The 56767-nt window shown below is 40.7% G+C and carries 64 protein-coding genes and 1 tRNA gene (2 of these 65 only partly in view); 55 read left to right on the top strand and 10 right to left on the bottom strand.

The genetic code is table 11. The features are described 5' to 3' along the window. From WKR92_RS09665 to WKR92_RS09745, 17 genes are all read left to right on the top strand, one after another. A protein-coding gene (locus WKR92_RS09665; RefSeq protein WP_375557622.1) for a DNA cytosine methyltransferase crosses the window boundary here: on the top strand, positions 1–223 show its end. The gene continues 1559 nt to the left of window position 1, outside the view; 223 of the gene's 1782 nt are visible here — the last part of the coding sequence; its start codon lies beyond the left edge, outside the window; its stop codon occupies positions 221–223. A 2-nt stretch (positions 224–225) separates the two neighbouring features. After that, positions 226–486: a hypothetical protein gene (locus tag WKR92_RS09670; protein WP_375557623.1), complete on the top strand. Its 261-nt coding sequence runs from the start codon at positions 226–228 to the stop codon at positions 484–486. Positions 487–488: 2 nt separating this feature from the next. Further along, a complete protein-coding gene (locus WKR92_RS09675) occupies positions 489–1550 on the top strand; it encodes a DNA-methyltransferase (RefSeq protein WP_375557624.1) in 1062 nt (353 codons plus the stop codon). A 100-nt stretch (positions 1551–1650) separates the two neighbouring features. Continuing rightward, positions 1651–2499, top strand: a complete 849-nt coding sequence (locus tag WKR92_RS09680) for a hypothetical protein (protein WP_375557625.1) — start codon at positions 1651–1653, stop codon at positions 2497–2499. 22 nt (positions 2500–2521) lie between these two features. After that, positions 2522–2803 (top strand): DUF3127 domain-containing protein, encoded by a 282-nt coding sequence (locus WKR92_RS09685; protein ID WP_375557626.1) that lies wholly within the window; start codon positions 2522–2524, stop codon positions 2801–2803. Between the two features lie 163 nt (positions 2804–2966). Next, complete coding sequence (locus tag WKR92_RS09690) at positions 2967–3251, top strand: nucleoside triphosphate pyrophosphohydrolase family protein (protein WP_375557627.1); 285 nt, start codon at positions 2967–2969, stop codon at positions 3249–3251. A gap of 87 nt (positions 3252–3338) precedes the next feature. Continuing rightward, entirely contained in the window at positions 3339–3602 is a 264-nt protein-coding gene (locus WKR92_RS09695) for a hypothetical protein (RefSeq protein WP_375557628.1), read from the top strand. Between the two features lie 49 nt (positions 3603–3651). Next, on the top strand, positions 3652–3918 hold the full coding sequence (locus tag WKR92_RS09700; protein ID WP_375557629.1) for a DUF7352 domain-containing protein: 267 nt from the start codon (positions 3652–3654) through the stop codon (positions 3916–3918). Between the two features lie 282 nt (positions 3919–4200). After that, on the top strand, positions 4201–4518 hold the full coding sequence (locus WKR92_RS09705) for a hypothetical protein (protein ID WP_375557630.1): 318 nt from the start codon (positions 4201–4203) through the stop codon (positions 4516–4518). 1 nt (position 4519) lies between these two features. Beyond that, the gene (locus WKR92_RS09710) at positions 4520–4918 is read left to right on the top strand and encodes a hypothetical protein (protein ID WP_375557631.1); all 399 of its coding nucleotides are present in this window, start codon (positions 4520–4522) and stop codon (positions 4916–4918) included. A 193-nt stretch (positions 4919–5111) separates the two neighbouring features. Continuing rightward, positions 5112–5459 (top strand): putative endonuclease domain-containing protein, encoded by a 348-nt coding sequence (locus WKR92_RS09715; protein ID WP_375557632.1) that lies wholly within the window; start codon positions 5112–5114, stop codon positions 5457–5459. Between the two features lie 216 nt (positions 5460–5675). Continuing rightward, positions 5676–6212: a ParB N-terminal domain-containing protein gene (locus tag WKR92_RS09720; RefSeq protein WP_375557633.1), complete on the top strand. Its 537-nt coding sequence runs from the start codon at positions 5676–5678 to the stop codon at positions 6210–6212. 124 nt (positions 6213–6336) lie between these two features. Further along, positions 6337–6957 (top strand): hypothetical protein, encoded by a 621-nt coding sequence (locus WKR92_RS09725; protein ID WP_375557634.1) that lies wholly within the window; start codon positions 6337–6339, stop codon positions 6955–6957. Next, positions 6957–8432 carry a phage terminase large subunit family protein gene (locus tag WKR92_RS09730; protein ID WP_375557635.1) on the top strand — a complete coding sequence of 492 codons (1476 nt, stop codon included), beginning with the start codon at positions 6957–6959 and terminating at the stop codon, positions 8430–8432. Before WKR92_RS09725 ends, WKR92_RS09730 begins: the two co-directional genes overlap by 1 nt. Further along, positions 8429–9850: a phage portal protein gene (locus WKR92_RS09735; protein WP_375557636.1), complete on the top strand. Its 1422-nt coding sequence runs from the start codon at positions 8429–8431 to the stop codon at positions 9848–9850. The genes WKR92_RS09730 and WKR92_RS09735 overlap by 4 nt, the downstream gene beginning before the upstream one ends. Beyond that, positions 9850–10038, top strand: a complete 189-nt coding sequence (locus WKR92_RS09740) for a hypothetical protein (protein WP_375557637.1) — start codon at positions 9850–9852, stop codon at positions 10036–10038. Before WKR92_RS09735 ends, WKR92_RS09740 begins: the two co-directional genes overlap by 1 nt. Then, complete coding sequence (locus WKR92_RS09745; protein ID WP_375557638.1) at positions 10038–11876, top strand: putative phage head morphogenesis protein; 1839 nt, start codon at positions 10038–10040, stop codon at positions 11874–11876. Before WKR92_RS09740 ends, WKR92_RS09745 begins: the two co-directional genes overlap by 1 nt. Here WKR92_RS09745 and WKR92_RS09750 read toward each other — a convergent pair whose 3' ends face one another. Genes WKR92_RS09750 through WKR92_RS09785 form a run of 8 tightly spaced genes read right to left on the bottom strand, consistent with a single transcriptional unit; the run spans position 11877 to position 15536 of the window. Beyond that, positions 11877–12077 carry a hypothetical protein gene (locus WKR92_RS09750; RefSeq protein WP_375557639.1) on the bottom strand — a complete coding sequence of 67 codons (201 nt, stop codon included), beginning with the start codon at positions 12075–12077 and terminating at the stop codon, positions 11877–11879. It lies immediately after the preceding gene. Continuing rightward, positions 12074–12271 carry a hypothetical protein gene (locus tag WKR92_RS09755; RefSeq protein WP_375557640.1) on the bottom strand — a complete coding sequence of 66 codons (198 nt, stop codon included), beginning with the start codon at positions 12269–12271 and terminating at the stop codon, positions 12074–12076. Before WKR92_RS09755 ends, WKR92_RS09750 begins: the two co-directional genes overlap by 4 nt. Beyond that, positions 12268–12657, bottom strand: a complete 390-nt coding sequence (locus WKR92_RS09760; protein ID WP_375557641.1) for a hypothetical protein — start codon at positions 12655–12657, stop codon at positions 12268–12270. Before WKR92_RS09760 ends, WKR92_RS09755 begins: the two co-directional genes overlap by 4 nt. A gap of 42 nt (positions 12658–12699) precedes the next feature. Beyond that, positions 12700–12939: a hypothetical protein gene (locus WKR92_RS09765; RefSeq protein ID WP_375557642.1), complete on the bottom strand. Its 240-nt coding sequence runs from the start codon at positions 12937–12939 to the stop codon at positions 12700–12702. Positions 12940–12950: 11 nt separating this feature from the next. Beyond that, a complete protein-coding gene (locus WKR92_RS09770; RefSeq protein WP_375557643.1) occupies positions 12951–13526 on the bottom strand; it encodes a 3'-5' exonuclease in 576 nt (191 codons plus the stop codon). A 1-nt stretch (position 13527) separates the two neighbouring features. Beyond that, positions 13528–13737, bottom strand: coding sequence for a hypothetical protein (locus WKR92_RS09775; protein ID WP_375557644.1), 210 nt, complete (start codon positions 13735–13737; stop codon positions 13528–13530). Between the two features lie 3 nt (positions 13738–13740). Continuing rightward, entirely contained in the window at positions 13741–14151 is a 411-nt protein-coding gene (locus tag WKR92_RS09780; protein ID WP_375557645.1) for a hypothetical protein, read from the bottom strand. A 5-nt stretch (positions 14152–14156) separates the two neighbouring features. Beyond that, on the bottom strand, positions 14157–15536 hold the full coding sequence (locus WKR92_RS09785) for a DUF4942 domain-containing protein (RefSeq protein ID WP_375557646.1): 1380 nt from the start codon (positions 15534–15536) through the stop codon (positions 14157–14159). Positions 15537–15735: 199 nt separating this feature from the next. Between WKR92_RS09785 and WKR92_RS09790 the strand changes: the two genes are divergently transcribed. The 23 genes from WKR92_RS09790 to WKR92_RS09900 all read left to right on the top strand — a co-directional run bounded on the left by WKR92_RS09790 (position 15736) and on the right by WKR92_RS09900 (position 38056). Then, a complete protein-coding gene (locus WKR92_RS09790; protein ID WP_375557647.1) occupies positions 15736–16422 on the top strand; it encodes a hypothetical protein in 687 nt (228 codons plus the stop codon). 11 nt (positions 16423–16433) lie between these two features. Then, positions 16434–17018, top strand: coding sequence for a hypothetical protein (locus WKR92_RS09795; RefSeq protein ID WP_375557648.1), 585 nt, complete (start codon positions 16434–16436; stop codon positions 17016–17018). Between the two features lie 16 nt (positions 17019–17034). Continuing rightward, positions 17035–18126 carry a major capsid protein gene (locus WKR92_RS09800; protein ID WP_375557649.1) on the top strand — a complete coding sequence of 364 codons (1092 nt, stop codon included), beginning with the start codon at positions 17035–17037 and terminating at the stop codon, positions 18124–18126. A 9-nt stretch (positions 18127–18135) separates the two neighbouring features. Beyond that, positions 18136–18465: a DUF6706 family protein gene (locus tag WKR92_RS09805; RefSeq protein WP_375557650.1), complete on the top strand. Its 330-nt coding sequence runs from the start codon at positions 18136–18138 to the stop codon at positions 18463–18465. Further along, positions 18459–18782, top strand: coding sequence for a hypothetical protein (locus WKR92_RS09810; protein ID WP_375557651.1), 324 nt, complete (start codon positions 18459–18461; stop codon positions 18780–18782). Before WKR92_RS09805 ends, WKR92_RS09810 begins: the two co-directional genes overlap by 7 nt. Next, positions 18773–19255 carry a hypothetical protein gene (locus tag WKR92_RS09815; RefSeq protein ID WP_375557652.1) on the top strand — a complete coding sequence of 161 codons (483 nt, stop codon included), beginning with the start codon at positions 18773–18775 and terminating at the stop codon, positions 19253–19255. Before WKR92_RS09810 ends, WKR92_RS09815 begins: the two co-directional genes overlap by 10 nt. 2 nt (positions 19256–19257) lie before the next feature. Next, a complete protein-coding gene (locus WKR92_RS09820; RefSeq protein WP_375557653.1) occupies positions 19258–19662 on the top strand; it encodes a hypothetical protein in 405 nt (134 codons plus the stop codon). A gap of 26 nt (positions 19663–19688) precedes the next feature. After that, positions 19689–20195: a hypothetical protein gene (locus WKR92_RS09825; RefSeq protein WP_375557654.1), complete on the top strand. Its 507-nt coding sequence runs from the start codon at positions 19689–19691 to the stop codon at positions 20193–20195. Positions 20196–20264: 69 nt separating this feature from the next. Further along, positions 20265–20777, top strand: coding sequence for a hypothetical protein (locus WKR92_RS09830; RefSeq protein WP_375557655.1), 513 nt, complete (start codon positions 20265–20267; stop codon positions 20775–20777). 224 nt (positions 20778–21001) lie between these two features. Beyond that, complete coding sequence (locus WKR92_RS09835) at positions 21002–24880, top strand: tape measure protein (RefSeq protein WP_375557656.1); 3879 nt, start codon at positions 21002–21004, stop codon at positions 24878–24880. A 10-nt stretch (positions 24881–24890) separates the two neighbouring features. Then, the gene (locus WKR92_RS09840; protein WP_375557657.1) at positions 24891–25403 is read left to right on the top strand and encodes a hypothetical protein; all 513 of its coding nucleotides are present in this window, start codon (positions 24891–24893) and stop codon (positions 25401–25403) included. Between the two features lie 2 nt (positions 25404–25405). Then, positions 25406–26614, top strand: a complete 1209-nt coding sequence (locus WKR92_RS09845; RefSeq protein ID WP_375557658.1) for a LamG-like jellyroll fold domain-containing protein — start codon at positions 25406–25408, stop codon at positions 26612–26614. Continuing rightward, entirely contained in the window at positions 26599–32502 is a 5904-nt protein-coding gene (locus tag WKR92_RS09850; protein WP_375557659.1) for a phage tail family protein, read from the top strand. Before WKR92_RS09845 ends, WKR92_RS09850 begins: the two co-directional genes overlap by 16 nt. 6 nt (positions 32503–32508) lie before the next feature. Continuing rightward, entirely contained in the window at positions 32509–32832 is a 324-nt protein-coding gene (locus tag WKR92_RS09855; protein WP_375557660.1) for a hypothetical protein, read from the top strand. Positions 32833–32904: 72 nt separating this feature from the next. After that, complete coding sequence (locus WKR92_RS09860; RefSeq protein WP_375557661.1) at positions 32905–34209, top strand: hypothetical protein; 1305 nt, start codon at positions 32905–32907, stop codon at positions 34207–34209. Between the two features lie 39 nt (positions 34210–34248). Continuing rightward, the gene (locus tag WKR92_RS09865; RefSeq protein ID WP_375557662.1) at positions 34249–34401 is read left to right on the top strand and encodes a hypothetical protein; all 153 of its coding nucleotides are present in this window, start codon (positions 34249–34251) and stop codon (positions 34399–34401) included. Between the two features lie 109 nt (positions 34402–34510). Next, positions 34511–35542: a reverse transcriptase domain-containing protein gene (locus WKR92_RS09870; RefSeq protein WP_375557663.1), complete on the top strand. Its 1032-nt coding sequence runs from the start codon at positions 34511–34513 to the stop codon at positions 35540–35542. Next, positions 35502–35849, top strand: a complete 348-nt coding sequence (locus WKR92_RS09875; protein ID WP_375557664.1) for a hypothetical protein — start codon at positions 35502–35504, stop codon at positions 35847–35849. Before WKR92_RS09870 ends, WKR92_RS09875 begins: the two co-directional genes overlap by 41 nt. 6 nt (positions 35850–35855) lie before the next feature. Continuing rightward, positions 35856–36149, top strand: a complete 294-nt coding sequence (locus WKR92_RS09880; RefSeq protein ID WP_375557665.1) for a DUF8468 domain-containing protein — start codon at positions 35856–35858, stop codon at positions 36147–36149. 9 nt (positions 36150–36158) lie between these two features. Continuing rightward, the gene (locus WKR92_RS09885; protein WP_375557666.1) at positions 36159–36722 is read left to right on the top strand and encodes an N-acetylmuramidase family protein; all 564 of its coding nucleotides are present in this window, start codon (positions 36159–36161) and stop codon (positions 36720–36722) included. 1 nt (position 36723) lies between these two features. Further along, positions 36724–36993: a hypothetical protein gene (locus WKR92_RS09890; protein ID WP_375557667.1), complete on the top strand. Its 270-nt coding sequence runs from the start codon at positions 36724–36726 to the stop codon at positions 36991–36993. A 17-nt stretch (positions 36994–37010) separates the two neighbouring features. Beyond that, positions 37011–37316, top strand: a complete 306-nt coding sequence (locus WKR92_RS09895; protein ID WP_375557668.1) for a hypothetical protein — start codon at positions 37011–37013, stop codon at positions 37314–37316. Then, on the top strand, positions 37313–38056 hold the full coding sequence (locus tag WKR92_RS09900) for a DUF6808 domain-containing protein (RefSeq protein ID WP_375557669.1): 744 nt from the start codon (positions 37313–37315) through the stop codon (positions 38054–38056). The genes WKR92_RS09895 and WKR92_RS09900 overlap by 4 nt, the downstream gene beginning before the upstream one ends. Here the strand turns inward: WKR92_RS09900 and WKR92_RS09905 are convergent. Continuing rightward, positions 38046–38960, bottom strand: a complete 915-nt coding sequence (locus tag WKR92_RS09905) for a hypothetical protein (protein WP_375557670.1) — start codon at positions 38958–38960, stop codon at positions 38046–38048. The two genes, WKR92_RS09900 and WKR92_RS09905, sit on opposite strands and share 11 nt — an antisense overlap. Before the next feature lie 251 nt (positions 38961–39211). After that, a tRNA-Arg gene (locus WKR92_RS09910) sits at positions 39212–39285 on the bottom strand. A 170-nt stretch (positions 39286–39455) separates the two neighbouring features. Between WKR92_RS09910 and WKR92_RS09915 the strand changes: the two genes are divergently transcribed. The 15 genes from WKR92_RS09915 to ftsA form a co-directional block, all read left to right on the top strand. Continuing rightward, positions 39456–40277 (top strand): alpha/beta fold hydrolase, encoded by an 822-nt coding sequence (locus tag WKR92_RS09915; protein WP_375557671.1) that lies wholly within the window; start codon positions 39456–39458, stop codon positions 40275–40277. 6 nt (positions 40278–40283) lie between these two features. Continuing rightward, positions 40284–41294, top strand: a complete 1011-nt coding sequence (gap, locus tag WKR92_RS09920; protein ID WP_375557672.1) for a type I glyceraldehyde-3-phosphate dehydrogenase — start codon at positions 40284–40286, stop codon at positions 41292–41294. A 68-nt stretch (positions 41295–41362) separates the two neighbouring features. Beyond that, positions 41363–42550 carry a phosphoglycerate kinase gene (locus WKR92_RS09925; protein ID WP_375557673.1) on the top strand — a complete coding sequence of 396 codons (1188 nt, stop codon included), beginning with the start codon at positions 41363–41365 and terminating at the stop codon, positions 42548–42550. A 541-nt stretch (positions 42551–43091) separates the two neighbouring features. Further along, entirely contained in the window at positions 43092–43559 is a 468-nt protein-coding gene (mraZ, locus tag WKR92_RS09930) for a division/cell wall cluster transcriptional repressor MraZ (RefSeq protein ID WP_375557674.1), read from the top strand. Continuing rightward, a complete protein-coding gene (rsmH, locus tag WKR92_RS09935) occupies positions 43549–44454 on the top strand; it encodes a 16S rRNA (cytosine(1402)-N(4))-methyltransferase RsmH (RefSeq protein WP_375557675.1) in 906 nt (301 codons plus the stop codon). Before mraZ ends, rsmH begins: the two co-directional genes overlap by 11 nt. 2 nt (positions 44455–44456) lie before the next feature. Next, a complete protein-coding gene (locus WKR92_RS09940) occupies positions 44457–44867 on the top strand; it encodes an FtsL-like putative cell division protein (RefSeq protein ID WP_375557676.1) in 411 nt (136 codons plus the stop codon). A gap of 20 nt (positions 44868–44887) precedes the next feature. Beyond that, positions 44888–46963, top strand: coding sequence for a PASTA domain-containing penicillin-binding protein (locus WKR92_RS09945; RefSeq protein WP_375557677.1), 2076 nt, complete (start codon positions 44888–44890; stop codon positions 46961–46963). Then, positions 46960–48417: a UDP-N-acetylmuramoyl-L-alanyl-D-glutamate--2,6-diaminopimelate ligase gene (locus tag WKR92_RS09950; protein ID WP_375557678.1), complete on the top strand. Its 1458-nt coding sequence runs from the start codon at positions 46960–46962 to the stop codon at positions 48415–48417. The genes WKR92_RS09945 and WKR92_RS09950 overlap by 4 nt, the downstream gene beginning before the upstream one ends. A gap of 3 nt (positions 48418–48420) precedes the next feature. Further along, a complete protein-coding gene (mraY, locus tag WKR92_RS09955) occupies positions 48421–49674 on the top strand; it encodes a phospho-N-acetylmuramoyl-pentapeptide-transferase (RefSeq protein ID WP_375557679.1) in 1254 nt (417 codons plus the stop codon). Then, complete coding sequence (gene murD, locus WKR92_RS09960; RefSeq protein ID WP_375557680.1) at positions 49674–51041, top strand: UDP-N-acetylmuramoyl-L-alanine--D-glutamate ligase; 1368 nt, start codon at positions 49674–49676, stop codon at positions 51039–51041. The genes mraY and murD overlap by 1 nt, the downstream gene beginning before the upstream one ends. 11 nt (positions 51042–51052) lie before the next feature. Then, on the top strand, positions 51053–52219 hold the full coding sequence (locus tag WKR92_RS09965; protein WP_375557681.1) for an FtsW/RodA/SpoVE family cell cycle protein: 1167 nt from the start codon (positions 51053–51055) through the stop codon (positions 52217–52219). A gap of 4 nt (positions 52220–52223) precedes the next feature. Beyond that, positions 52224–53339: an undecaprenyldiphospho-muramoylpentapeptide beta-N-acetylglucosaminyltransferase gene (murG, locus tag WKR92_RS09970; RefSeq protein WP_375557682.1), complete on the top strand. Its 1116-nt coding sequence runs from the start codon at positions 52224–52226 to the stop codon at positions 53337–53339. Further along, positions 53326–54687: a UDP-N-acetylmuramate--L-alanine ligase gene (murC, locus tag WKR92_RS09975; protein WP_375557683.1), complete on the top strand. Its 1362-nt coding sequence runs from the start codon at positions 53326–53328 to the stop codon at positions 54685–54687. Before murG ends, murC begins: the two co-directional genes overlap by 14 nt. After that, positions 54680–55495, top strand: coding sequence for a cell division protein FtsQ/DivIB (locus WKR92_RS09980; RefSeq protein WP_375557684.1), 816 nt, complete (start codon positions 54680–54682; stop codon positions 55493–55495). The genes murC and WKR92_RS09980 overlap by 8 nt, the downstream gene beginning before the upstream one ends. A gap of 5 nt (positions 55496–55500) precedes the next feature. Beyond that, positions 55501–56767, top strand: partial view of a cell division protein FtsA gene (ftsA, locus tag WKR92_RS09985; RefSeq protein WP_375557685.1) — the 5' portion only. 77 nt of this gene lie beyond the right edge of the window; the window shows 1267 of its 1344 coding nt (coding positions 1–1267); the start codon lies at positions 55501–55503; its stop codon lies off the right edge, out of view.

The following is a 56767-nucleotide window of genomic DNA, read 5'->3' on the forward strand; positions in this document are numbered from 1 at the left end:
CAAGATCAAGTCTTTCATGATCATGTATGAAATATCGGATATAAAAATGAGAATGCTGAAAGTTCCTGAACTGATCAAGATTCAGGGTTTCCCTTCAGATTACAAGCTTTTCGGGAACCAGTCGGAGCAAAAGAAATTCATTGGTAATAGTGTGGAACCGAATGTGCCGAAACAATGGGTTCAGGCTTCAGCAATCAAATTGAACGGTCTTTTAAGTCAATAGCCATGAATCAATTAAGCTTATTTGACGAAAAAATAATGAAGGTAGCTAATGACCTACTTGATCTTCTGAACGATGGCAGGAAGGAAAGCGAAAGGTATGAACCTCAATATACATGCGGTCACGAAGGTTATACGATACTGATCGTTGCCAATAAGCATAAAGATATTTTGCTCAATGTGGTAGATGATCTAGGGAACATCCCTGACGGATTCAGCGTGAATTGGAGAACTATTCATCACATAAAACAGGAATTGAAATTTTAGAAATGGATATAGAATCACTTAAAAATACGATAATGAAAGGTGATGCACTTGAAAACCTGAAGCTTATTCCAAGCGGATCAATTGACATGTGCGTTACTTCACCGCCTTACTTCAATCTTAGGGATTATGGACACCCTGGACAGATAGGAAATGAAGCCACACCTGAATTGTTCATTCAAAAACTGGTAGATGTATTCCGTGAAGTGAAACGGACACTTAAAGATGATGGTACGCTTTGGGTTAACATTGGTGACAGCTATTGGGGTTCCGGAAAAGGTTATGCAGATACAAAAACTGAAAACCGTGGTAATTCTGCATCAAGATTGAGCAAAAAGACAGTTTACGATAAATCCGTAAACATCAAAAATAAAGACCTTATCGGTATCCCGTGGATGTTGGCTTTTGCTCTTCGTGCCGATGGATGGTATTTGAGACAGGATATTATTTGGCACAAACCCAATTGCATGCCTGAATCGGTTACCGATCGGTGTACGAAATCGCATGAATACATTTTCATGTTGAGCAAATCAGCAAAATATTATTACGATCAGGATTCTATCAAAGAGCCGGCTATTTGGGATGTTGACGGCAACAAGACAGCTGCTAGAAAAGCCCGTGTGAAAGACACGCACAAAAGCCTTCCAACGGAGAAAGTAAATGCTTTGAGAAAAGGCAGTTTTAAAGACGCTGCCAAATTCAACGGAAAGCACCAAGACAAACAACGTGGTCATTCTCGTAGACATGCAGGGTTTAATGATCGTTGGGATGCAATGACCAAAGAGCAACAATGTACCGGAATGCGAAACAAGCGTTCTGTTTGGTCTATCTCACCGGCTCAATTCCGTGAAGCACACTTTGCGACGTTCCCTGAAAAGTTAGTCGTGCCGTGCATTAAGGCAGGAAGTCCACGGGGGGGGGTAATTCTTGATCCGTTCTTTGGTGCCGGCACTACTGGCTTGGTAGCGAGAAAGCTAAACAGGGATTTTATAGGGATTGAATTGTCTGAACAATATATAAGGATAGCTGAAACAAGGCTATCTAAAGAATTAGGGCTATTTGCATGAATACAGAATTGATACACTACGCAATAATCGCAACGGTAATACTTGGAGTTATAACAGATTTATTAACGAGATATAAAGATAGAAAGAAAGGATAAGTGAAATGTTAACGGTAAATAGTCTTTCAGGCGGCAAAACAAGTAGTTATATATCTGCTAATTATCCTGCTGATATTGATGTTTTTGCACTTGTATGCATTGATGATCATAATGCAGGGCGTGACCTAGACAAAAAGTTACTTCAAATGGCTAATGACCGGCTGCAAAAATATTCTAGCCACTGGCCCGAATTCGTTGCTACATCTGAAGATCCGATCATATTGAAAACAATATTTGATTTGGAACAACATATAGGGCGTGAAATTACATGGCTTCGTGGAATGGGATGGGAACAAATGATCCGTACAAAAAAAGCAATCCCGAACATGGATAAACGCTTTTGCACAACGATTATGAAGATTATACCAATATTCCAGTACCTATACTTATACCACTCATTACCGGTTAAAATGCGAATAGGTTACAGATGGGATGAAGTGGAACGTGTTGATCGGTTTACGGATACTATCAAATATTCCACTCATTGTGAATACAGACCAAAATCAAACACATGGATTCACCGTTGGAAGGAATTGATTTGGCGTATTGGTGTATTTCCATTAGTCGATGATCATATCATACATTATCAAATAAAGCAATATTGGAAGGATAAAAACATTCAATTTCCTAAAGACAGTAATTGCCTTAACTGCTTTTGGAAGGATCCGCAACAATTACGTAAAAACTTTGAAACGAACCCGCCTATCATGTATTGGGCCGCTATTCAGGAAGAACTTCAAGGTAATACATTCAAGGAAAAATTGTCAATGCTTGAGATAGCAGAACTAGGGATACAGTTGGATTTTAATTTCGGTACTGGCAGCGGATGTCAAGCCGGATTTTGCACAGATTAATACATAAACAAACAAATATAATATGCCAGTAACAATTAAAATAACCGGAATCATCAAGGATGTTTTTCCAGTTGAAACTTACGGAAACTTCACCAAGCGAGTTATTTGGGTCGAAGAAATCGAACAAAATTACAACAGCACTTTCCAAGTGGAATTCAATCAAAACAAGATCCAAGAACTCAAAGGGATCAAAAGCGGTGATGTCGTGGAAATCGACGCTGATCTGACTGGACGGTACGTTGCTAAAAACGGAAAAGAATATGTCTTCAATTCCGTAAATGGTTGGAGAATAAAGAAGATATAGACGTGAAAAAGTACAAAGGGTATGCAGAACGAGATAAAAGGAACAGGGCGATATACCGCAACTTCATGACCGGAAAATATACCCTTGCCCAACTAAGTGAAAAATACAATTTATCCGTGCCTTGCATAAGCAGGATACTCAATAAATTTTTAATCAAAAAATAATGGAAAGAGAGCAAGAAATTAAAATAATGGACGCCGCCGTGGTGATATTCGGATTTGACAAACAGATCGATATGCTTATCGAAGAATGTTCTGAATTAATCGTTGAATGCAGTAAGCTTAAACGTGGTCGGATCAATCATATTAAGGAAGAATTAGCCGATGCTTCAATAATGATCGAGCAAATTTCAAGGTTTTTTGGTGAAGACGAAGTGCTTCAGATCAAGGAACAAAAGCTTTTAAGGCTCAAAGATCGCATTGATGCGAGTATCGATAAATGGCAATAGGTTGATAGTCAGATAGTTGTAAAACTATGTTGCATCGTTAGGATCAAATAATATTTACAGGTAAATAATTTACATAAACATTTAAGTATGAGACCAATAGATTTTCAAGGTTCAAATGCCGTCTACACCAAGCCTAAAGAAATGAGTGATGAAGAATGTCTTCCAGTTTCAGCATTTGAGGTAAAAGACAAAGAAGGTCGTGTTATTCAGGTTAATACCGTTTGGCAGCCCAACAAAGAAGACATCGAAGCCATCAACGCAGGGAGACCCATTATATTATCAGTTGCCGGCGGTGGTATGCCGCCGGTGGTTCTTTTCACGTGTGATGAAGAAGGGAATATAAATGAGTAACAAAACACCATCTTCCTGATGTCGGGAAGATGGTTTAAGTCATACTAATATGAATACAATTTATAAATATGAAATACATATAAAGGAAACATTCACTTTATCGCTTCCTGTTGGGGCAAATATCCTTTGTTTTAAATCAAACCGCCAAACTAGCAAGATGTACCTATATGCAAAAGTAGATACTGAAGCAAGTAACGAACAAAGGAGTTTTGCGCTTGTAGGTACTGGAGCACCGATTGACTTCAATAATGGTGTGTATATCGGAACGGTTAAAGTAGGTTTCTTTGTTTGGCATTTATTTGAAATACTTTATTGACCGTAAACCTAATTGAATCATGACAAAAAACCTATTTGGTGAAGACGAAGTCGCAAAGATTCGCAACACCCGTAATAAAGATGGCAGTTATACCATAAACCCATGTATAGCTGTTTACGGCAAAGGCCCTGAAGGCGCAAGATGCAAAACGTGTGATCATCTATACTATAAACAGTTTGGCAAAAGGTACTATAAATGCGAGTTGAGAAAGGAAACCGCCAGTCCTTCTTCTGATCACAGAGTTAATTTTCCGGCATGTGGTAAATACATAAAAGCAAACAAATGAAAAGCATTAAAGTGTACGTGGAAGGCATACCAGTAGACCTGACGCCTGACCAAATCAAACACGTTGAAAAGGCTTTAGCGGAACGGAAGAAAGCATGCAATACTTTTGCTAAATGCCTGAAGTATTTCGGCTTCAAAAAGATAGCAGGAATGAAATACAGCTATGAAAACGAAGAAAAGGAATGGTATGCTGAAATATTTCATGACCGTGTATTGTTGGGCGGCAAAGATTTGCCCCGTGATCCTTATCCGCCTGGACTTGTTGTTCACTGGTCTGTAAATTCAATTATTAACGAACTTCAAAAGCACGATTGACATGAAAGACTTAAAAATCACATTGAACACCGACGCTGATAAATGTCTATTCATTATCAATGCGTTACGAGAAACGGAAAAGATCATTTGGGATATATACATGTGTGGTGGTTGTTATCGCTTTCACCTATTCCTGAAGAAGATATTCCCAAATGCAAAACCCTTGATCAATCTTAATGAAGATCATTGTGTGACCCTGATAGATGATAGGATATTCGATATCGAAGGTGAACAGCAAATGCACAGAGGTGAATTTGTTACGCCCAACGGAGAACAATTAGAAATGATGCAACGATGGTCTTTTACGGAACATAATTTAATCCAAGTCAGTGAATGTCCTTCATGTGAAGAACCTTTAATATACGATCATGTACAAAAATCAGTTTCGGGCCGCAAATAGGGATAACAGGCATATCCCTTCACGATATATAACGTATCATTTTGTTTGTCGTTCATGTGGCGAATCGGATACAGGCGTATTCGATAAGTTCACCGAACCCAAAAACAGAGATGATCTGTATTGTGAAAAATGTCAAGAAGAAATCGACGAAATACTATTCGATGATGATGAACTACCATTTTAAGACGATGTAATGAAAAAACGAAAGATTAAAAAAGAAAAGCCAACTACAGACTTCTTCTGTAAACTGGTAAAGTCAGAACTTGGATTGGATGTTACCTTAGAGCACCGTTTCCATGAAACGAGGCGTTGGCGTTTCGATTATGCTATACTCGATCACAAAATCGCTATTGAAAAGGATGGTGGTTTGTGGCTAAAAGGCGGCGGTGCACATTCAAGACCGCAAAACATCAAGCGTGACATGGAAAAGCTTACGCAAGCGAGCGTATTAGGATGGATAGTGATACGACGTACACCGCAAGAATTAAATTCAACAGAGACAATGAATCTGATCCGTGAAGCGATAAAAAATAAGGCTTGAAATTGCTTTGTAGATTGTATTTATATCGCTAAATTAGCAACTACATTTATTGAATCGCTTAAATTCTTAGTTGAGCACCTAAAACCCCTTTGCCGAGGGGTTTTCTTTTTCCGTTACTTATCGCTCTGTTTCTTCTGTTATCTTTTTGAATTTAATGTGCGTACATTATAAACACTTATGTTGTATATTTGAACGGATATCAACAATAAGCTCAATATGTTTGCTAATAGACCTTTAAAAGATCTTGTTAAACTCGAAAACAACCCTAGAACCATCAAGGAGATTGATTTTGAGAAACTAAGGAAATCTATTAAGGATAATCCGGATTATTTCAATGCACGTCCGATTATCCTTTCCAACCGTACCGGCGAACTGGTGATCATAGCCGGCAACCAACGCTATGAAGCTGCTGTCTCCTTGGGCCTTAAAGAAGTGCCTACTTATTTATTGGAAAACCTTACTGAATCCCGTGAAAAGGAAATAATAATCCGTGACAACGTGTCAAATGGTGACTGGGATTATGAAATCCTTGCCAATGAATGGGATTCCGAAAAACTTGACAAATGGGGTGTTGACGTTTGGCAATCTGACGAAGATGATGAATCTGAAGACGATTCAGATAGTGGTGGTTCTTCAGGTGATCCATCGCCGCAAGAAGGTCAGGTATTAATTATTGAACATGAAGACGTCAATAAGCTTCTTGATGTGTTCAATGATCTTTCCAATAAAGGTTTTAACTGCAAATTCAAGTAACATGAAAGTAAAACCAAAGCACAACGCCAACAATGAAGGCATTAGAAAAGCTGTTGCAAAGCACAAGGAAATGCTTGCAAAGCAGGAACGGCTAAGAAGGTTAAACCCATTGAATTTGTGAGAAATGAGTAGTAGGAATAGACTATACAAATCTGCTAGACAGAAAAAGGAAGCCCGTTTGGCTGCTATTGCTGCTTTATACCGAAAAGGGTGGTCATACCGTGCCATTGCCGCGAAGATACAAGAAGATTTAGGCGTGAAGATATCCCACATGACGGTAAAGAACGATGTTCAGACGCTTCTTGTAGAATGGCGTGAAAACCGTGTGGAAGATATGGATTTGGCTGTTCAGTTAGAACTTGAACGGATCGATGCAACAATTATGGAGCTATGGGATGCATGGGAGAAATCGAAGGAAGACCAGGAACTTAAGTCAGAAAAGAAAAAGGGTGTCCTTCTTCCAAACGGACGCAAAATAGTTTCTAAGGACGGTGATTTAGTGGATGAACGATCTATTAGGACAATCGCCGCCGAACGTACGGAAAAGACCGAAATAGGTTACGGTGATGTACGCTATATAACCGAAATACGGCATCAACTCATTGAACGTCGTAAGATCATGGGTATGTATGCTGCTGAAAAGAAGGAAGTTGAAATGACAAGACCTGAAATCAATGTCAATGAACTTTCTAAGGAAGAATTACAAGTGCTTGCGGAAATAAACCGTAAGCGTGAAGTTGAATAATGAATGAAAATGTATCTACAATAACCTCTTTTTCTTCTTCTGACTTAGATGCAGCTGAAGCGAGGTTATGTAGGTTAGAGTTCTTTGAATTCGTGAAATCCTTTTGGGATGTGATCATTAAGGAAGAACCTGAATACAATTGGCATATACCGTATTTGTGTGAAGAATTACAGAAACTATCGGTGCCTATTGTTGCAAGGCAAAAGAAGCTTTATGATATCATCATCAATATACCGCCGGGAACGACAAAAACAACGATTGTCACTATCATGTATCCGGCTTGGATATGGACACAAGATCCTACGTTGCGTATCATTACAAACTCTTATTCAAAAGAATTGAGTATTGAACATGCTACCAAATCCAAGGATATCATTACAAGCGATAAATACAAACGCTTGTTTCCTGAAGTGGCTTTAAGGCGTGACAAAGCCGGTAAAGCTTCTTATGAAAATACTTCCACTGGTGCAAGGTACGTAACATCTTCAGGCAGTGCTATTACTGGTAAGCACGCCCACTTGATCATCAATGATGATCCGCAAAACCCACAACAAGCGGAATCTGAAGCAGAAAGAAAGACCGCTAACGACCATACCAAAACCCTTTCTTCTCGTAAAGTTCATAAGGAAAAAACACCTGTTGTAACCATTATGCAGCGTTTGCATGAAGACGATGTAACGGGATATCTTCTGAAGAAGAAATCTGAATCGATCAAACACATCTGTTTGCCGGCCGAACTTTCTGACAGGGTTCTTCCAGTTGAATTGAAAGATCACTATGTCGATGGAAAACTCGATCCTTCAAGACTAGGAGATTCAGCACTTGAAGAAGCAAAGATCGATCTTGGTTCACGTGGGTATGCAGGGCAATTTGAACAAACACCTGGAAGCGATGAAGGTAACATCATTAAAAAAGAATGGTTCACCAAGATACCACGTTCGGAGTTTGACTACTTACGGGATTCGCAGCCAATTATATTCTTTGGAGATACCGCCTTTACCGATAGGAAAGAAAACGATCCAAGCGGCTTCTTGGGATCATGTAGGATAGGGAATAAAATATACATTACCCATGCTACCAAGATCCGAAAGAAATTCCCTGACCTGATCCGTTTCCTTCCTGACTACTTAAAGGTAAATGGTTACACAGATCGATCTTCACTTCGCATAGAGCCAAAGGCAAACGGATTGAGTGTTATTGATCAGCTTCAGGAATCGACTGATCTGAATGTTACCGAAACTCCAAGTCCAACGGATTCCAAATCTACACGGCTATATGCAATATCACCAACGATTGAGTGCGGCCGTGTGGTTCTCGTTGAAGGTGACTGGAATGAAGAATTTATTGAAGAAGTGGCAGGATTTCCCGTAAAGGTTCACGATGAATATGTAGACATTTTAACGTACGCAGTGGATTATCACGAAGGCAATGTTGAAGAAGACCAAACTGATATATTAAACGCATTTGGAAGATGAAAAAAATAGAAGAAATTATTGATAGCTCAAGGGATATCAAAGACATCATTAATGATCTTAAGAAGAAAACGATCAAGGTTCCGGAATGGGATGAACTTGAAAAGGTATATGAACCAAAACTTCATAAGATCATGGATCCGGCTGTTTTTAAAGACAAGGAAGTTAAGGATGATAAAGGTAATGTTGTCAGGACTGAACCCGTGACAAGGGTTGCTATTGGTCTTCAGAAGCTTTCTGTTAAGCGTATAGCTGAATTCATGTTCACTATTCCAGTAAATACCATTCTTGAAGATGATGAAACGCTTCAGAAGGAGCAATTCAAATCGATCATCAAGATACAAAAAAAGAACCGTTGGGATGTGCTGAACAAAAAGCGTTGCAAGATCACTTCTTCTGAATGTGAATGTGCCGTTCACTGGTACCTTGTAGAAAACAAAAACAAGTCTTACGGCTTCCAAAGCAATTATAAGCTTAAGTATGCTATCTATTCACCTAAAAATGGCGATAAACTATACCCATTGTTCGATGAAACAAGGGATATGATTGCATTCAGCCGTGAGATCAACATGAATTCCACAAATGATGAAGGTTTAAAGGTTAATGTTACCGTATTTGAGACGTGGACAGCAGATAGGCATATTCGTTGGAGAAAAGAAGGCGCAAATGATTGGGAACTTGTCTTGAATGAAGAAAACAAGATCGGCAAAATTCCAATAATATACACATACCGTCCTGAACCGATTTGGGATGATGCTGATAATGGCAAAGTACATGAAATAGAACTTCTTTTATCCCGTAACGGTGAAATTATCGCTTATCACGCATCACCGGTATTGATCATCAAAGGTAAATTGAAGGGTGCACCCACAAAAGGTGAAGGGAATAAGGTCTTCTTTACTGAAGACGGTACCGGCGGTGCTGAATATGCTTCGTGGCAGCAATCACCCGAATCGGTACGCTTCCAGTTTGAGACGCTTTTACGCCTTTTCTTCACGGAACTTCAATTGCCGGACCTTTCCTTCGAAAACATCAAAGGGATCGGGGCGCAATCAGGCGAATCACGTAAATGGATGCTTGTTGATGCACATTTGAAGGTAGGTGATGAATCTGAAATCTATTTGGACTCTTTGGAGCGTGAGTATAATATCATCAAAGCGTTTCTAGGGCTTATGAATCCGAAATGGAAGGGTACTGTTGGTGACTTGGAGTTAACGCCTGAAATCAGACCGTTTACCGTTGAAGACGAAAAAGGACGTGTTGAGGTACTGGTTGCTGCAAACGGAAATAAACCGATCATATCACAGCAACAAGCCGTTAAACAAGCCGGTCTTGTCGATGATCCGGATGAAGATTGGGTTCAGATTCAGGCTGAATACACAAAGGAAAATACGTTTAATGTTTTTGAACCTACTGAATAATGGAAGAGGCTTTATTGAATTTCATTTCGCTTGCTATTGAAGAAGACAAGGCCCAAGGGAAATACCCTGAACACCTTACACGAATGGATTTGAGCAAGAAGATGGACAAGGTCTTAAACACGCTTTTTAAGGAAGGAAAGATCAATGTTGGTGAAACACTTAACGATAAGTATATAACGGTGCTGTAATGGCTAAAAAGAACGTAATTGGCGGTGTTAATTGGGATGCATCTGCTTTCATGGCAAATGAAGCCATCGCAGCACGTGTAAAGACTATTCATAACACAGCTATACGTGAAGCTTCAGCTATTGCCGCTAAATTAAAACCGAACCCTGATAAGATATTCACTTTCGACGATTATCCGCAAACAAAAAAGCTTGTAGATAAGCTTTTCAGCGACTTTGCCGGCAAAATGACTGCCAACATAAAGCAGGGCAACACGGATGCGTTTGCGATTGCACATGCAAAGAACGACGCCCTTTTGGATTACCTTTCCAAGAAGACGAAAATACCTAGATCGACACTGGAAAAGAAATATAAGTATGGTGCTAGGAATTTGGAAGGGCTGCAAGCATTCCAGTCAAGAAAAACCAACGGTCTTAATCTGTCTGATCGAGTTTGGAAGATCAGTAAAAGCGCAAGGAAAGAAATAGAATTGGGTATTGACCTAGGTCTTGAAGAAGGAATGGATGCAGCTAAATTAAGCCGTAAGGTTCGTCAGAACCTTGCTGATCCCGGTCAATTGTTCAGGCGTGTCAGGGATAAGCATGGAAACCTGAAGCTTTCAAAGCGAGCGAAAGAACTGCATCCAGGGCAAGGTGTATACCGTTCTTCCTACAAGAATGCCATGAGATTGACACGTACTGAAATCAATATGGCTTACCGTACTGCTGACCATGATAGATGGGCCAGTCTTGATTTTATTGTCGGAATTGAAGTAAAACTTTCTAATAACCCCAATCATTGCCCTACATGCATTGAGTTAGCCGGAAAATACCCAAAGGAATTCAAGTTCGTTGGATGGCATCCGCAATGCCGCTGCTTTGCCACTCCGATACTACCAACTGAAGACGAATATGATGTACTTGAATTGATGCTTCTGAATGAAGAAGATACTTCAAGCTTTCAATCCGTTAATATGGTCAAAACCGTTCCTACTGGTATGATCGACTGGATCAACAATAATAAAGACCGTGCAAAGAACTGGAAATCCATGCCTTACTTCGTACGTGATAATTTCCAAGGCGGTAAGATAGGAAACAACTTTGCGTTTAGGAATATCGCAGCGGCCAAAAAGCCGAAAAGTTCTATTCCACAAATCAAAGATATAGGAGGTTATAAGGATAAGTATTCTAATATCGGTAATTACAATCAGGCAAAGCAAGTTGTAAATAAACTGATCCCATTGGCGAATAACGTTCAGATGGGCGCAAAAGTCAGCAAAGAAGCGATTCCTGACATGTTAGGTGCTTTAGATTATCTCACCAGTAATTATGTTGTAGGATCTGAAAAGTTAAGCGGTGTTATGTTTAAAGGCGGTGCTAGATATCATGGGAGGGTGGTCCGGTGGTCAACTGGTAATATTAAAGATATTGACTTTGGATCAGGTACGGATAGATGGATTTACAGTAGAAAAAGGCATACAGGGGCTGAAATACTGGAAAACCTAAAGCGTGGCAAATCTGCTGTTGATGAACAATTCAACTCAATATCGACTATCGTACATGAATATGCACATGTTATTGCTACACGGCATTCGCAGGATCTTGTTAAAACCGCAACTGGCAGGAATGCACCGGAATTCTTTGAGAAACTTAATACTATCAATAAAGATTACCATGTCGAACTTAGGAACTTAATGTCAACGAACAAAGAAGCGGCGGCGGAAATTTATTTAGGTAGGTATGCATCAACTAACATCAATGAGTTGATGGCTGAAGGGTTCACGGAATTCACGTTAAGCAAAAATCCCAGTAAGTACGCATTAAGGATCGGAAACCTTATTGACGAATATTTTAGGAAGTAGCTACAATCCGTATTCCTTATATTCAACCGGTTCACCTTCTTCGAATACGAAGTCGCCGACTTGATTAGGCTCTACTTTATCGTGCAATCTTTCTCCATTGGCAATATCATCTGGAATACCTTCAGGGAAAGCTTTGCAACCGCCTTCAATTGGTCTAAAGTGGATGCATTTCAGACAAGGTAGTAATTCTTCTTCGTTCATGGTTTTATATTTGTATACTGGATTTGTGCACCGCTTGGTATGTACATCATTTCGTTTTTTGGAGTAGCAAGACCTTTCTTAAATCGCTTCTTCAGTTTTCTTGGGTATCGCTTAGTATTGTCAAACAATACCACTGGTTTTGTTTGACCTTCACTAAACAATTCAATTTTCTTAATACCTATTACTTTTTTCATTGCATGTTGATATATTCAGCTAAAAGTTGCTGTCTAAACGGGTCATATTGATGCCTAAAATCAAAGGATTCAAATAATTCTGATGGAATCCATTTTACATTATCAATTTTATCAATTTCATCAATTTCCTTTTTTGAACCGGTAAATATCTGAATTGAACCTTCAGTGCCATTAGAGAAAGGGTTTACGCTTATGATACATCTAACAAACTCCACTTCTTCATAATTTCTATCTACATGTATTATGGTGCCGCCTATACTGTAATGATAAACAGGATCATCTTCAAATTTAATCTTTACCCTATTGTCGTTATGTTCGTGCGGGTTTGGAAGAAGTTTTTTGGCTTCTTCTATCAGCTCTATCCGTTGCTTCGTTAATTGTTCCATGCTATATAATTTAACAAGAATATTGTATATAATTTTTAGCGATTATTGTGTCCGTTGCTTCTTCCTTACTATTTCACCAACAGAAATAGTGCATGTTTTGCTTGTATAGGCTTTTTCGCCTGACAGCTTCAGATTCCATAGGTTTTCGACCTTACAGCCTATCTGTTGAGGTGTGAACCTATCAAAAATTGCGGATAACGAGCCAAAATAGAAGTTCTTTCTTCTTGTGCCGTCTACTGGCTCGTTAAATTCCACATGGAAAACTTTAGTTTTCTTTACCATAACAAATATAATTAATAAGTAGTTGATTGACGTATCAAATTGTATATTCCACGTGTCAACTCAATATCGTAGAACCCATCGTGAAGCTTAGATTCGTCAACTTGCAATCCCATTTTACTAGCAACGGTCTTCAGCTTGAAGTCTACCATTTCAGGACGTTGAGCCATTAAATGACAATGTGCCATCACCATGACGTCAATGGAAGAAGACCAAAACCACGAACCGAAATAATTGTCGCCGTTCTGAACAAACCACGCACGAAGAAAAGGGTTGTCAAAGCTTGCGTTATTATAACCACAAAGCGTAAACTTGTCTTTCTTGTTGAATTTGTCGACATACTTGCCAAGCATATCAACGAATTTGCGATATACCAGGTTCATAGGCTCGTAGGTTTTCAGGTGTTCGCGTGTAATGCCGGCAATAGACAACGCTTCGTCGTTTATTTGCGCCTTGTGATACGGTTGTACATTGTAGTCGAACTTTTCAACTACAATGCCGTCTATTTCAATGCAACCGGCTAACTGGTGAATACCGTTCTTCCAAAACATGGTGCCGGTTGTTTCTAGGTCAAAATATAATATCTTCATGTTACCTCAATCCAAAATGATCCTTCATTCTATCTCTATAAGTATCTACAGCGTGATAGAAATCATCAAATTCCTTGAATGACTGAAAATAGTGAGTTGCTTCACCATCTTCAGATGAAACGTGAATCGAAATTTCACCGTCCGCTGTTAAAGTGCCGTCAGATAAAGACACTTCAGTATTAAGGCTTTCGTTTTCAAATGTAATTCTCATGATCTATTTTAATTTAAGTTTTAACACCTTTTCGAATCCATAATCTTCTTTCATCGGATTGTCGTTATAACCCATCACTTCATCAAAGGAAACGGATTTTCCATCATTGGTACGGATCGAAGCTTTGACATTCTGCTTTCCACCCAATACGCCGACAATGATTTTCATTTCGATCGAATCAAGTTCCGTATTGACCCATTCGTAACGCCAATTGCCGTCAACATTAAAATGCTGGTTCTTGGAGCGGTCCAGTTTGTTATTCCGGTTCCAAACATTGTCTTCGATATACACCAAGCAGTAATCACATTCTACTTGATAGGTGATTTTCTGCTGTGGATCAAATGATTCTTTTTCCTTACTGCATGAAGCCAAAGCTGCTAAGGCTATACATGCGATTGCTATTAGTTTATTCATAATATCTATGCTGCTTTCTTGAGGTTTTCAGGCAGCGGAAAACCCTTTATTCGTGCTATTTGTTGATTAAATAAAGCCCAAACGTTTTCATCTTTGAACTTAAAGTGTCCAGTACCTTTTTTGAATAGTTTGACCTCAAAGAATGTCCATTCAAACCATTCTCCGTAACCCGGCTTTGATTCACTAACCCGATAGGAAAATCGGTCATTGACATTGAACGATGAACCGGTAAGGAAGCATAACGCTTTATTGAAATCATCCAGTAATTCAGCTTGACGGTAATTAACATCCATCGTTCCCCATCTTGAAAGCGGTGCAATGTATGGCATAATGAACTTCTTGTTTACCAAATAATGACTGTTGGTTTTCCATCCTTCAACTGAATATCGGTTTTCGTGATAGTGCTTTGTAAGACCGTCAAACACTTCAACAAGTGCCTTATCCATCCTTTGGTCAGTAGTTTGTACAATCGCATCCAACATCAGATAAATATTTTTCATGGTGAATTTCATTTTAGTCTGATCTTCTACGAACTTGTTTATATCTTCCATCAGTCCACGTGTCGAATATTTTTCAAGGTTCATTTTATTGATGATCCACTTCCAAGACCTTTTCTGAAGATCCTTTGCAAACTCATTCCGTGTCACCTGAACTTTGTTCTGTGAGCATGTGAACACTAGATCATCTGCTTTCAAGCCTTCGGTAAGTGCGTTCATTTTGACGGCATTTTCCAACACATCATCATACAGTTTCACTGCATTTACATATCTCTGGACAATTTCACGAACGGCGTTATAGGACATTAACCCATTTTCCTGCTTTTCCGGATCATCGGATTCATCAGTGAAGAAATCATCAAACCCATTTGATTTTATACCGGGCTTTATAAGTTTTATCAATCCTATTTCCACACCAGTTTTACGTTCTGAAGAAGAAAAGCAATCACCAATATTGGTCTTGGTGCCATAGCCCTCAATGATTGACAATAATTCGTTGCGTGACCTTGTATAGTTATTACTAAGAGTACTATAATTGCATAATGCGATTATCTCACAACCGTCAGGGGCAATACTCCAAGCGTGGTTTATATGCTTTTCATCAGCACTAAAGGGCGGGTTCATTATGATGTAGTCAATATGGCTTATTTCATGGCTTTCCACTTCCAAAAAGTCATGTTTTAGCAATTTGGCTTGATTCGAAGAAAGAATTGCCAATTGTGGGTCTTTCTCGCAGCATAATACCTTTGCACCTCTGTTTTTAAGCACTTGTATGATATTGCCTTTTCCGGAACTAGGCTCTAAAACGGTTTTTCCGCTTAAGTCTATGCCGGCTAACATCGTTTCGATCACTTGATCGGGCGTTGGATAAAAGTCTTGATTAAACATAATTTCTATAATTTTTATTAGTGCGTATGTGGTAAACACATTGCAAATATCATTTGTTATGTTGAGAATAACAAATGATTCAAGCCGATTATCTGTAAGTGCCTGATTGTTAGAAAGAAAAAGTGCTTACTATATAAACACTTTGTGTGTTTTCGATTTATATTTGCCCTATAAGACTTAAACAGAATAATTCAGGATTATGAAATCAAAAATCTTAAAAGCACTGAAAATCAAGTTCAAAAATTTGGGGTTTAGTGACAAAGCTTTTGAGGGGGTTGCTGACTATTTAGCCACAACAATCACAGAAGAAGACCAAATCGAAACCGGTATAAACGGGGTCGAACCTATGTTCAAAGCCTTTCAGGGTGATGCAGATAGCCGTGTAAACATTGCTGTCGAAAAAGCTAAAGCTAAAAAAGCTGAAGAAGGGGGTGAAGAAGACGATGAAGGTGATGAAGGAAAACAGGGGGGTGCAAATCCAACCAAAAAGAAAACCGTTTCCAAATCGAATGATGACGAACCGCCGGCTTGGGCCAAAGGTCTGATCGAGCGTCTTGACAGCTTCGAAAAAGGAAAGGTAAATGAATCTAGGCAGCAAAAACTAGAAGCAAAATTGGAAGGGGTGCATGATTCAATCAAGAACACCGTTCTGAAAAGTTTCAAGCATGCAAAGTTTGACAAAGATGAAGACTTTGATGCTTACTTGAATGAAATCGGTGAAACCGTTGAAAGTGCAAACCAAACATTGGAATCTAGTGGCTTAGGGGCTACAAAACCATTGTTTGGGGCGGCTGATTCAAAAACAGGCGTTTCAAGTTCAGTTCAAAACTTCATTGAAAGTAAGAAAAATGCTACCGGCGGTGAACTGGCTGGTAAGGAAATTTAAACTGTTAAAAAATGGCATTACGTGTTAAAAGACAAAAAGATGAACGGCACTTGCATAGTATCGTTCATCGGCTTGCTGACATTCCGGGCGGTGTTACAGTCAATATTGACACTTTGGTTCCAGGTACAATCCTTAAGGAAGGTACCGTTATCGCAAAAGGTGAAAATGGGATGTACAATGTGGTGAAAACCGCAACCATCACGAAGGCAGCAACCACTACCGATACTGACTATGAAGTCAGCAAGGGCAATAATTTCAAAGTTGGAGATTTTTTTGCGGCTAAAGTTGGCGCAAAATCTTTTGCTATTACAGCAATAAACCGTGATGATCCTGAAAAGGATGTGATCACGTTGGGTACCACACTAGGTGCCGCCGTTCCATTGGGTACGGTTGTGTTCGAAGCAAAAGCAGAATCTACAGGAACGGCATCGGCGTTAAAACACGCTCCTTTAGCTGTTGTAGGTGAAAGCCATGATGTTGAAGCAAATGAGAACCTTTTCGCTTCAGCTATGCTGATTGGCGTTCTTAAGGCTGATACGGCACCGGCTGCATCGGCTGAAATCAAGGCTGCAATTCCAACAATTATTTTCATTTAACTAGGAGGACTTAGAGATGATAAAAAGCTTAATGAGAGGCTTGCAGGAAAAGGATATGCAAGCCGTCGTAAATACTTACGAATTGAAAAATTACTATTATCCTTCTTTGTTTCCTATCACTTCACAAAAGTCGCTTACATGGAAAGCCCTTGAGGTGCAAACAGGATTAAGGGTTGCGGGTGACGTTATTTCATTCAATTCTTCCATTCCAAAGAAAGACCGTGAAGCTATTGCACGCATTGACGGTGATATCCCAAAAATTGGGCTTTCACGGGAAAAGACTGAAGACTTCTTGAATGAATACAACAATCTTCGTGCGTTGGCTAACAGCGATGAAGATTTGCGCCGCCTTGTTGAAATGTGGGCTGAAGATACTGAATTCTGTTGGGCCGGTGTTGCAAACAGATTAGAGTGGATCGCTTTACGGCAAATCTCACTTGGTAAAGTGAAGTTTACCAATCAGAACAACGCTGCTGTTGTGACACAGTTCGACGTGGACTATCAAATTCCGGCTAGCCAAAAAATGGGTGTTACCGATTCTTGGAATGCTTCAGGAGCAAAGGTAACGCAAGCTTTCAAAGCAGCTATCAAAGCTGGAAAAGATGCTAATTCTTCATTGAAGTTCGCTTGGATGAACATGGACACTTTTTCTAAAATGGTTGAGCAAGAAGAAATTATCAAGAAATCGGCATCCTTTGCCAATAATGCTTTGGGAATTTCTCAAACACCTGATTTATCGACCGTCAATTCGATGCTATCACGTCAAGCGTGGTTAAATGGATTGCAGATCATTCTTGTAGATCAGGATATCACTTTGGAACTGGCAAACGGTAAACGTAACACCGGTAACCCGTTCGAAGATGATGTTGTTCTGTTCACCGAAAGCAAGGTGTTGGGTAAAACCTTCCATGCTCCATTAGCAGATGAAAGCATCGAAGGATCTGTTGCATTGAAAACCAAAAGAAGCCACACACTGATCAAGAAGTACGCAATTGAGCGTCCTACAGTTACTGAAGTGACTGAAGGGATGGCAAATGCGTTCCCTGCTTGGATGGGTGCCGGCCGTTCGGTTCTGATGCAGACAAATAACAGCACTTGGAATAAGTAAAAAGGGATTATGGCAACGGTTGGAGAATTTTTAAAGATAAAACTATCAAAATTCGATGTTGAGGTTGCGGACACGGAACTAGAACTAATGTTCTTGGAAAGTGATACGAATCTTGATACCGAAATAACACCTGAAGTAATGATCGAGACTAAAAAAGCTTTAGTAAAGTTCATTCCTGAATTATTGTTGGTTCCTGAAGTATCTGAAGGTGAATTCAAGATCAAATTTGATCGTGATGGCATCCTAGCATACTACAGGATTCTTTGCAAGGAATTGGGTGTTGATGATGGTTTATCCGGTGATACTCCAACCGTTACATTTATTGGTGATCGATGGTAAGCAAGTATCAGTATCCTTATATACTTCAAATCAGCATTATCAATCCATCTACGAAGGATGAAAACGGCAATTGGTCTGAAGAAACCGAAAGTTGGGTAAACCTATGCAGATGTAGAGATGAAGCCGGTAAGGGCAAAAAAGTAACGGATTCCGACAATACCATTCATGAATACACATTCTTGATCCAAAAGCCTGAAGGCGTTGAACCGATCAAGAAAGGAACGAAAGTAAGGGTAATGGAGGGGAATGTTAAAAGGGCTGAAGGCACGGTGATCTATTCAAGAAAAGACAAATTTCACTCAAGAACATGGGTATAGAACCAACATTCAAAATGACAGATATCAGAAAACAGCTTGAAAAGAAAGCTGATTTGATACGTCGGCAAATTATACGCCGATTGATGTCACTTGGTGAAATGTGTATCGGTGAAGCCCGTACCAACAAAGGGTATGAAGATCAAACCGGTGCATTAACTTCTTCTATTGGGTATGTCGTTGTAGATCATGGTAAGGTTATTCGGTTAGCCGGATTTGAAAAGCCTATGACGGCGGCAATCGATAGTACCGGTACTGCTGATGATGGTGTACTGGAAGGTAAGCAACTTGCTGAATCGTTGGCAAACAAAGTGTCTACCAAGGGTTACGCACTTATCGTTGTGGCTGGTATGCATTACGCAATGCATGTTGAAGCTATGGGATTGAATGTTATCGGTTCTTCTGAACTTCTTGCTGAACGCCAACTTCCTGAAATGCTTAGAAAGCTGAAAGGTAATATCTCTAAAATGAACTAGGCATGATATCCATTGACGAACAAACGACACTGATCTACAAAGCGGTCAATTCGAGTGCCTTAAAAAGCGCAATTACCGGTGAAGTGGAAAAGAATTGGGGGCCTACAGATTCCGACAAAGAAAACATCGTAGTTGTATCCATTACAACGGATAACAGCACCGATCAACGAGGGATCACGAACGTAAATATCCACGTTCCCAATATCGTACGCAACATCAATGAAAAAGATCAGGAATTGCCTGATAACAAACGGTTCAAAGAACTGGGAGATATAGCCAAAACGGTATTAAAATCAGGTTTTGGGGCAAATTACAACTACTGGACTGAAAGCCAACAATTGTTGAGGAACCCTAATACCGGCAACTGGTATCTGAACTTCAGGATCAGGTTCAAATATCATAATTGATTGATTCACATTTTAAATTATTTGTTATGGCAAGTGTAATAACATTGGGTTTAGTTGACATAAAAGTCGGTGCCCCTGCTGCTGATGGCGGTCCAGGTACCACGTTAGCCAAAATAGGTAAGACCTATAAAAATACGTGTAACCTTGTTCAGGACGTCGCTGATGTGACGGAACATTTTGAAGAAGGAAAAGCTTCACCTGAAGTTCGTAGAAAATTCAAGAAGTCAGCGGTTTTGACTTTCTCTATCATGGATCCGGATTTACAGTTTTTATCAGACTACGTAGGCGGTGCCGTGAGCGGTTCAGGTGCATCGGCAACATGGAACTTCGACGGGGCTGTTATCATCCCTGATAAGACAGTCGTTGCGACACCTCAACAAGGTTTGGAAATAACCATTCCACGTGGTGACATCGAAGCTGTTATCAATTCCGATTTTTCCGATGAAGGAATCTTCTTGGTTGACTTTACGGTTACGCCGTTGACACCTACTAAAACAGGAGTCGGACCGGTGCAAGCCAAAGTAAAGGCATAGTGAGCCTTATGGAATAGACCTTTAAACCCGAAAAGCCCCAAAATCGGGGCTTTTTTTTACACTTAAAAAATGACTGAAGATAAAGAATTTGACAAAATACAGGCTGAAAGGAACGAATTAAACGTCCTTTTGGATAAAGGTTTGAAATTCGAGATTGACAGGTTCTTTCCGTTCAATCTTGGAAAAAGGAAGAAGTGGACATTTGTTATCAAGGAGCCTTATTTGGGAACCTTGGATCGTATTTCAAATGTATCTATCGATATGGATATATCAGAAAACAGTATTCAGGAAGATCCGTGGTCTGAAAGCAAATCATTGGTGAAAAAACACGCTTTTAAAGCCGCCAAAGTGATTGCCATTGCTTACTTGAACAATCTTATCCTTATCAAGCTTTTTACACGTGTTTTGGCTTATTTCTTTAAATGGACAATTAAACCTTCCAAGTTGTACGCTTACGCTAGCTACATGAACGTAATGTGCAATTTCGGGGATTTTACGAACTCTATCAGATTGATAAGCGCAAGCCGGACAACCCTGCCAGTAAAAAGGGAAAATCTGATAGAGGGAAATTCAAAGGTTTAAATTCTCCTTTTGGTCAACGAGGTTCTATTTGCGCACACTTCGGATACACATGGAATTATCTTCATTGGGGTATAAAATGGAATGTTCTTCAACGTGTTTTGGTCGATTCACCTTTCTATGATTACGAAGACGATGATAACGGGAACGGTGATAGGGTTATATCGGTGACAGAAGATAATGCTAATGAATTAATGAATTACATTAACAATTTGAATAGATAGGCTATGATTAATAACGATGGTGCATTGTCGTTTGATGCGATGATCAAAGATAGCCAGTTCAATAAGTCCATAATGGAAATGGAACGTAGGATCAGGGGCTTATCTGATTCTACAGTGAAGGAAACGAGTAATATGGATAAGTCGTTCCAACGGCTTTCCATTGCTATTGCCGGTTATTTTTCTGCTGATGCTATTGCCGGTTTTGTAACCCAAATGACAACGATCAGAGGTGAATTCCAACAGTTGGAGATCGCTTTTGAAACTATGTTAGGCAGCAAGGAAAAGGCTGATCAATTAATGGCACAAGTCATTGATCTAGCTGCTAAAACGCCTTTTGGTCTTCAGGATGCAGCACAAGGTGCAAAACAGTTATTAGCTTACGGTACGGCTTCAGAAGACGTGATTGATACGCTTACACGTTTAGGTGATATTGCTTCAGGTCTTTCGGTACCTATGAACGATTTGGTGTATCTATACGGTACGACAATGACGCAAGGGCGTTTGTACACACAAGACCTGAACCAGTTTACGGGCCGTGGTATCCCAATGATCAAGGAGCTTGCAAAACAATTCGGCGTCGCTGAAAACGAGGTTAAAGGCTTAGTTGAAGCCGGAAAAGTCGGATTCCCTGAAGTCGAAAAGGTTATTCAGAACCTTACCAATGAAGGCGGTATGTTTGCCGGTCTGATGGAAAAGCAATCAGCATCATTAACGGGGCTTATTGCGCAATTCCAGGACGCTGTTGAAGTCATGTTCAATGATCTTGGTGAAAGTCAGGAAGGCTTTTTGGCTGATGCTATATTGACAGCGACGGCATCCGTTGAGAACTATGAAAAGATATTGGATGTACTGAAGGTTATCATCTTAACTTTTGGTGCTTACAAAGCTGCTGTTATTGCCGCTTCTGTTGCTCAAACCGTATTCGCAGCTTCTTCTAAAGGCGTTACCGTTGGGTTAAGGCTTCAGTATGCTGCATTGGTTCTTGCTGAAGGTGCTCAAAAGCTTCTAAACAGAACTATGCTTGCTAATCCTTATGTTTTAGCAGCGACGTTGTTAGTTGGTTTAGTGACTTCATTGCGTGCCTTTTCAAAAACGGCTTCAGCTGCCGAAAAATCACAAGAATCGTTATCTAATGCGATGAAACGTGCGGATGAAGCCGCTACATCGGAGATCAGCAAAATCAAAATACTTCAGGAACAAATAAACAATGAAAGCTTATCTAGGCAAACACGAAATGAAAAGCTTCAGGAACTCATAAAGCTTTCACCTGAATATCTAAATACGCTAACGCTTGACAGTGCCAAAACAGAAGAAGGAACCAAAGCGATAAATGGGTATATCGAAGCCCTAAAGCGAAAATTACAATTGCAGGAACTTGAAACTGAATTGCAGGAAAGTCTTCAGCGTGAACTTGATGCTGAAAACATGGAAAATTCAGCGACTATCTACGATCAGTTCACCAATGCCTTACTGAATTTCAATAACGAAAGTGGGAGAATGATTGCGGATGCAAAAGACCGTGTAAAAGCCAATCGCAATGTGGTCCAGTCTGAAAAGGAAGTTCAAAAATCGATAATGGAACGGATCAATGCTATTACCGAAAGTGGTGAAGCTTCCAAGACAGAAAACGAAGAAACGCAAAAAGCAGTTATCAAGAATGTCGCTTATTACGATGAAGAAATAGCTGCTTTAAAGAAAAAACAGAAAGAACAATCTAAAACGGCTGAAGAATACAAGAAGTTCCAAGCCGAAATAAACCAACTTGAAAAGGAACGTGAAGCAATCACCGGTGAAGCTGCTGCCAAACAGGCTAAAAAGGACGCCAATACGAAGAAAAAGACCTTTGATGAAGAGTTGGAATATAAGAAAAAGCAGTACGAACTTTACTATAAATGGGTTAGTTACGTTGGCAAAAATGCTGCTGACAAGGAATTTGAAGACCTTCTAAAACGTGGAAAATCTTACTCTGAATATCTTAAATCACAGATACAGGCTTTAGAACCCAAAGTCCTGAACCAAACAGCAACGCAGGAAGAAAGGAAACAGTATTCATCTTTAAATATTCAGTATGATGATATCACGGGCGCAAAATCGGCAATGGATGTTTTCAAAGAATCTATTTCCGATGCGAAAAATGAAGCACAAACACTTATTGAATACCTGGATAAACTCAAGGAGATCAAGGAAGATCTTGGTGAATCGGACGGGTTACTAGGTGATGATCTGAACGAAGCCACACGGATCATTTCAGAAGAAGAAACCGACACGGATAAACAGATTCAGGATGATCTATTGGAGCGTTACCGGTCTTATGAACAAAAACGCCTTGATATTGCTGCTGACTATGACAGGCAGATAACGTACATGCGTTCGATAGGAGAAGAAGAACGTGCGAAAATTGCTGAAAAGGAACGTGATAAGCTTATTTCTTCTATATCTGTTGACGAAATGATGAACGATGATTCTTGGAAGAACCTTTTCGGGAACTTGGATGAATTGACCGTTCAGCAGATCGACACGCTTATTAAAGAGATCGAAGATAAGTTTGAATCTCTTTCGGTTCATTTTGATCCTATAGACCTGAATGCAATCCGGGATAAGCTGAATGAAGCAAGGGATATAATTCTTAAAGATAACCCATTCAAGGCAGTAGGTGAAGCTATCAAAGGGGTGTTTAATGAAGGTTCTGAAAATGCAGGTAAAAGTGCCGATCAGATCAAAAAGGACTGGAAGGACCTTGCTACATCTACTGAAGCCGCTTTTGATTTTGTAACTAATGCTATTTCATCTGCTGAATTCCTGAAAGATGCGATCGGTGAAGTCGGATCGACGGCAATCGCTTCTTTGTCTTCAGTTGCGGCCGTATCAATATCCGTTGCGGCGGCAATCAAAACAGCCGAAAAAGCATCTGTTATCCTTGCTATCGTTCAAGCTGCTTTGGTTGCGGTCCAAGCGATTGCCAATGTCTTCAAATCGGTATTCCAAAGGCATGACAGGAAACTGCAAAAGCAGATCGATCAACACAAGTCAGCAGTTGAAGATCTTGAATTGGCGTACCAAGGTCTTGACAGAGCGATAAATCAGGCCCTTGGCAGCGATATATATAGAAAGCAGCAACAAGCTATCGATAATCTTGAACAACAGCGTAGAGCCGTTATAATGGCTCAACAGGCTGAACGGGATAAGAAGAAATCTGATAGCGATAAGCTTCGTGAATACGATGCACAATTGATCGGCATTAACAACAGGATCGAAGATATTACGAAAGATATTTCCGCTTCCATCCTTCAGACCGATGCTAAGCAGTTTTCGGACCAGTTAGCCGATGCGATTGTAAGTGCATACAGCAAAGGTGAAGACGCTGCTAAGGCATTCGAAGAAGTTTCAAGGAACGTTATGCAGAATGCCGTAAAAAATGCACTGAAGCTTCAGTTTCTAGAAAAACCTATACAAAAAGCAATCGAACAATTACAGAACGACATGGGTTCGTTTGCTTCTGATGGCTCGTTCGTGTTCGATGGTCTTTCAAAATCCGAACAACAGAAATTCAAGGATACAGTAGCAAATATAGGTAGTGGCTTTGGTGAAGCCCTGAAGTTATATGATGATCTTTTCAAGGAATTGGACTTAGGTGCAAGCGATCCGTTCAACGCACTTGAAGGCAGTATTAAGGGTATTACTGAAGAAACCGCTAGCATATTGGCAGGGAATACGAATGCTATCCGTGTCAATCAGATGGAAGCGATCAGCCTGATCAGGCAACAACTGATGTATATGCTTGAAATAGCTACCAACACACGTTATAACAAGCATTTAGAGAGTATAGATAAGAAATTGGATAAACTGGGTTCAAACCCTTTGGATGCAAAAGGGGTGCTTTAAAACTTGTGATATGAAGATCAATAAGGAATTAGCTGCAAAAGCTCGAAAATTAGATATCTGCAAGCCGTGGCTTCAGATGCTGAAGGAAGCAAAAGACAAGCATTCACTGATGAAGATGTTCGTTAAGGGAATCGATTTTTGTTTAGCCAACAATTTCCCTTCAGTAGAATACTTGGAAAAGCACGGTCAAGAAGTCACAGATGAATACGGCGTTCATGTTAACAAGACGGTTAAAAAAACCGATTCACCGTTCACCGTCCTATTGGGAGAATCAAAAGCGGAATTGACCAACAACGGATTTTCATTTTCGCAAATATTCATCAAGCATGATTCTATAGTCGACATTACAGCAACTGGCAACAGCTTGACTATTGTCGATGTGTTTGATGATTCCGTTCTTATCGGTACCGTGTCTGATTCGGCTACAATGGTGATATATAAATACGGAAACCCACGTGTAGACATCCTGAAGTCAGGAAATGCAACATTGAAAATAATTGATAAACAAAGAAAAACTTACTGATCATGGCAGATAACATAATACTGAACATTCCATTCGATGAACCTTCAGGCTCTGAAATAGCCTATGATTTTTCAGAAAACAGAGCGGATGCGATTGTCGAAAATGCAACCTTCGTTCCGGGCCGTGAAGGTAATGCGATACGTTTTACCGGTAATGGAACGGCTGAAAGTCCACAAGTATTTATTTTGGACGATGAATTCACAATTACTTTTTGGGTAAAACCGTTGCGTACTGAAGGAAATTCCGATCCAAAGGAATTAACCGTACTCTTCGCGTTTGCCGGTGTAGATCAATACATCGAATATAGCTTTCCGGTACTAAGCGGTGCATGGACATTCATAGCGATAACACGATCACTGGAAGAAGTTCGTATCTATTCAGACCTGAATCCCGTTGAATCATTGGCTATCCCGGAAGCCTTTGGTGCCTTGCAAGGCTATTCAGTTCTTCAGGATTATTACGGTGCCGATTATGGCTATGCAGATGTATACGATCTTCGTGCATTTAATGCCGTACTGGGTATAAACGATCTAAGCGAGATCCGTGTAAATAAAAGTGATGTTTCTTATATACTGGATAATATCGACCTGAACGCATGGGATATTTTTGTTTCTTCTTCTGAAGGGATAATTGACGGTTTACGGATGAAACAGCCTTTCGGCGTTGAATGGTCTGATGAACACGGTGAAACGATCGATTTGAGTAGACCACGTTTTGACGTTCGTGAAATAGTACTTAGTTGCTTCATGAAAGCTGAAGGAAAACAGGCTTTTTTAGTAAAATCACAGAACTTTTTGGCGCAATTCAGAAAGCCGGGAACTAAACGTCTTGTGATCAATGCACATCCTACCAAGCCACTTGTGTACGAAGTGTATATGAAAGATGGTTTGTCAATCGATAAAACTTGGAACAATGAATTGATGGTAGGTACTTTCCAGTTAAGGTTAAGGGAGCCGGAACCTGTTAAGCGTGTTCTTATGCATGTGCGTAACTCTACAGCAACGAAAACGGTTACGATTACCTTTTCATCAAACAAGATGCTTAATTTCTATTGGGGTGATGGCACGAAAACGTTAGATGTTTCCGGAACGGATAAGACGATTACGCATGATTATGCCGATGATGGTGAGTATCATATCATCATTGCCGGTGTGATCGAAGATATTACCCATTTCACCACAAACGCAATTATTGTATGGAACAATTTGTAATAAGGAAAAGATCAGGTTTGGAAGTTCCTTTGGTGAAACGTTCACCTTTGTCAGCAGTTACCAGTGCCGAACAACGAACCGAGCTTTTAAGTGAAGATATTGTCGCTTTATCCGTTCAGAGCGTTGAGCCTATTGATGTTTCGGTAAGCGATACCTTGCATGTTTTCGGAAAATTATACAGGATTAACAAAACGCCTTCAGAAACCAAGGCACCGAACGGGTTCACCTACAATATTACGCTTGAATCGATCATGTACGATCTGAAGCGGCCGCAATGGTTTTTGCCGCCAACGGTCGGGTTTTCTTCTACTGGTGATGAACCATTGACAGCAGATTTAAAGGGTTTTGCTGATGTCCTTATCTACAATGCTAACCGTGTTCTTGGAGAAGGAACCTGGGTTTTAGGTGAATTCCCTTCAGGAACTGAAATAAAAACGCTTTCTTTTCCCGGTGAAAAGTTATTGAGCGTACTGCAAAAGCTATGTGATGAATATAGTATCGAATTTGATATTGTTAGCACGGTCGATAACATCAACACGCTTCACTTCAGAAAAGTCGGTAACATCCTTACAGACACTTTTGAATATGGAAAGGGCAATGAACTCTATACGCTTCAGAGAGACAAAACAACCGATTCTTTGCCCGTTACACGCTTGTATGCCTTTGGATCGACAAAGAACCTAAAATCGGGTTATCGAAATTTTTCAAGTAGGTTACGACTTTCCGTTAATGCTGAATCCTATGTGCAAGATGAATCAATAGTTGATCCTGAAGCTGAAATAATCGAAGCCACGGAAATATTTGAAGACATATTTCCTGAAAGGACGGGCGTTGTTACCGATCTGGTGAACGGTGATCTTAATTCTTTCATTGATTCAGGCATGGACTTCGATCTGAACGAAAAGGATGCGAACGGCACGAAATGGCTGATCCCTGATACAGCAGCTATCATTTCATTTGTCAGTGGAAATTTGGCAGGATATGAATTTGAAGTTCAGGAAGGTGGTTATAACCATACGACAAAAACATTCTCGATCATTCCTTTCAAGGATGAACGGGGGCAAATGTTTCCGGATCCTAATTCAGCCGCTTTCCGTATCAATGTTGGGGATAAATACAAAATATTGAACATCAACATGCCTGACAGCTATGTTGAAGATGCTGAACAACGGCTATACGATAAAGCTATTGAACGTTTATCCGAGTTGGTAAAAAGAAAGGTTCAATACTCTTTGATCCTGAACGAAATGTTCTTCAGGGATGTTCAGGACTTCGTAACCGTCAATTACTTCCATGTTGGCGATTATATCACGATCATAGACAATGATCTGAACGTAAACGAATCCATACGGATAACTTCTTTCACACGGGATCTTTTGCGCCCTTATCGATATACCCTTACCGTGTCGGAATCGTTCGACATCCGGATACTGTATGAATTGATCAAGGATAACAAAGCCGTTAAAGACGTTATTGTACGCAATCAGCTTTCCGATCCTGCTAGGTCAAGAAGGAACTGGCGGACCACAACCGAACTGACTTCGATGCTTGATGCAGTAAAAGCCGAAATGTTGCTTATCTATGTTGAAGGCGGTTCTTACAGTTCTGATATCGTAGCGGAAACCAATGCAGATGGTGATGCGAATAAATTCCGTACTTCACCTGGAACCGTTCAGCACAATGAGTATATCGAAAACGGGGGGCTTTGGAGCGTTTCCGCTTTTGAAGGTACCATGTCGCAAAACGTACCGTATTACGTCTATATAAAAGCTTCAAGGGTAAACAGTAGTGCAACGATAGTGCTTTCCACTACAAGGATATCCGTTGAAGAAGATCCTTCCTTTTACCATTTCCCATACGGTATACTTTCGTCTGTTTTTGATGGTGCAAGGGTTTTATCATCGACAAAGGGGTACACACGTATAACCGGTAACAATATCCATACTGGAAGGATCACATCGAATGACGGGTTGATGTGGATCGATCTTGATACCGGTGAAATCCGTGGTACGTTCCGTTTCACTTCAGGAAAAAGCGTTGAAGAAGCAATCACTGACAGTGAAGGCAATGCTATCGATGCTGCAAAGGATTATACGGACACACAAAAAGAAGCGATCGATTTAGAGATATCAGGGCTTAATACTTCGTTGAACAACCTTGATGAATATATAGACGGCACGTTTTCCGATAATATCATTGAAGAAAGTGAGGCGATTGCGATAGAAAAGTACCTCAATTCATTGAATGCTGAAAAATCGGCAATAGACAATAGGTATAATGCAATTTACGGTGATGCTTCACTTAGCGGTTCGGCAAAATCAAACCTATCCAGCGCAAAAGGTGTTTTTGATACAGACCATAACAACCTTATTGGGTCGATAGAGCAAGCTATATTTGACAGGAAAACCACGCAAGCAGAAAAGGCGGATGTTGATGCACATTTCGACATCTACAAGGCATCATTAGCTATACTGAATACACGACTTGAAGAAGCTATTAACTTTATCGCACAGGCGAAAGCAAATACGGCTGAAACAAATGCTAAAGCAGTAGCGAATGCAGCCCAACAGGCGGCTGATGAAGCACAGGAAGACGCAAATATAGCAAACTCATTACTGTCTGATATTTCTAACGATTCCAAATTAACGGCTTCGGAAAAAACACAGGTTAAATTAGAATGGGATTCTATTGTAATTGAAAAGACACAAATCGCCAATCAGGCAATCAATTATGGTGTATCAAAATCAACCTATGAAAGTAGGTATGCTATATTGAACACGTATATAAGCCCGATTTTATCCAACCTCAACACAACGACAGATATAACAAGGTCGACATTTAGAACCAACTTTGCAAACTACTATGCAGCTCGTGAAGAACTTCTAAAATCCATCAGCGATAAAGCAAAGCAATTATCCGATAGCGCAGCCGATGCAGCCTCAAATGCGCAGGCTTCAGCGAATGCAGCTAATAATTATATAGACAATGTATTACCGGACAGGCTGGATGCTATTGATGCAGCATTGGACGGATTGTTAGAACAACACTTCCAAACCTATGACCCAACAACCAGTAACGCACCGGCTTCATCATGGACAACAACTGAATTAAAAGAGTCTCATTTAGGAGACTTATTCTATAATACTGCAAATGGGAGATCTTGGAGATGGGTAAAAGAAGGAACTACCTATAAATGGGCTGAAATAATCAATTCTGACCTACAGGCAGCACTGCAAGCGGCATCTGAAGCACAAGATACGGCAGATAGCAAAAGGCGTGTTTTTATCACTAGACCGTCTACACCCTATGATATAGGTGACCTTTGGGTTCAAGGCATTAATGGCGATATATTGCGTTGTAGAACCGCCAAGACAGAGAGTCAATCGTACTCTGCATCTGATTGGGAAAAGGCTTCCAAATACACAGATGATACAGCCGCCGATGCAGCCGCATCAGCAGCAGCAGCAGCACAGGATTCAGCGAACACCGCCAATGGGTTGTTAGCTGATTTATCCAATGATAACAAGTTGACGGCTTCAGAAAAACAACAAACAAAAGTAGAGTGGGATGGCATTGTTAGTGAAAAACCGACAATTGAAGCTCAAGCAACTGGGTACGGGATAACATCTGAAAAAACAGCTTATACCAATGCATATAATACACTAAATAGCTACATAACCCCGATACTATCAAACCTTTCAATTACTACTGATATAGTAGGTTCGACATTCAGGTCTAATTTTGCCAATTACTACGAAAAAAGACAGTTGTTGCTTAAAGCTATATCGGATAAGGCTAAAAGTTTAGCGGACGGGGCGCAATCAACGGCTTCAGCAGCAGCTTCAGCAGCTTCAGCAGCACAAGGTTCGGCAAATACGGCAAATACGACTTTAGGTAAGATTGCGAACGATAACATTCTAATGCCTAATGAAAAACAGGACACGTTAGCGGAATGGCAGATCATACAGGCTGAAAAGCCTATTATCGCTAATCAGGCGACTTCTTTCGGTCTTTCTGTATCAGCGCTGAATACTGCATACAATAACTTAAATACATACATCACACCTTTACTGTCTAACATGACAACGGAGAGTGCGATAACGGGAACGACGTTCCGTGCAAGGTTTAAAGCTTATTACGATGCAAAGATAGCAGTTCTGACAGCTGTTAGCGATACCCTTAAAAGCCGGATCGAGATAACACCGTTTGCGCAAGGAACCGGAAAGATATTCAATAGACCCGCTAGTCTAGGCATTAATTCTTCTTCGAACGTAGGTTATTTGGTGATATCAACACCTATCACATCGTCTTTCATGTCACGTGTGAAGATTGCAGGATATAATTATGTTGGTGCAAATTCAGATATGGACCTAACCGTTTCTTTTTACGCTTATACTAGCAATCAATTCCATCACACAAGCTACACGAATCTTGGCAATTACCCTATCAATGATGTCCAGTTGGCACGGGATTCTTCAGGAAGAACCATCATCATAATAGGAAAATCAAATAGTGCATGGAACTATCCGAAAATAGTAGTAGAAAGTGCCGCTATCGGTCAAAACAATCCGCCTGACAGTTATATTGACGGGTGGTCCATGGAGATCAAGACGGATATATCAGCATACACGAGCAATTCAGTCATTTCAAACGGCTTGGATGTTCAGGCGGAAACAGAAGCATCAAAAGCGATGCTATCCGATATTTCTTCAGATAGCAAGATCACGCCTTCAGAGAAAAAGCAAGCGAAAATCGAATGGGATGCTATTGTAGCTGAAAAAGTTCAGATAGCGAATCAGGCAACCAATTACGGCGTTTCGAAAACTACCTATGAAAGTCGATATGCTACGTTGAATACATATATAACGCCGATACTTTCAAATCTTGATATCACAACCAATATTGTAGGTTCCACGTTCCGAACTAATTTCGCTAATTACTACACGGCCCGTGAAGCCTTATTGAAAGTGATAAGCGATAAAGCTAAAGAATTGTCCGATGCTGCCAAAGATGTTGCGGATGGTGCAAAGGAGACCGCTGATGATGTGAAGGAAAAGACGGGCGTAGATTATTTGCCGCCGGGAACGATCATAATCGATCCCAGTACCGGCATGATCACCGCCAATATCATCAATACAGATTTGATCATAGCAAAGAAGTTCCGTACCGGTGCCACTGGTACACGTGTCGAGATAAATGTCAACAATGATGCAGCGATCAGGGCGTTCAATAAAACTGGATCGGTTGTAACAGAAACATTTTCGGTTGTTAACGGACTTCTTAAAACGAGGGGGCGTGCCGGTGTTGGCGGTCGACGTATGGAAATAGACGGTGAAAATAATGAGATTATCTACTATGGTCAAGATAACAAGGTGATGCTTCGTATCGAAGATGATGTTGACTCTTTTCAGGACAATGACAGTGCGCATACTATCCGCCAATTAGCCGGCATTGTTCTTACCAAGCCTTATACATCAAACCCGTCAAACCCTGACACCGTTCAGATCACCGGAAACGGTATCTATGCGAACGCTTCAGGTGCAAAGGCGTTACTTGCATCGTTTGGCGGCGGTTACGCTTATGCTGCTATGATCGGGTACTTAAGGCGTCGTGAAAGTGTATTGTCCGGTGACGTTAATGCCGGTATAGTCGGTTTATCATCCGTATTAGGTACATACGGGGGCTATTTTAAGCACTTAAATTCAAATGGCGTGTCTTTACGTGTTGATGGTGTTTCAGAGTTCAACGGGGGCATAGTAACAGATGGCATATTAGCGAGAACGACAAACATAAGAATGAAAGTTGAACTGACGGGTCAGGGGGGCAATAATTGGAATACCTTTGTCTTTAAAAACGGACTGTTAGTGAACGTTTTACCTTATCAATAAATAAAAATGAAAAAACTAAAATTAAACACGCTAGAACGATTATTGATGTCAGCAAAATTCTTGCTTCAGCAAGGCGGATTTATTCAAATGCTTACTGCTGAAGGCATAAAGGGTAAAGTAAAGTTCAGTCCTGAAGAACTTGACGAACTTGAATTAAAGGATAACCCAAATGGATCTGTTTCGTGGAATTATAGTAAAGATCGTGAAGTTGAATACGAATTCACCGATTCAGAAGTTTCCATTCTCAAAAAAAGCATGGAAGAATTGGATCAAAATAAGCAGATCACTAACGATATATTAAGCATCTGCATCAAGGTAGACAAGTTGTAGGTTTTTTTCGCACTTTAAGTGCGTACATAGTAAGCATATATATGTTAACTTTACCACTATAAAAAATTAGTTATGGGAATATTAATTGGAGTAGGGCAAACAAGGCCCAAGTTTCCACACGATTATTATTATGGGATCGAATTTGATACTGAAGTAGCATCACCGACGTGTACACGCATTGGACGTCCTGAACTACATGTCTCATTACCGGTTCAATCCCGTATGCGTGGGTGTTTGCTGAACGATAACGGAACCGTAAGGTATTATCTTAATCCTAATGATTGGTCAAGACGTGACACGGGATCAGCTTCAGACCTTACGGGTGCACATGGTCAGGTGATGATCGAAGTTCCGGAATCATTTTGGCGTTTTGAATATGAAGGCACTAAGCGGCGTGTACTGATATCAGAACATAGCCTTCCAGGGTTTTACAAGGTGCCAACATTCTACATTTCGGCTTATGAAGCGACAATAAACCGTACAAACAACAAACTTTCTTCTGTTGCTAACATGTCACCTGACTACAGGGGCGGAAACAACAGTGCTACAAATGATGCAGCTTCGAATACCTTACTTGGTAAGCCGGCTACAGCAACATCGCTGATCGACTTCAGGGCTTATGCACAAAACAGAGGGGCAAAGTATTCCGCTTTGGTGTATGATGATTACAAATACGTTGCATGGCTTTTCCATGTTGAATACGCAACATTAAATAGTCAATTGCCATTCACTTCACAGCCAACTTCTGAAGGGTATAAGCAGGGCGGTTTGGGTGATGGTGTAACGAACCTGAATTCTACGTTGTGGAGTAATTTCAGTAGTTATTATCCTGTTATTCCTTGTGGACATTCTGATTCTTTAGGCAATAAATCCGGTGAAGTTGCTTACACTATGCCGGTTGAATATGATGCTTCAGGCGTGGTGACTTACGTCAACCGGTACCGTGGTATCGAAAACCCGTTTGGACACATATACAAGTTTGCTGATGGCATCAATATTCTGATCCAGTCTGATGCTGAAGGCGGTCAAAGTCAAATGTTCGTTTGCTCTGATCCGGCATTATTCACACACCTAAATAACGATAATTATGAGTTCAGAGGGTTGTTACCACGTGAATCAGGTGTATATATAAAGGAGATGCTTATGGGTGAAAAAGGGGACTATATGCCTTTTAGTGTAGTTGGTGCAAGTGCTACGACTTTCTTCTGTGATAGATTCTACACTACGATCCCTGAAACTGGCGATTCCATGCTGGCGGTTCTGTTCGGCGGATCTTCGCTTCATGGTGCGTCTGCGGGCTTCGGCATCTCGTATGCGTCTTATTCGGCGTCGTCTACGAATGCGTCTATCGGCTCGCGGCTTTGCTGTAGATCGTAATTCGGGGGTGCTTTTTTGCACCCCGTAGCGGTTAAAAAAATGGGTATAAAAATAATAAAGGTTGTGTGTTTTATGCGGGCGGTTCTGTTCAGCGGAAATTCGAATAATGGTGCGAATGCAGGCTTCGGCATCTCGAATACGAATAATTCGGCGTCGAATACGAATGCGAATATCGGCTCGCAGCTATGCTAGTTAAACTTTAAACATAGAACACAGACCTTGCCACTTGGCAAAAAATTAAAAGGTTAAAAGCCGTATTGGTAACGAAAGTGAAGGTTCGGTATAACAAAGCAAATTGTAAATGAAAAGAATAGGTAACCTATATCAAGATATGATCAGCATTGAGAATCTGAAGCTAGCAGATATCAATGCTAGGAAGGGTAAGCTTAAGTCCTATGGTGTTAAAAAACACATCAAGAACGAAGAAGCTAATATCCTTGCTTTGCATGACATGTTGAAAAACAGAACCTATCGGACATCTAAGTACGACATATTTACAATTGTAACGGATAACGGCAAAGAAAGAACTATTTACCGTTTACCCTATTTCCCTGATAGAATATGCCATCATGCTGCTATGGCGTCATTGGAACCTATTTGGAACAAAATATTTATTGCCAATACCTTCAGCTGCATTAAGGGGCGTGGTATTCACGGAGCCGCAAAAAAGGTCAAAGAAGCATTACGAAGCCCTTCAGGAAACAAATATTGCCTTAAGATCGATATCAAGAAGTTTTATCCTAATATCGATCATGACATACTAAAACAGATCATCCGGAAGAAAATCAAGGATCAGGACCTTCTTTGGCTTCTTGATGAAATAATCGATTCAGCCGATGGCGTTCCGATCGGTAATTATCTTTCTCAATTCTTTGCGAACCTATACCTAGCATACTTTGACCACTGGATCAAGGAGGTGAAAAAAGTTAGGTTTTATTTCCGGTACGCTGATGATGTTGTGATCCTAATGGATTCAAAGGAAGATTTAAACAATCTACTGAACGACATACGGACATATCTTCACAAAGAACTTAAGCTAACGCTAAAAGAGAACTTCCAAATATTCCCTGTTGCTGCAAGGGGAATTGATTTTGTCGGTTACGTCTTCTTCCATACGCACACATTGTTGAGAAAGACGATAAAGAAGAAATTTTGCCGACGGGTTTACAAATTAAATAAGCGCAAGAACATTCTTATTGAAGAATATAGACAATTGATATGTCCGTGGTTGGGATGGACAAAATATTGCGATTCATATAGATTATTAACTAAAATTTTAAACGACAAATACGATGAAGTCACAATCAAACAAAAGACCGCAAGTGCTGCATGATCTTGGTAACGGATCACATCACTATAATTTCAATATTGTCGAAAAGACAATCGATGAAGAAGACGGAAAAACCTCAAAGGTTTTCGAATACGATCAAGTATTGATTTGGGATACACCTACTGAAAAAAAGGTTGTAAAAGAAGTGATCCGTTCGAAATGGGATGCGAATCAAGAATTCGACTTGGTAAACAGTTATAACGCTTTTAATGAAGGTGTTTCTGATGATGAATCTGATAAGGACAATTATCTAGATTATTTGGATGAAATACGTGGTATAAAAGCTATGGTTAAACATGATTTTACATAAATAGGCATGACTAATTTTAGTGATCTGAACATTTCTACTTCAAAGCGATTTGTAGGTGATAAAATTAAAATCGCTAAAATCTTCAATAGGGAAATAGTCTTGAAAGACTTCAAGATCGAAGATAGTAAGTTCGAAGGAAAAGGTGACAGATTAAAGCTTCACTTTGAATTAGACGGTGAAGAACATATAACGTTCACCGCTTCAAAAACTCTTATGGAAATGGTCAAACGCATCCCATCTGAATCATTTCCTGTCAAGACCACAATAGTTAAGGAAGGTGAATATTTCGTCTTCACATAAAATATTGCTATGAAAAAATTAACAAACAACGATGTTTCTGATTTGGCTTGTCAAAACGGCATCGAATACGCCGCCTTGAAAGCCTTCATTGAAGTAGAATCGGGCGGCCGTGGGTTTGATCCCGTAACGGGAAAAATAATCATACAGTTTGAACCTTCGTGGTTCCGGAAGAAAGCACCTTATGCACCAACTGGAAAATGGAGTTTGAACGGAGTGGAAAGGCAGTCAAAAGAATGGATTGCTTTTAATGATGCTTTCTATAAAGATCCCGATGCAGCTATGCAAGCTACGTCGATAGGACTTATGCAAGTAATGGGATTCAACTATTCAATGGTGGGTTTTAAGACTGTTGGTGAAATGTGGGATTTTGCCAAAGTATCAGAACGTAACCAGTTGGATTTAGGCGTTCGGTTTATAGTTGCTAATCGTAAGCTACATAACGCTTTGATCAAAAAAGATTGGCATTTGGTCGCTTATTATTACAATGGTGAGAAATATAGGGAGATGGCTAAAATTTGGGGCCGGGAACCTTACGATATAAGTATGCAGAAAGCTTATAATAAATATATATAAAATGGAAAAAGTAACTGAAAAAAAACAATTCTCGCTCAAGGGGTGGGATTATGTTAAGGGTTTAATTTTGGCAGTCGTAACACCGGTCGTTGCTGTCATAATCCAGACCTTGGATGCAGGTGAACTAACGTTAGACTGGCTCACGATACGCACCGTTGCCGCATCCGCATTGTTTGCCTATCTGTCAAAACAATTCTTTGAACCTAGCAAAGTTGTGGTGGAGAAACCGGAAAAAGATACGGTTACGAGGGTAAAAAGGGCTGTTAGATAACTTAAACCAAGATCATTATGCCACTAAGATTTTTAAAAACATGGAAGTTAGACGATATCGAAAAACGCCCTTTAGTGGTAATGATAGCTTTACTTATTTCGATGTTGTTTTTCTCCGTCTCTCGGAAAGACACAAGGGAAGAAGACTGCAATGAAGAAAAGAAGGAATGGCAGGATAGATATGTTAACCTAACCAATGCCTTGATGGAAAAGAATGATATTATAGAAAGTAAAGATAAAGAAATTGACAGCTTAAAAAGTGAAAAAACTGATAGTGTGGTTCGTGAAGAAGTTTCACAGCCCATAAAAAACATATTAAAATGAAAAAAAGAAGTTCAATAACCAGCACTTTTCTGTTTATACTGCTTGTTGGAGCGTGTATAACAGCTTTTAGCCTTTGGCAGGATGCGAAAAGCTTAAAAAGTGAAAATAAACGGCTTCGTTCTACGCAAGTTGAAACGGCAAATACAATTGTCGAAAAGTATGTCGATAGAGTTGACACCGTTCAGCATACCATATTTAAAGATCGTATCGTAACAAGATCGGACTTAAAGAAAGGTCAGGTTCCGATCAACAAGGGATTGCTTGACACAATGGTGTTAGCGCTTAAAATGGCGGATGGCAATGAGGCTAAATTCAATAAACAAATAAAGGACTTAACCCGTATAAACGGACGTTTGGAAGGCGTGATCGAGGGTCTTAAGGGAGATATAGAAAAAGGGGTTTTGATTGATTTTAATTCGCAATACCTTAATGCCAGTGTCGATACACTTTATAAAATGACCTATGGATATGATGCAGAATTGCGTATTGCGACTTATGATGAACCCGGTGGTTTTTTAGGGCTTGGTAACCCAAAGCACTACATAGATATTTCTTCACCGGATACCAATTTTACCATAAATTCTATTGACCGGTTCCGTGTTGAAGTTCCGGTAAAGCCCAAACCCTGGGGTATCGGCATTATAGGCGGTTGGACTATAGACCCTACCATTCAGAATGGAGAACTTAAATTTCGACCTTCGTTAGGTGTTGGAGTTAGCTATAATGTTATCAGGTTTTAACATTATAGCTAACCAAGTCAACTATGATTTGACGCTTATCTGCTTTTGACCCATTTATTAGACTGATGTCTATCACAGCTGTATTTGATACATGTTCGATGTTATCAATATCAAGCCGTTCACCTTCCTTTATGTCAATGTCGATTTGATGGTACTGGTTTGTTTTTAAATCGTATATATAAAGTCCGTTGCTTATTATCACGGCTGTTTTATCGTAAGTAATAATTCCATTGGAGTTAAGACCGATTTGATAGTCTTCGTAAGTTGATCCGTCAATAATAATTTCATTGTTCTTATCAAGAATATAGTATCCTTTGTTCGTCGAAGGGTGACTAATATCGCTTTTTATCAACACATAATCGTCATGCCAATTATATACGCTAAAAGCATATCCTGAAGGAACCCATCCATAAAAATCAGAACCAAACAATTTATTATAAATCGGTTTATTGGAATTAACCTTGCTTGAAAACAATTGATAACTTTCAATATCAACGCTTCCAATTTCTGAAAAATACAGATACCCATATAAGTAATCCGACATACGTCTGTTGATAATCAAAGCAACCGCTTTTAATTCCTTCTTGTAACTGTCCTCTCCGACGATCACCGATTCTTTGTTCAAATTGAACCTTCCAAGTCCCCTTTTATTTTCTGTATCGAACACCAGTACGGATATTTCATTGTTGCTTTTGAGGTAATTTACGGAAAGTGTCGTTCCGGATTCAACTACATTAAGCAACTTTACAATATCTTCGTTATCACTGATCGATATGCCATATTTTACTTCTATTTCCTTAAATGGACTTACTTCAGTTTCTTCTTGATCAGGAACAATGTTGTTTTCGCTGCATCCCGTGCCGGCGATCACAAACAGGAAAATAACAGAATAAAGGAATCTCATAGTATGGTTAGTTTGTTTTATCGGGTGAATATACTTGTTTTTATAAACACCCAAAGAATTATTGATCTATATTTGAGTCAGAGTTATACGAATTGTTTTTTTGCGATTGCAATTCTTTATTTAGGGTACCCTTGCACCAAAAGTGTGAGGGTATTTTTTTGCCTAAAAATAAGCTTTTATGTAAAACCGCACAGTTTCCGCACAATGTTTAAATAAAAACGCCCTTTACGATGTGTAAAGGGCGTTATGTGTGCACTTGAAGGGAGTCGAACCCCTAACCTCCTGATCCGTAGTCAGGTGCTCTATCCAGTTAAGCTACAAGTGCGTCCTGAATCGGAACGCAAAGATATAATTCAATTTCTACATGAAGAAATTTTTTTCATAAAATATTGCATTATTTTTTATTCTGTGCATATAATCCGATGATCCTGACGCTTTTTTGTTAATTTTATCGTTCTACTACAGAGGTGAACTGAGATATAAATTAGACAAAATATGAGTGAGGTTAAGCGCAAAAAGGTGAGATTACGAGATATCAGTATATCTTATTTGTTAAAAGAAGTAGATGAAGCGGTGGCCACAGTAATCTTTATTCATGGTTTCCCATTCAATAAAAACACATGGAAACCACAATTAGAAGATTTGCCGGATGGTGTGAGCGGCATTGCTTATGACGTTAGAGGACATGGGAACACAACTACAGGTCACGGTTATTTTAATTTAGATGTGTTTGCAAAAGATCTACTCGCCTTTATCGATTGGTTGAATGTAGGTTCTGTTGTTGTTTGCGGTGTTTCCATGGGCGGTTATATTGCGTTGCGAGCTCACGAACTTCAGCCTGATAAGTTCAGGGGTCTGATATTTTGTGATACACATTCTTTTGATGATTCAAACGAAGGGCGAATTAAGCGGTTTGCAACGATAGATTCTGTTTTAAAAAATGGAAAAAGAGCGTTTTCAATAGGATTTGCCCAAAAGGTTTTATCCGATAGGGCGCGAACAAACAAAACGGAGGTGGTAGACCTGGTCAAGAGCTCGATTCGAAGAAATAATGAACGTAATATCTGTGCAACGCTACTTGCACTTGCATCTCGAACTGATACCACTCATACCTTAAGACATATCCAGGTACCTGTTTTGCTTTTGCGCGGAAGCGAGGACCGGATTGTCTCGATAGAACAGATGAAAAAAATGGAGGAGCTGATTCCGGATGTTCGTTATCAGGAACTCACTGGGTGTGGCCACCTTCCTAATCTAGAGAACGAAACTCGTTTCAATGGCGAGATCAGAAATTTTTTTATTAGTAAGATTTTATAATCATATATGCTTCGAATTGCAATTAACGGTTTTGGCCGCATTGGAAGGAATACTTTGCGGACGCTTATCTATCGAAAAGAAGACATCCAGGTTATCGCCATTAATGATTTGACGGATGCTGCGACGCTGACGCACCTCTTTAAATACGATTCTGTGCATGGGCCTTTTCATGGGGAGGTGAATGAAACGGAGGGGCAGATGATCATTAACGGTAAGAAAATACAAGTCTTAAATGAGAAAGATCCGTCGCGGCTACCTTGGGAAGAGCTTGATATTGATGTTGTTGTGGAGGCGACCGGCTTTTTTACGAAGAAAGAAGACGCCAAAAAGCATCTGACTGCAGGTGCAAATCAGGTAATCGTATCTGCACCATCACCGAGTGCAGAAATTCCTACATTGGTTTTAGGTGTAAATGATTCAACGGTCGACTTGTCGGCATCCCTGATATCAAATGCATCATGTACGACTAACAATGTGGCGCCGATGGTTAAGGTGTTAGACGAAAACTGGGAAATTGTTGACGGTTATATAACGACGGTTCACTCCATGACGGGCGATCAGAATTTACACGATGCTCCGCATCGTGACTTGCGGAGAGCGCGTGCAGCATCAGCTTCCATTATTCCTACGACGACAGGTGCAGCGAAAGCAATTACCAGCGTGTTCCCGCATCTGAAAGATAAGTTAGGAGGTGCTGGAATCCGCGTGCCGGTGCTTAATGGGTCATTGACGGATTTCACCTGCATCCTCAAGAAGCAACCAACCGTTGAAGAGATAAATTCGGTTTTTGAGGAGGCTTCGAAATCGTCTTTAAACGGAATCCTAAAGTACACGGAAGATCCCGTCGTTTCAGTTGATATTATCAACAGCTCTTATTCCTGTGTTTTCGACTCGTTGCTTACGTCGGTTGTAGGTGGTCTTGTGAAGGTCGTCGGTTGGTATGATAACGAATATGGTTATTCTAATCGGATGGTCGATTTATTAAGCAGAATCGATTCGCTAAAGCAAATGAATTGAATTTGAAACTCTCCTGATTTATTCTAAATTTGTTGCGTAAATTTTAATTTTATAAAGGGAAAAATACAATGAAGACAATAGATAACGTAAACTTTGCAGGCAAGAAAGCACTTATTCGTGTTGATTTTAATGTGCCATTAGATGAACAATTTAATATCACCGATGATACACGCATAAAAGGTGCATTGCCTACCATTAAGAAGATACTTGATGACGGAGGATCCGTGATTCTGATGTCTCATTTAGGTCGCCCCAAAAGCGGTCCTGAGAACAAGTTCTCATTAAGACATCTCGTTAATCATCTTTCTGATGAATTGAACGTTCAGGTTCAGTTTGCGGACGACTGTATTGGCGAGCAAGCGAAAGAAAAGGCGGCAGCATTGAAGCCAGGCGAGGTTCTATTGCTTGAGAATCTTCGTTTTTATGGAGAGGAAACGAAGGGGGATGCAGATTTCGCTAAGAAACTATCCGAGTTGGCTGATATTTATGTGAACGATGCATTTGGAACCGCACATCGAGCGCACGCGTCGACTGCTATCATTGCGGATTATTTCCCTAACGATAAATACTTTGGATATCTAATGGCTGCAGAACTAGAGAATGCCCGTAAGGTATTGGAGGAGGCAGACCGGCCGTTTACTGCCATTATGGGTGGAGCAAAAGTATCTGATAAGTTGGAACTGATCGAGGCTCTTTTGAGTAAAGTAGATAACCTGATTATTGGTGGCGGAATGGCTTATACGTTTGTGAAAGCACAGGGTGGGGAGATTGGAAATTCATTGGTTGAGTTAGATAAATTGGATTTGGCTCTGGAGTTAATGAAGAAAGCAGATGAAAATGATGTTAATCTTATTTTGCCAACCGATTCGATTATCGCTGATGAGTTTTCAAATGATGCACCGCACTATGCTGGACCTAACAATACGATTCCCGCGGATAAAATGGGTTTAGATATTGGTCCGGAATCAGCCGAGCACTTTGCTGAAGTTATTAGCGCTTCAAGAACGATACTCTGGAATGGGCCAATGGGGGTTTTCGAGATGGATAGTTATGCGAAAGGAACGCGTGCCGTTGCCAGTGCTATCGTGGCTGCAACTGAGCGTGGAGCATTTTCGTTAATCGGTGGCGGAGACTCGGCCGCGGCAATTGCTAAATTTAAGATGACTGAACATGTGAGTTATGTGAGCACCGGTGGAGGCGCCTTATTGGAGTACATGGAAGGTAAAGAACTACCTGGTGTAAAAGCTATCTCGTAAGCTGGATCTTATCTGACTCGTAGAATTCAGGTATTCGGTATACAAATAATTAATAAAAAGGACTGCCCTTTTTCCGTAACTAGGAAAAAGGGCAGTCCTTTTTTATGGTTATCGCTTGTCGATTGGTCGTGACCTGCCAATCACCAATGTGGATTAGTGAATATCGCGACAGTGAATGTTTTTAACTTTTGCGAGACGAACAGTGGTTAAGCAGTGGTCAAGCAGTGGTCAAGCAGTGGTTAAGCAGTCATCCCACCCTGATAAAAGGACTGTTTGAGGAGTGTATTACTACTGTTAATCTAGTGTTTTTCTAGAGTCAGTTATTTATAGTTGTATACGATGAGTCGCGAGTTATAAAAAACGGAACTTGTTGTTTGGAAGTTCTCAGCGGCTCTTCTTGTTACATCGATATAGGGTCGTTTTCCTGCAAAAGAGCAACAAATGCGCAAAATGTGGTGTGGAAAACTTTTTTGTGGGGGAAAGTGGGAGAAAGTGGAAGAATTTCATACTTTTACATTTGATTAGTAGATTTTGTCGACAAATGAGTTACTTCCTAGGAGAATATGAATGCAAGTTAGACACCAAAGGTAGAATGGTGTTGCCTGCTGCCCTCAAAAGGCAAATGCCTGATGTTGAGCGGGAGGGACTTGTTGTGAACCGAGGCCTGGAGGAGCATTTGGTGATTTACACTCGTTCTGAGTGGAATAAAATCATGGATGAGTTGAGTAGGCTTAATCAGTTTGAAAGAAAAAGCCGTGAGTTCATTCGCAAATTTATGCGCGGAGCTACCGAGTTGAGTTTGGATGCGGCGGGACGGGTATTGATTCCGAAATCGCTACAAGCTTATGCTGGAATTACTTCTGAAGTGGTTTTGGCTAGTCAGTTTGATAAAATAGAAGTTTGGTCGAAGGCCAATTATGATGAACAATGGGAGGATGAAGGGGATGATTTCGCTTCGTTGGCCGAAGAGGTTATGGGAAATTTGAGGAGGAAGGAAAATGAGCAATGATTACCACATACCGGTAATGTTAACTGAGTGCGTCGACGCACTTGATATTAAACCGAACGGGGTGTATGTTGACGTGACCTTCGGTGGGGGCGGGCATTCGCGTGAGATTTTAAAGCGATTAGGCCCTGACGGGAGATTGTATGCTTTTGATCAGGATCCCGATGCTATATCCAATTCATTGCAAGATGATCGTTTTAGATTGATTCATCAGAACTTTCGCTTTATGAAGAATAATCTGCGCGTTCATGGGGTGTCTGAAATTGATGGAGTTTTAGCTGATTTGGGGATTTCTTCACATCAGATTAATGAGCGGGAGCGAGGTTTCTCGACGCGATTCGATGCGGATTTAGATATGCGTATGGATCAGGTTGGAACGCTGAACGCTCGTGATATTGTCAATAATTATGCAGAAGAAGACCTTCATCGGATTTTTGGGATGTATGGTGAAATACAAAACGCAAGAACGTTAGCACGTGTACTGGTATCTGCACGGACGGTTGAACCAATTGTGACGGTGGCTCAACTAAAAGAAGCTATTGAAACAATTGTTCCGAAACGACGAGAAAACAAATACTATGCACAGGTCTTCCAGGCGCTGCGCATTGAAGTAAATAAAGAATTGCAAGCGTTAGAAGCATTTTTGCTGCAGTCGGCTGCGATACTGAGGGCGGGAGGACGATTGGTCGTGATGTCCTATCATTCACTTGAAGATCGTTTGGTGAAAAACTTTATTGCCAAAGGTAAATTTAAAGGAGAGGTGGAAAAGGATTTTTACGGAAATGAGATAAAACCATTGCGTGCAGTCAACAGGAAGGTAATCGTTGCATCTGCCGAAGAGATTGAAGGAAACAATCGTGCAAGGAGTGCTAAGTTAAGGATCGCTGAAAAGATTTAGTTATGGCAAATACTTACAAGAAGAATGAACCATTGACCGAAAAGATGCAACAGGAGATACAAGACTCTGTTGAAGAAAAGGCAAATGCATCAGAAGATTTTGTGCGGAAGGCCTTGTCTGTGGGTGGTTTGTCTTCATTGAGTATAGTTAATAATCTTCCGTTTATTTTGTTCATAGCCTTTTTGGGCGTGATATATATAGCGAACAGGCACTATGCAGAAAATACCGTTCGTAAAATATCGAGTCTAAGCAAAGAGGTGAAGGTCATGAGCTGGGAGTTTAAAACGTTGAAAGCCGACCTAATGCTGCGGAGTACACAGTCCGAAGTGCTTAAGTTGGTTGATACCGTAGGGTTGAAGGAGCTAGTTGTTCCGCCTAGAAAAATTGTAATTAAAAAAGAAACCGATAAATAGAGAAATATAACGTAGGTGAGATGAATATCAGAACTGACATACTACTCAGAGCCTATATTTCCTTTGGAATTATGGTGTTGATAGCAATCGCCGTGTTGTACAAAATGTTTACTGTTCAATTGGTTCATGGTGAAAAATGGGCCGCTATGGCAGACAGTTTGTCTACACGATACGTTGATGTGGAAGCTGCGCGTGGAAACATCTATTCGGTGGATGGAAGTCTTCTAGCCACCTCCGTTCCAGAGTATGATATTCGAATGGATTTATATGCTCCGGGTATTGAACTAGATGATGTTTTCTATTCAAAAGTAGATTCTTTGGCTCGTGCGCTTTCTGATTTCTTTAAAGACAAATCGCCCGCTCAATATTCACGCTCATTACGTAGGGCGAGAAGTGATAAGAACCGTTACTTCTTAATCAAAAGGGATGTAAGCTATCAGTCGATGAAGAAGATGCGGACATTCCCCATCTTCAATTTGGGTTACATGGCAGGTGGAATGATTGCCGAGCAAAAAAATAAGAGGGTATTGCCTTTTGATAATTTAGCTAAGCGGACGATTGGATACAAGAATGAGAATGTGCAGCCGGTTGGCTTAGAAGGGGCGTACGCTAATTATATCGATGGGAAAGGCGGAAAGCGCTTAGTGCAACGTATAGCAGGGGGCGTTTGGATGCCGGTAAACCCAGATATGGATGTCGCGCCTGTCGACGGGGCAGATATTATCTCAACCATTGATATCCGCATGCAGGATATCGCACAAAGTGCGCTTGAGCGCCAGCTGATTGAGAGCAACGCGGATAACGGTTGTGTTATTGTCATGGAAGTAAAAACCGGCGAAGTTCGGGCAATTGCCAATTATACTCGGGTAAAAGAAGGTGTGTACGAAGAGAAGTTTAACTATGCTATTGCGCAGAGTGCTGAGCCGGGGTCAACTTTTAAGTTGGCCTCTTACTTGGTTGCGTTGGAAGACGGAAAGATTGATACAGGAGATATTGTCGATACAGGAAACGGTGTTTTTAGAGTGTATAGCAAGGCGCATCGTGATTCGAAGCACGGCGGCTATGGGGAAATTAGTGTGAAGCGAGCTTTCGAAGTATCCTCGAATACAGCTGTAACCAAGCTAATCCATACTTATTATAACGATAGTCCGGCTGCATTTACGCGCGGGCTACATGAATTGCATTTGAACGAGAAATTGGGCTTGCAGTTCCCTGGTGAAGGCAAGCCTTTAATTAAAACGCCAGATTCAAAAACTTGGAGCGGACTATCACTGACTCAAATGTCTTATGGTTACGAACTACTGATGACACCTCTGCAAATGCTGACTTTTTATAATGCAGTTGCAAACGATGGACTGATGCTTAGTCCACTTTTTGTTAAGGAAATCCGTCGTTTAGGCAATACAATCGAACGTTACCATGCACGCGTAATAGATGAGTCGATTGCATCAGAGAAAACAATAAATGCTTTACAAGATATGCTCTTAGGTGCTGTAGAGCACGGGACGGGTAAGGGCTTGAAAAATTCGCTATTTAAAATAGCCGGGAAAACCGGTACAGCGCAAATGGCTGATGGCTCTGCAGGATATAGGGGAAGAAGGAGGTATCAAGCCTCGTTTGCTGGTTATTTTCCAGCGAATGACCCTAAGTACTCGATGATTGTTGTCGTTCAGAACCCTCGGAACGGATATTATGCAGCTAGCGTAGCTGGGCCTGTATTCAGTGAGGTTGCGCAACGGATTTACGCAAGCGACATGGATATGTATCAAGGTGTGGCTGGCTCGCAACTGATGCAGGCGTCGGTATCTCCTGAAACCAAGGCTGGTTCATTGGAGGCGGCAAAAACGCTATATCAGGAATTTGATATTAGTAAACCGGCTTCCAAAGATTCTACGCTTGTCGCCTATAATGATACCGAGGCTGTGAGGGGGAAAGTTCCAAACTTGATTGGTATGGGGCTGAAAGATGCTTTATATGTTTTGGGGAATGCCGGGTTTAAGGTATCAGTAAATGGTAAAGGTAAGGTTGTAAATCAATCTTTAGCAGCCGGGCAGCAATTGACAGATAATTTGTCGATTTCAATTGATTTAAAATGAAACAGTTAACTGACATATTGACCGACATAGACGTCCTTCACTTAGAGGGATCGTTGGACTTCGCGGTGCGTGATGTTCATTTTGATTCGCGAGATGTCGGGGAAGGTGACTTGTTTGTTGCTGTGAAGGGCGTAGCTACTGACGGGCATCTTTATATAGATCAGGCAATCGACAATGGGGCGGCAGTGGTCATTTGTGAAAAACTACCAGAAGTACTAAAAAGGGGAATTATTTATGTGGTTGTTGCTAATTCTGCAGAGAGCCTCGGTATCATTTCTCATAACTATTATGATCGGCCCTCCCAAAAAATTAAGTTGGTAGGAGTTACAGGAACAAATGGCAAGACAACTGTCGCCACACTACTATATCAACTGTTTGAGGGACTTGGATATCGTACAGGCTTACTGTCTACTGTTCATAATCGCATCAGTTCAGAGATTCTAAGTGCGAGTCACACGACTCCCGATCCCATCAATCTGAATAAATTATTAGACAAGATGGTGAACGAGGGTTGCGATTATTGCTTTATGGAGGTCAGCTCACATGCTATCGACCAAAACAGAATAGCTGGTATTTCATTTTCTGGCGGGGTCTTTACGAATATAACACATGACCACCTAGATTATCATGGTACGTTTGATCGATATATTAAAGCAAAAAAGACGTTTTTCGACCTCCTCCCGAAATCGGCGTTTGCGTTAACAAATGTAGACGATAAGAACGGGATGGTTATGTTGCAGAATACACGTGCTTATAGAAAAACCTATGGGCTTAAAAACCTAGCTGACTATAACGCGAAGTTGATTGAAAGTCATTTTAGCGGTATGCTTTTGAACGTTGAAGGTGATGAAGTATGGGTGAAACTAGTAGGGAAGTTCAATGCTTACAATGTTATTTCAGTTTACGCTACAGCTATGCTATTGGAGCAGGACCATAAGCGTGTGCTCACGGTCTTAAGCCGTTTATCCGGAGCGGCAGGACGTTTCGACACTCAGATATCTAGCGACGGAAGGATTGCCATTGTGGATTATGCGCATACGCCCGATGCATTAGAGAATGTACTCACCACCATTCAGCAATTGCGAAAAGGTTCGGAGCAGATTATTACCGTTGTTGGGTGTGGCGGTGATCGCGATAAAACAAAGCGGCCGGTGATGGCCAAGGTGGCGGTCGACTTGAGTGATAAAGTTATTCTGACGTCGGATAATCCTCGTACAGAGGATCCCGCGATGATTCTTCGGGATATGGAAATTGGAGTTTCGGATGCAGGAAGGCGAAAAACCTTTACTATCTCCGATCGCAGAGAAGCGATTCGAGCTGCATGTCATTTAGCTCAAGCTAATGATGTGATACTGGTAGCTGGTAAAGGACATGAAACCTATCAGGAAGTTCATGGAATAAGACATCATTTTGATGATAAGGAAATTTTAATAGAGACATTTAACGAACAATAGTTTATGTTATATTATTTGGTTCAATATCTTGAACAATACGTTCATATACCCGCAGGAGGATTGTTTAATTACATTTCCTTTCGTACGGCTATGGCTGTAATTGTCTCTTTAGTGATAACCACCGTATACGGTGGTCGGTTGATCCGTCTTTTACACAATAAACAAGTGGGTGAGACGGTTCGTAATCTGGGTCTGGCAGGCGAGAGCGCTAAGCAGGGAACACCAACGATGGGTGGCTTGATTATTCTTGGGGGTATTCTAGTACCTACCATTCTCTTTGCAAAATTAGAAAATGTCTATGTTATTCTAATGATCGTTACAACCATCTGGATGGGCGCAATTGGATTCTTAGATGACTACATCAAGGTTTTTAGGAAGAACAAAGAAGGATTAGCTGGAAGATTTAAAATTATAGGACAGGTAGGTCTTGGGATTATCATCGCATGCACGATGCACTTCCATCCAGATATTTTGGTGCGTCAGAAAGTGCCGGTGAACAAAGTGACCGAGCTGAACGAAGGTGACCTAACAAAACAGGTATCAAACAGCGGTCGCACCTATTATACGCAAGACGTGAAGTCGACCGTCACCAACGTTCCTTTCTATAAAGAAAATGAATTTGACTACGGGAATGTACTGACCATTCTGGGTGTGCCTGCCGGAAAGTTTGTTTTTCCTTTGTTTTTAGTGGTCGTCGTATTTATAGTCACCGCCGTTTCGAATGGAGCTAATATCACCGACGGTGTCGATGGTTTGGCTGCTGGCACGTCGGCAATTATCGGAATTACACTCGCGATACTTGCCTATGTGTCTGGAAATACGATTTTCGCCGATTATTTAAATATTATGTATATCCCCAACTCGGGTGAACTAGTGGTCTTTGCCGGTGCTTTTGTCGGTGCTTGTGTAGGCTTTCTGTGGTATAATTCTTATCCGGCGCAAGTATTCATGGGGGACACAGGTAGTTTAGCCATAGGCGGGATCATCGCTGCATTTGCCATCATGATTAGAAAGGAGCTTTTGATTCCTGTTTTATGCGGTGTCTTTTTAATTGAGCTGGTGTCTGTGATTATGCAGGTATCTTATTTTAAGTATACGAAGAAAAAATATGGTGAAGGGATACGCATCTTTTTGATGTCTCCTCTTCATCACCATTTCCAGAAAAAGGGCTATCATGAATCAAAGATTGTGACCCGGTTCTGGATTGCAGGCATTCTTTTGGCAATCATAACTATTGTGACGTTAAAGGTACGTTAATGGAAGAATTGAGGAATAATATCGATAAACAAAAACTGGTCGTTTTGGGAGCGGGTGAGAGCGGTGTGGGAGCAGCTATCTTAGCTCAACGGAAGGGTTATGACGTTTTTGTTTCTGATTATGGAGCTATTCCTCTTGCCTTTAAAGCGCGCTTAAATGAATATAAGATTCCTTACGAAGAGGACGGACATAATGAGCTGGTGATACTAGGATCGCAAATCGTCATAAAGAGTCCGGGTATCCCGCAGACGGCGCCAATTGTTAAAAAAGTTAAAGAAGCTGAGATTGATATCTTATCAGAGATTGAGTTTGCTTCACAATATACCGACGCTCAGTTGATTTGTATTACTGGGTCGAATGGTAAGTCCACTACGGCTACGTTGACTTGGTTTATTTTACGACAGGCCGGTTTGAATGTTGGCTTAGCAGGAAATATAGGAAAGAGTTTTGCCGAGCAAGTGGCACATGAAAAGCATGATTATTATGTGCTTGAAATTAGCAGCTTTATGCTCGACGATATAAAGCAGATGAAAATCGACATTGCCGTTTTATTGAATATAACTCCAGACCACTTGGATCGCTACGACTATAAAATGGAGAATTATGCGAAGTCGAAATTCAAGATTATTCAGAACCAAGATCAAGGTGGTGTATTCATCTTTAATCAGGATGATGAAGAAATTATGAAAAGGTTGGATAGTTATACTACACCTGCACAGAAATATCCATTTACGCAGCAAGGCGAGCTAGTTGAAGGTGCTTATGTGGATATGGATCATAATATAGTTATAAAAGTTTTAAATCAAGATACATTTGATATGTCTATCAACGAATTAGCCCTCCAAGGCAAACACAATGTCTATAATAACATGGCTTCCGGAATTGTTGCCAAGGTTTTGGAATTACGGAATGAGTCTATACGTGAGAGTATGGGCGAATACCAAAACATTGCGCATAGGTTAGAGCATGTTTCGCAGATTGGCGGTGTCAATTTTATCAATGATTCAAAAGCGACAAATGTCAACTCGGTTTGGTACGCCCTAGAAAGTATGCCCGGAGATGTCGTGCTTATTATGGGTGGGGTTGATAAAGGGAATGACTATCATATTTTGAAAGACTTAGTACGCACAAAGGTTAGAGCTATTGTTTGTATTGGTGAAGATAACCAACGGATTCATGAGGCTTTTAGCGATGACACTGAGATTATGGTGAATACGGCTAATATGCAGGATGCCGTATCGATGGCCTATCATCTAGCGAAAAAAGGCGATACGGTACTCTTATCACCTGCTTGTGCGAGCTTTGATTTATTTAAGAACTATGAAGATCGGGGAGATCAGTTTAAAAGTGCTGTTCGTGACCTATAAAAAATAAGTCCATGGTAAATAAGGTTTTTAGCAAATTAAAAGGCGATCGGTGGATTTGGATTATTGTTATCATTCTATCCTTATGGTCGATGCTTGCTGTCTATAGCTCGGTAGGAACACTTGCGTACAAAAATGGCATGGCTTCGGAGGTTTATTTGATTAAGCACGTATCGATGATTATAGGCGGCTTTGCTTTGATGTACTTCTCTCATTTACTGGATTATAGGTACTACGCAGGTATTTCAAAGATATTGATGATTGTCACCATACCCATTTTGCTGTATACATTGATTTTTGGAGAATCCATTAATGATGCGAACCGCTGGGTTACCATTCCGGTGATCAATCAGACCTTCCAGACATCAGATCTAGCCAAATTAGCATTGATTACCTTTTTGGCTCGGATGTTAACACGTAAGCAGGGTAACATTAAAGATGTCAAAAAAAGCTTTATACCTGTAATGGGCTCGGTGTGTATCGTTTTTGTGCTGATAGCTTGGGCAAATCTTTCAACGGCTTTGATGCTCTTTGGTGTGAGTATCTTGTTGCTGATTATAGGTCGTATCAGTCTGAAGCAAATTGCCTTAGTCTGTTTTGGTGGCGGACTTCTTTTGTTACTTGTGATCTTTGTAGGACCACGTAAGGAAACCTATATATCGCGTGTTAACACTTATATAAAAGGAGGCGAGGCAGATACAGATAAATCCTATCAATCAGATCATGCGAAGATAGCCATTGCGACTGGCGGTTTCTTCGGAAAGGGACCGGGTAACAGTACCGAAAGAAATGTGTTACCGCATCCGTATTCCGATTTTATTTTTGCCATTATCGTGGAAGAATACGGCGCATTGGGTGGAGTAATTCTCGTTTCCCTGTACATCGTTTTTATGTATCGGTGTATACGAATCGTTACGCAAAGTCCAAAGGCTTTTGGTGCCTTATTGGCTGCGGGACTGGGGTTCAGTTTGACCATACAAGCACTGGCGAATATGGCAGTAGCCGTAGGTTTAGGTCCCGTTACCGGTGTGCCTTTGCCGTTGGTAAGCATGGGTGGTACATCCATTCTCTTTACAAGCATTGCATTAGGAATTATTTTAAGCGTGAGTAGAAATATCGAAGAAGTGAGGTCAGAATCAACAAAAAAAGTAATTGTCGGTGAAATTCCGGCCATGGGATAAAAGTATGAATGGCAAGCGAATTATAATCAGTGGAGGAGGTACCGGTGGACATATATTTCCAGCGGTTTCCATAGCGAATGCTTTGAAACGCATAGCGCCTGATACTGAAATTCTGTTTGTTGGTGCACTGGGTCGAATGGAGATGGAGCGAGTACCCGCAGCTGGATATCAAATTATCGGCCTCGATATTCAGGGTTTTAATCGATCGTCTTTATTGAAGAATTTAAAACTACCAGTGAAATTGCTAAAAAGTTTATGGCGAGCAAAGGAGATATTAAGAGATTTCAAGCCTCATATGGCTGTCGGTGTCGGTGGGTATGCTTCTGGTCCCTTATTACACGCGGCCGGGACGATGAAGGTTCCTTATATTATTCAGGAACAGAATTCGTACGCTGGGGTAACGAACAAGCGACTAGCAAAGAAAGCTGAAAAGATATTCGTTGCTTTTGAGAATATGGACCGGTTCTTTCCGAATGAGAAAATTGTATTGGCAGGAAATCCAATTCGCAAAGAGTCGGTTGCCATCGAAGGTAAGCGATACGAAGCATTAGATTATTTTGACTTATCAGCAGATCGAAAAACAGTTTTAGTCGTTGGTGGAAGTCTCGGCTCCGACACGATGAATAAAAGTGTTTTTGGTGCGATCGACAGGATAGTCGAACAAAACTTACAAGTGATTTGGCAATGTGGGAAATACTACTTCGAATCGTATCGTGAAAAAGTTGAAGAGCGCTACCGTTCATATATAAAAATCTATCCGTTTATGGAGCGGATGGATTACGCGTATGCCGCAGCTGATGTGATTGTTTCGAGAGCTGGTGCGGGGACGATTTCGGAATTATGTGTGGTAGGCAAACCTGTTGTCTTGGTGCCCTCGCCCAATGTGGCTGAAGATCACCAGACTGTGAATGCGAAATCGCTTGTAAACCGGGGTGCCGCACTTATGGTGTCAGATAGTCGAGCCGAAGAAGAGTTATTTGACCAGGTGATCGATTTGATTTCAGATAGGGAGTTGTGCGAGCGTTTGGTAACTGAAATCAAGAAAATGGCAATTGTAGATGCAGATGTAGTTATAGCAAAAGAGGTTTTAAAGTTAGCAGACAAGAATGGATATCGATAATATAAAATATGTTTACCTAATCGGTATAGGGGGGATTGGGATGAGCGGGCTTGCTCGCTATTTTAATCATCTTGGTTATGCTGTATTCGGCTATGACAAAACTGAGACGGTCTTGACTCGCCAACTTCAAGACGAAGGAATCTCTATTGTCTATGACGATACAGAGTCTGTTATACCCGAACAGTTTTTACACCATTTGTCTGAGACATTGGTGATTTATACCCCAGCGATACCAAAGGCTTCGAAGATTGTTGCCAAACTTCGGGAGGCGGGGCATACCCTTTACAAACGTTCGGAGGTTCTTGGTTTGCTAAGCGCAAAGAAATTTACGATTGCTGTTGCGGGGACGCATGGTAAGACAACTACGTCAACCATGGTGGCTCACATTCTAACCGATAGCGGTTTTTCTTGTTCTGCGTTTTTAGGTGGGATAGCAACAAATTATAACACCAATGCGCTGTTTTCGGATAGTGACGTTATGGTCGTGGAAGCAGATGAGTTTGATCGCTCATTTCTGACCTTGCATCCGGATATTGCGATAGTAACCTCTATGGATGCCGATCATTTAGACATCTATGGAAGTCATGATCAGCTAAAAGAGTCGTTTCGATTGTTTATTGGACAGGTGAGAGAAACTGGTGTCAGGATTGTGCACGAAGGTGTGGACTTGCCGGTTGACTGGATGTATGGACTGAATTCGAGCTCACATGTTCATGCATCAAATATCAGAATTATAGGTTCGGATTTCTACTTTGATTATTACCAAGGTGGAGAAAAGATTGACAATATTTTGTTGGGAATCGCTGGCAGACATAATGTTGAAAATGCTGTGGCTGCTATAGCAGCGGCGAAAGCTTATGGAGTGCCTAATGATCTGATCAGAAAATCGCTGGCAAATTTTAAAGGAATTAAAAGACGCTTTCAGTACATCGTTAAGAATGAACAGCATGTTTATATTGATGATTATGCACACCATCCAAAGGAGCTAGAGGCTTGTTTTGATGCCGTGGATAGCATTTATTCTGATAGAAAGATGACGGTCATTTTCCAGCCGCATTTATTTTCTAGGACAAGAGATTTTATTGACGATTTTTCGTCTGTGTTAAGCAGTAACAAGATCGATCGTTTAATTCTTTTACCAATCTACCCAGCGAGGGAAGAGCCTATTGTAGGTGTAGATTCTGAATGGTTGCTTAACAAAGTGCAATTGTCTGAGAAATTCTTGATGGAGCCTCAAGAAGTTTTAAAGTACATTGAACAGGAGCGGCCGGAGTTGATTGTCACAGTAGGTGCAGGTGACATTGATCGTTTGGTTAAACCGATTGAAGAGATATTGTTACATGTTTAAAAGTTTGAAACATATACGCTGGAAAAGAGTATTGATGCTTTTCATCTGGATTGTCAGCCTCGGCGGATTGTTCGCTCTGATGAGTTTCATTTCGGTGAAAAGTAATGATCTGGCATGTCACGATCTGGTAGTCATTATTCCAGGCGAACAATCATTCGTCGCACGCGAAGATATTGATCAGTTGATCTTGGAGAAGCATGGTGAGATCGTTGGAAGGACACTAGCATCCTTGCCTATTCATGAGATAGAGGCCGACTTGCGATCGATTCCATTTATCGAGAATGCGTTGGTTAATATGGATATGGACGGGAAGGTGGAAGTTAGAATCAAACAGCGTGAAGCGGTATTGCGTGTGATTAACCGTAAGGGTGAGGATTTTTACCTAGATAAAAACCGTGTTAAGATGCCTCTGTCGAATCATTACGCACCGAATGTTTTAGTGGCGAATGGTTTTATAAATGAAGCCTACGGTGACGGATTGGATAGTCTTCAGACCGATCTTTTGGAAGGCCTCTATGCGGTTGCAGAATTCGTTAAACGCGATTCAATCTGGGATGCTCAAGTTGAGCAGTTGTATGTAAATAACAGAGGTGAAATAGAAATGGTACCTAGGGTAGGAGACCATCAAATTATTTTAGGGGACGCAGACTCCCTCGATGTAAAGTTTGAGAAGCTCCGTTTATTTTATAAGCACATCATACCGAAGGTCGGATGGAAAACTTACAAAGGAGTGAATCTCAGTTTTTCGAATCAAATAGTTTGTATCAAGGAGGAAGATAATAATATAAATAACAGCATTAATCAATAATAGGTATGGAAAAAAGAGTTACAACCAAGCATGAGGCTCCAATTGTGGTGGGCCTTGATATCGGTACGACAAAAATTTGTGTAACCGTTGGAAGACGCAGTGGATCGAATAAGATTGAGGTCCTGGGGGTTGGACATGCCGAATCATCTGGTGTGAACCGGGGGATGGTTGCCAACATCCAAAAGACGGTGTCGAGTATTGTTCAGGCCGTCGAAATAGCGAGTGCACAGTCAAATGTCAATATTAACGTGGTGCATGTAGGTATTGCGGGGCAACACATTAAGAGTTTGCAGCACCGGGGTATTTTGACCCGGAAAGATGACACTGAGATCTCAAGAAATGATATTGAGCAACTGGTGGAGGATATGTATAAACTAGTCCTCCCTCCTGGTGAAGAGATTATTCATGTTTTACCGCAAGAATTTACGATTGATAATGAGCCAGGGATAAAAGACCCAATTGGAATGGCCGGACGACGAATGGAAGCGAATTTTCATATAATTTCTGGGCATGTTAGTGCTGTTAAAAATATCCAGAAATGTGTGACAAAAGCAAATTTGGAAGCACAAGAGCTGATTCTTGAACCATTAGCTTCGTCTGAAGCTGTTTTAGGGGAAGATGAAAAAGATGCTGGTGTTGTTCTTGTTGATATCGGAGGTGGAACGACCGATGTTGCCATATTCCACGAAGGGATTATTCGACACACCGCCGTCATACCTTTGGGTGGGAATATTGTAACTGAAGATATTAAACAAGGTTGCTCCGTATTGAGAAACCAAGCGGAATTATTGAAAATACGCTTCGGGTCGGCTCTAGCGGATGAGAATCGAGACAACGAAATTATCAGTGTGCCGGGCTTACGAGGACGGGAGCACAAAGAGATTTCGGTTAAGAATCTGGCTTATATTATCCAAGCCCGTATGGAGGAAATTATTGAACATGTTTATTATGAAATTAAATCTTCTGGGTACGAACGCAAGCTAATTGGCGGTATTGTCATTACCGGAGGCGGTGGGCAATTAAAGCACTTAGTGCAATTGGTAGAATATGTAACTGGATTGGACTGTCGTGTCGGCTTCCCGAACGAGCATCTAGCAAAGAATGAAGAGTTGCCGAAAAAGGTTTTTGAAGAATTAAAGAGCCCACTTTATGCGACCGGTATTGGTCTTTTGATAAAGGGTATCGAGACGGCCGAGTATCATTCGGATTCAGACGAAGAAAAAGGCAAGTTGGATATTGCAGGTATTTCAGAAGGGAAACGCAAGCGTTTCG

This window comes from Albibacterium profundi (genome assembly GCF_042159835.1).
Classification (GTDB): Bacteria; Bacteroidota; Bacteroidia; order Sphingobacteriales; family Sphingobacteriaceae; genus Albibacterium; species Albibacterium profundi.

What these genes read in the sequence shown, in the direction of transcription:
- WKR92_RS09795 (WP_375557648.1), top strand. Translation starts at nt 16,434, where the DNA reads ATGGCATTACGTGTTAAAAGACAAAAAGATGAACGGCACTTGCATAGT.
- WKR92_RS09760 (WP_375557641.1), bottom strand. Translation starts at nt 12,657, where the DNA reads ATGGAACAATTAACGAAGCAACGGATAGAGCTGATAGAAGAAGCCAAA.
- WKR92_RS09680 (WP_375557625.1), top strand. Translation starts at nt 1,651, where the DNA reads ATGTTAACGGTAAATAGTCTTTCAGGCGGCAAAACAAGTAGTTATATA.
- WKR92_RS09775 (WP_375557644.1), bottom strand. Translation starts at nt 13,737, where the DNA reads ATGAGAATTACATTTGAAAACGAAAGCCTTAATACTGAAGTGTCTTTA.
- WKR92_RS09695 (WP_375557628.1), top strand. Translation starts at nt 3,339, where the DNA reads ATGAGACCAATAGATTTTCAAGGTTCAAATGCCGTCTACACCAAGCCT.
- WKR92_RS09895 (WP_375557668.1), top strand. Translation starts at nt 37,011, where the DNA reads ATGCCACTAAGATTTTTAAAAACATGGAAGTTAGACGATATCGAAAAA.
- WKR92_RS09735 (WP_375557636.1), top strand. Translation starts at nt 8,429, where the DNA reads ATGAAAAAAATAGAAGAAATTATTGATAGCTCAAGGGATATCAAAGAC.
- WKR92_RS09820 (WP_375557653.1), top strand. Translation starts at nt 19,258, where the DNA reads ATGATATCCATTGACGAACAAACGACACTGATCTACAAAGCGGTCAAT.
- WKR92_RS09870 (WP_375557663.1), top strand. Translation starts at nt 34,511, where the DNA reads ATGAAAAGAATAGGTAACCTATATCAAGATATGATCAGCATTGAGAAT.
- WKR92_RS09670 (WP_375557623.1), top strand. Translation starts at nt 226, where the DNA reads ATGAATCAATTAAGCTTATTTGACGAAAAAATAATGAAGGTAGCTAAT.
- WKR92_RS09725 (WP_375557634.1), top strand. Translation starts at nt 6,337, where the DNA reads ATGAGTAGTAGGAATAGACTATACAAATCTGCTAGACAGAAAAAGGAA.
- WKR92_RS09685 (WP_375557626.1), top strand. Translation starts at nt 2,522, where the DNA reads ATGCCAGTAACAATTAAAATAACCGGAATCATCAAGGATGTTTTTCCA.
- WKR92_RS09885 (WP_375557666.1), top strand. Translation starts at nt 36,159, where the DNA reads ATGAAAAAATTAACAAACAACGATGTTTCTGATTTGGCTTGTCAAAAC.
- WKR92_RS09720 (WP_375557633.1), top strand. Translation starts at nt 5,676, where the DNA reads ATGTTTGCTAATAGACCTTTAAAAGATCTTGTTAAACTCGAAAACAAC.
- WKR92_RS09790 (WP_375557647.1), top strand. Translation starts at nt 15,736, where the DNA reads ATGAAATCAAAAATCTTAAAAGCACTGAAAATCAAGTTCAAAAATTTG.
- WKR92_RS09815 (WP_375557652.1), top strand. Translation starts at nt 18,773, where the DNA reads ATGGGTATAGAACCAACATTCAAAATGACAGATATCAGAAAACAGCTT.
- WKR92_RS09785 (WP_375557646.1), bottom strand. Translation starts at nt 15,536, where the DNA reads ATGTTTAATCAAGACTTTTATCCAACGCCCGATCAAGTGATCGAAACG.
- WKR92_RS09675 (WP_375557624.1), top strand. Translation starts at nt 489, where the DNA reads ATGGATATAGAATCACTTAAAAATACGATAATGAAAGGTGATGCACTT.
- WKR92_RS09830 (WP_375557655.1), top strand. Translation starts at nt 20,265, where the DNA reads ATGACTGAAGATAAAGAATTTGACAAAATACAGGCTGAAAGGAACGAA.
- gap (WP_375557672.1), top strand. Translation starts at nt 40,284, where the DNA reads ATGCTTCGAATTGCAATTAACGGTTTTGGCCGCATTGGAAGGAATACT.
- WKR92_RS09770 (WP_375557643.1), bottom strand. Translation starts at nt 13,526, where the DNA reads ATGAAGATATTATATTTTGACCTAGAAACAACCGGCACCATGTTTTGG.
- WKR92_RS09730 (WP_375557635.1), top strand. Translation starts at nt 6,957, where the DNA reads ATGAATGAAAATGTATCTACAATAACCTCTTTTTCTTCTTCTGACTTA.
- rsmH (WP_375557675.1), top strand. Translation starts at nt 43,549, where the DNA reads ATGAGCAATGATTACCACATACCGGTAATGTTAACTGAGTGCGTCGAC.
- WKR92_RS09880 (WP_375557665.1), top strand. Translation starts at nt 35,856, where the DNA reads ATGACTAATTTTAGTGATCTGAACATTTCTACTTCAAAGCGATTTGTA.
- mraZ (WP_375557674.1), top strand. Translation starts at nt 43,092, where the DNA reads ATGAGTTACTTCCTAGGAGAATATGAATGCAAGTTAGACACCAAAGGT.
- WKR92_RS09900 (WP_375557669.1), top strand. Translation starts at nt 37,313, where the DNA reads ATGAAAAAAAGAAGTTCAATAACCAGCACTTTTCTGTTTATACTGCTT.
- WKR92_RS09715 (WP_375557632.1), top strand. Translation starts at nt 5,112, where the DNA reads ATGAAAAAACGAAAGATTAAAAAAGAAAAGCCAACTACAGACTTCTTC.
- WKR92_RS09850 (WP_375557659.1), top strand. Translation starts at nt 26,599, where the DNA reads ATGGAACAATTTGTAATAAGGAAAAGATCAGGTTTGGAAGTTCCTTTG.
- WKR92_RS09740 (WP_375557637.1), top strand. Translation starts at nt 9,850, where the DNA reads ATGGAAGAGGCTTTATTGAATTTCATTTCGCTTGCTATTGAAGAAGAC.
- WKR92_RS09915 (WP_375557671.1), top strand. Translation starts at nt 39,456, where the DNA reads ATGAGTGAGGTTAAGCGCAAAAAGGTGAGATTACGAGATATCAGTATA.
- WKR92_RS09810 (WP_375557651.1), top strand. Translation starts at nt 18,459, where the DNA reads ATGGTAAGCAAGTATCAGTATCCTTATATACTTCAAATCAGCATTATC.
- WKR92_RS09865 (WP_375557662.1), top strand. Translation starts at nt 34,249, where the DNA reads ATGGGTATAAAAATAATAAAGGTTGTGTGTTTTATGCGGGCGGTTCTG.
- WKR92_RS09835 (WP_375557656.1), top strand. Translation starts at nt 21,002, where the DNA reads ATGATTAATAACGATGGTGCATTGTCGTTTGATGCGATGATCAAAGAT.
- WKR92_RS09945 (WP_375557677.1), top strand. Translation starts at nt 44,888, where the DNA reads ATGAATATCAGAACTGACATACTACTCAGAGCCTATATTTCCTTTGGA.
- WKR92_RS09765 (WP_375557642.1), bottom strand. Translation starts at nt 12,939, where the DNA reads ATGGTAAAGAAAACTAAAGTTTTCCATGTGGAATTTAACGAGCCAGTA.
- WKR92_RS09690 (WP_375557627.1), top strand. Translation starts at nt 2,967, where the DNA reads ATGGAAAGAGAGCAAGAAATTAAAATAATGGACGCCGCCGTGGTGATA.
- WKR92_RS09875 (WP_375557664.1), top strand. Translation starts at nt 35,502, where the DNA reads ATGAAGTCACAATCAAACAAAAGACCGCAAGTGCTGCATGATCTTGGT.
- murC (WP_375557683.1), top strand. Translation starts at nt 53,326, where the DNA reads ATGGATATCGATAATATAAAATATGTTTACCTAATCGGTATAGGGGGG.
- WKR92_RS09925 (WP_375557673.1), top strand. Translation starts at nt 41,363, where the DNA reads ATGAAGACAATAGATAACGTAAACTTTGCAGGCAAGAAAGCACTTATT.
- WKR92_RS09700 (WP_375557629.1), top strand. Translation starts at nt 3,652, where the DNA reads ATGAATACAATTTATAAATATGAAATACATATAAAGGAAACATTCACT.
- WKR92_RS09855 (WP_375557660.1), top strand. Translation starts at nt 32,509, where the DNA reads ATGAAAAAACTAAAATTAAACACGCTAGAACGATTATTGATGTCAGCA.
- WKR92_RS09840 (WP_375557657.1), top strand. Translation starts at nt 24,891, where the DNA reads ATGAAGATCAATAAGGAATTAGCTGCAAAAGCTCGAAAATTAGATATC.
- WKR92_RS09890 (WP_375557667.1), top strand. Translation starts at nt 36,724, where the DNA reads ATGGAAAAAGTAACTGAAAAAAAACAATTCTCGCTCAAGGGGTGGGAT.
- WKR92_RS09750 (WP_375557639.1), bottom strand. Translation starts at nt 12,077, where the DNA reads ATGAACGAAGAAGAATTACTACCTTGTCTGAAATGCATCCACTTTAGA.
- WKR92_RS09980 (WP_375557684.1), top strand. Translation starts at nt 54,680, where the DNA reads ATGTTTAAAAGTTTGAAACATATACGCTGGAAAAGAGTATTGATGCTT.
- murG (WP_375557682.1), top strand. Translation starts at nt 52,224, where the DNA reads ATGAATGGCAAGCGAATTATAATCAGTGGAGGAGGTACCGGTGGACAT.
- WKR92_RS09755 (WP_375557640.1), bottom strand. Translation starts at nt 12,271, where the DNA reads ATGAAAAAAGTAATAGGTATTAAGAAAATTGAATTGTTTAGTGAAGGT.
- WKR92_RS09860 (WP_375557661.1), top strand. Translation starts at nt 32,905, where the DNA reads ATGGGAATATTAATTGGAGTAGGGCAAACAAGGCCCAAGTTTCCACAC.
- WKR92_RS09965 (WP_375557681.1), top strand. Translation starts at nt 51,053, where the DNA reads ATGGTAAATAAGGTTTTTAGCAAATTAAAAGGCGATCGGTGGATTTGG.
- WKR92_RS09805 (WP_375557650.1), top strand. Translation starts at nt 18,136, where the DNA reads ATGGCAACGGTTGGAGAATTTTTAAAGATAAAACTATCAAAATTCGAT.
- WKR92_RS09825 (WP_375557654.1), top strand. Translation starts at nt 19,689, where the DNA reads ATGGCAAGTGTAATAACATTGGGTTTAGTTGACATAAAAGTCGGTGCC.
- WKR92_RS09780 (WP_375557645.1), bottom strand. Translation starts at nt 14,151, where the DNA reads ATGAATAAACTAATAGCAATCGCATGTATAGCCTTAGCAGCTTTGGCT.
- WKR92_RS09710 (WP_375557631.1), top strand. Translation starts at nt 4,520, where the DNA reads ATGAAAGACTTAAAAATCACATTGAACACCGACGCTGATAAATGTCTA.
- mraY (WP_375557679.1), top strand. Translation starts at nt 48,421, where the DNA reads ATGTTATATTATTTGGTTCAATATCTTGAACAATACGTTCATATACCC.
- WKR92_RS09745 (WP_375557638.1), top strand. Translation starts at nt 10,038, where the DNA reads ATGGCTAAAAAGAACGTAATTGGCGGTGTTAATTGGGATGCATCTGCT.
- WKR92_RS09940 (WP_375557676.1), top strand. Translation starts at nt 44,457, where the DNA reads ATGGCAAATACTTACAAGAAGAATGAACCATTGACCGAAAAGATGCAA.
- WKR92_RS09845 (WP_375557658.1), top strand. Translation starts at nt 25,406, where the DNA reads ATGGCAGATAACATAATACTGAACATTCCATTCGATGAACCTTCAGGC.
- WKR92_RS09950 (WP_375557678.1), top strand. Translation starts at nt 46,960, where the DNA reads ATGAAACAGTTAACTGACATATTGACCGACATAGACGTCCTTCACTTA.
- WKR92_RS09800 (WP_375557649.1), top strand. Translation starts at nt 17,035, where the DNA reads ATGATAAAAAGCTTAATGAGAGGCTTGCAGGAAAAGGATATGCAAGCC.
- WKR92_RS09905 (WP_375557670.1), bottom strand. Translation starts at nt 38,960, where the DNA reads ATGAGATTCCTTTATTCTGTTATTTTCCTGTTTGTGATCGCCGGCACG.
- murD (WP_375557680.1), top strand. Translation starts at nt 49,674, where the DNA reads ATGGAAGAATTGAGGAATAATATCGATAAACAAAAACTGGTCGTTTTG.
- WKR92_RS09705 (WP_375557630.1), top strand. Translation starts at nt 4,201, where the DNA reads ATGAAAAGCATTAAAGTGTACGTGGAAGGCATACCAGTAGACCTGACG.